Annotated in this window: 60 protein-coding genes (2 of these 60 running past the window's edge); 28 read left to right on the top strand and 32 right to left on the bottom strand. The window is 64.7% G+C overall.

The window, feature by feature from the left end; genetic code table 11:
• Positions 1-1,879 carry the 5' portion of an HNH endonuclease signature motif containing protein gene (locus tag DFR67_RS14900; RefSeq protein ID WP_110470285.1) on the bottom strand. Its footprint begins 284 nt before the window's first position, so 1,879 of the gene's 2,163 nt are visible here — the first part of the coding sequence; its start codon is at positions 1,877-1,879; its stop codon lies beyond the left edge, outside the window.
• A gap of 350 nt (positions 1,880-2,229) precedes the next feature.
• Between DFR67_RS14900 and DFR67_RS14905 the strand changes: the two genes are divergently transcribed.
• Together DFR67_RS14905 and DFR67_RS14910 are read left to right on the top strand one after the other, a co-directional pair.
• Entirely contained in the window at positions 2,230-3,387 is a 1,158-nt protein-coding gene (locus DFR67_RS14905) for an epoxide hydrolase family protein (RefSeq protein WP_110470286.1), read from the top strand.
• A gap of 40 nt (positions 3,388-3,427) precedes the next feature.
• Positions 3,428-4,630, top strand: a complete 1,203-nt coding sequence (locus DFR67_RS14910) for a lipid-transfer protein (RefSeq protein WP_110470415.1) — start codon at positions 3,428-3,430, stop codon at positions 4,628-4,630.
• Positions 4,631-4,639: 9 nt separating this feature from the next.
• On the opposite strand, the gene DFR67_RS14915 is transcribed toward DFR67_RS14910, so the two are convergent.
• Genes DFR67_RS14915 through DFR67_RS14925 form a run of 3 tightly spaced genes read right to left on the bottom strand, consistent with a single transcriptional unit; the run spans position 4,640 to position 7,536 of the window.
• A complete protein-coding gene (locus DFR67_RS14915) occupies positions 4,640-6,640 on the bottom strand; it encodes an SDR family oxidoreductase (RefSeq protein WP_110470287.1) in 2,001 nt (666 codons plus the stop codon).
• Between the two features lie 49 nt (positions 6,641-6,689).
• Positions 6,690-6,869 (bottom strand): (2Fe-2S)-binding protein, encoded by a 180-nt coding sequence (locus DFR67_RS14920; protein ID WP_110470288.1) that lies wholly within the window; start codon positions 6,867-6,869, stop codon positions 6,690-6,692.
• Positions 6,870-6,882: 13 nt separating this feature from the next.
• Entirely contained in the window at positions 6,883-7,536 is a 654-nt protein-coding gene (locus DFR67_RS14925; RefSeq protein WP_245937962.1) for a fatty-acid--CoA ligase, read from the bottom strand.
• Positions 7,537-7,648: 112 nt separating this feature from the next.
• On the opposite strand from DFR67_RS14925, the gene bfr reads away from it, so the two are divergent.
• Together bfr and DFR67_RS14935 are read left to right on the top strand one after the other, a co-directional pair.
• Entirely contained in the window at positions 7,649-8,128 is a 480-nt protein-coding gene (gene bfr, locus DFR67_RS14930; protein ID WP_110470289.1) for a bacterioferritin, read from the top strand.
• A 158-nt stretch (positions 8,129-8,286) separates the two neighbouring features.
• Positions 8,287-8,952, top strand: a complete 666-nt coding sequence (locus DFR67_RS14935; protein WP_211325070.1) for a chymotrypsin family serine protease — start codon at positions 8,287-8,289, stop codon at positions 8,950-8,952.
• 7 nt (positions 8,953-8,959) lie between these two features.
• Here DFR67_RS14935 and DFR67_RS14940 read toward each other — a convergent pair whose 3' ends face one another.
• On the bottom strand, positions 8,960-9,139 hold the full coding sequence (locus DFR67_RS14940; RefSeq protein ID WP_110470290.1) for a hypothetical protein: 180 nt from the start codon (positions 9,137-9,139) through the stop codon (positions 8,960-8,962).
• Between the two features lie 82 nt (positions 9,140-9,221).
• On the opposite strand from DFR67_RS14940, the gene DFR67_RS14945 reads away from it, so the two are divergent.
• Positions 9,222-10,178 (top strand): GlxA family transcriptional regulator, encoded by a 957-nt coding sequence (locus tag DFR67_RS14945; protein WP_110470291.1) that lies wholly within the window; start codon positions 9,222-9,224, stop codon positions 10,176-10,178.
• 7 nt (positions 10,179-10,185) lie between these two features.
• Here DFR67_RS14945 and DFR67_RS14950 read toward each other — a convergent pair whose 3' ends face one another.
• Positions 10,186-10,659, bottom strand: coding sequence for a hypothetical protein (locus DFR67_RS14950; RefSeq protein ID WP_245937964.1), 474 nt, complete (start codon positions 10,657-10,659; stop codon positions 10,186-10,188).
• Between the two features lie 200 nt (positions 10,660-10,859).
• Here DFR67_RS14950 and DFR67_RS14955 point away from each other — a divergent pair, with 200 nt between their 5' ends.
• From DFR67_RS14955 to DFR67_RS14965, 3 genes are read left to right on the top strand one after another with little or no spacing between them, the layout of a single operon-like run.
• Positions 10,860-11,483, top strand: coding sequence for an AIM24 family protein (locus DFR67_RS14955; protein ID WP_084835947.1), 624 nt, complete (start codon positions 10,860-10,862; stop codon positions 11,481-11,483).
• Positions 11,484-11,488: 5 nt separating this feature from the next.
• A complete protein-coding gene (locus DFR67_RS14960; protein ID WP_110470292.1) occupies positions 11,489-12,214 on the top strand; it encodes an AIM24 family protein in 726 nt (241 codons plus the stop codon).
• A gap of 9 nt (positions 12,215-12,223) precedes the next feature.
• The gene (locus tag DFR67_RS14965; protein ID WP_110470293.1) at positions 12,224-12,982 is read left to right on the top strand and encodes an AIM24 family protein; all 759 of its coding nucleotides are present in this window, start codon (positions 12,224-12,226) and stop codon (positions 12,980-12,982) included.
• Positions 12,983-13,000: 18 nt separating this feature from the next.
• Here DFR67_RS14965 and crcB read toward each other — a convergent pair whose 3' ends face one another.
• The 5 genes from crcB to DFR67_RS14990 all read right to left on the bottom strand — a co-directional run bounded on the left by crcB (position 13,001) and on the right by DFR67_RS14990 (position 16,573).
• The gene (gene crcB, locus DFR67_RS14970) at positions 13,001-13,366 is read right to left on the bottom strand and encodes a fluoride efflux transporter CrcB (protein ID WP_110470294.1); all 366 of its coding nucleotides are present in this window, start codon (positions 13,364-13,366) and stop codon (positions 13,001-13,003) included.
• Positions 13,363-13,845, bottom strand: coding sequence for a fluoride efflux transporter FluC (locus DFR67_RS14975; protein ID WP_110470295.1), 483 nt, complete (start codon positions 13,843-13,845; stop codon positions 13,363-13,365). Before DFR67_RS14975 ends, crcB begins: the two co-directional genes overlap by 4 nt.
• 132 nt (positions 13,846-13,977) lie before the next feature.
• Positions 13,978-14,451 (bottom strand): Dps family protein, encoded by a 474-nt coding sequence (locus DFR67_RS14980; protein WP_110470296.1) that lies wholly within the window; start codon positions 14,449-14,451, stop codon positions 13,978-13,980.
• 112 nt (positions 14,452-14,563) lie between these two features.
• Positions 14,564-16,018, bottom strand: coding sequence for a catalase (locus tag DFR67_RS14985; protein ID WP_110470297.1), 1,455 nt, complete (start codon positions 16,016-16,018; stop codon positions 14,564-14,566).
• A gap of 114 nt (positions 16,019-16,132) precedes the next feature.
• Complete coding sequence (locus DFR67_RS14990) at positions 16,133-16,573, bottom strand: Fur family transcriptional regulator (protein ID WP_110470419.1); 441 nt, start codon at positions 16,571-16,573, stop codon at positions 16,133-16,135.
• Positions 16,574-16,739: 166 nt separating this feature from the next.
• Between DFR67_RS14990 and DFR67_RS14995 the strand changes: the two genes are divergently transcribed.
• Both DFR67_RS14995 and DFR67_RS15000 read left to right on the top strand, forming a co-directional pair.
• Complete coding sequence (locus DFR67_RS14995) at positions 16,740-18,083, top strand: aldehyde dehydrogenase family protein (RefSeq protein WP_110470420.1); 1,344 nt, start codon at positions 16,740-16,742, stop codon at positions 18,081-18,083.
• An 81-nt stretch (positions 18,084-18,164) separates the two neighbouring features.
• Positions 18,165-19,130 carry an SMP-30/gluconolactonase/LRE family protein gene (locus tag DFR67_RS15000; RefSeq protein ID WP_110470298.1) on the top strand — a complete coding sequence of 322 codons (966 nt, stop codon included), beginning with the start codon at positions 18,165-18,167 and terminating at the stop codon, positions 19,128-19,130.
• Between the two features lie 31 nt (positions 19,131-19,161).
• On the opposite strand, the gene DFR67_RS15005 is transcribed toward DFR67_RS15000, so the two are convergent.
• The 3 genes from DFR67_RS15005 to DFR67_RS15015 all read right to left on the bottom strand — a co-directional run bounded on the left by DFR67_RS15005 (position 19,162) and on the right by DFR67_RS15015 (position 21,473).
• Positions 19,162-19,497 carry a DUF8129 domain-containing protein gene (locus tag DFR67_RS15005; protein WP_110470299.1) on the bottom strand — a complete coding sequence of 112 codons (336 nt, stop codon included), beginning with the start codon at positions 19,495-19,497 and terminating at the stop codon, positions 19,162-19,164.
• A gap of 78 nt (positions 19,498-19,575) precedes the next feature.
• Positions 19,576-20,973: a GntP family permease gene (locus DFR67_RS15010; protein WP_110470300.1), complete on the bottom strand. Its 1,398-nt coding sequence runs from the start codon at positions 20,971-20,973 to the stop codon at positions 19,576-19,578.
• Positions 20,973-21,473 carry a gluconokinase gene (locus DFR67_RS15015; RefSeq protein WP_110470301.1) on the bottom strand — a complete coding sequence of 167 codons (501 nt, stop codon included), beginning with the start codon at positions 21,471-21,473 and terminating at the stop codon, positions 20,973-20,975. The genes DFR67_RS15010 and DFR67_RS15015 overlap by 1 nt, the downstream gene beginning before the upstream one ends.
• A 124-nt stretch (positions 21,474-21,597) precedes the next feature.
• Between DFR67_RS15015 and DFR67_RS15020 the strand changes: the two genes are divergently transcribed.
• Complete coding sequence (locus DFR67_RS15020) at positions 21,598-22,311, top strand: FadR/GntR family transcriptional regulator (protein ID WP_110470302.1); 714 nt, start codon at positions 21,598-21,600, stop codon at positions 22,309-22,311.
• A 7-nt stretch (positions 22,312-22,318) separates the two neighbouring features.
• Here the strand turns inward: DFR67_RS15020 and DFR67_RS15025 are convergent, their stop codons facing one another.
• From DFR67_RS15025 to DFR67_RS15035, 3 genes are read right to left on the bottom strand one after another with little or no spacing between them, the layout of a single operon-like run.
• Complete coding sequence (locus DFR67_RS15025) at positions 22,319-23,056, bottom strand: hypothetical protein (protein ID WP_110470303.1); 738 nt, start codon at positions 23,054-23,056, stop codon at positions 22,319-22,321.
• A gap of 55 nt (positions 23,057-23,111) precedes the next feature.
• Positions 23,112-23,630 carry an SRPBCC family protein gene (locus DFR67_RS15030; RefSeq protein ID WP_245937965.1) on the bottom strand — a complete coding sequence of 173 codons (519 nt, stop codon included), beginning with the start codon at positions 23,628-23,630 and terminating at the stop codon, positions 23,112-23,114.
• A gap of 32 nt (positions 23,631-23,662) precedes the next feature.
• Positions 23,663-25,051 (bottom strand): hypothetical protein, encoded by a 1,389-nt coding sequence (locus tag DFR67_RS15035; RefSeq protein ID WP_110470304.1) that lies wholly within the window; start codon positions 25,049-25,051, stop codon positions 23,663-23,665.
• Positions 25,052-25,178: 127 nt separating this feature from the next.
• Between DFR67_RS15035 and DFR67_RS15040 the strand changes: the two genes are divergently transcribed.
• Positions 25,179-26,033, top strand: coding sequence for an endonuclease domain-containing protein (locus DFR67_RS15040; RefSeq protein ID WP_342766736.1), 855 nt, complete (start codon positions 25,179-25,181; stop codon positions 26,031-26,033).
• A gap of 35 nt (positions 26,034-26,068) precedes the next feature.
• Here the strand turns inward: DFR67_RS15040 and DFR67_RS15045 are convergent, their stop codons facing one another.
• Genes DFR67_RS15045 through DFR67_RS15055 form a run of 3 tightly spaced genes read right to left on the bottom strand, consistent with a single transcriptional unit; the run spans position 26,069 to position 29,315 of the window.
• Positions 26,069-27,013 carry a serine/threonine dehydratase gene (locus tag DFR67_RS15045; RefSeq protein WP_110470305.1) on the bottom strand — a complete coding sequence of 315 codons (945 nt, stop codon included), beginning with the start codon at positions 27,011-27,013 and terminating at the stop codon, positions 26,069-26,071.
• An 8-nt stretch (positions 27,014-27,021) separates the two neighbouring features.
• The gene (locus DFR67_RS15050) at positions 27,022-28,047 is read right to left on the bottom strand and encodes an aspartate-semialdehyde dehydrogenase (protein ID WP_110470306.1); all 1,026 of its coding nucleotides are present in this window, start codon (positions 28,045-28,047) and stop codon (positions 27,022-27,024) included.
• 2 nt (positions 28,048-28,049) lie between these two features.
• On the bottom strand, positions 28,050-29,315 hold the full coding sequence (locus DFR67_RS15055) for an aspartate kinase (protein ID WP_110470307.1): 1,266 nt from the start codon (positions 29,313-29,315) through the stop codon (positions 28,050-28,052).
• Positions 29,316-29,473: 158 nt separating this feature from the next.
• On the opposite strand from DFR67_RS15055, the gene DFR67_RS15060 reads away from it, so the two are divergent.
• On the top strand, positions 29,474-30,751 hold the full coding sequence (locus tag DFR67_RS15060) for a hypothetical protein (protein ID WP_110470308.1): 1,278 nt from the start codon (positions 29,474-29,476) through the stop codon (positions 30,749-30,751).
• 11 nt (positions 30,752-30,762) lie between these two features.
• On the opposite strand, the gene DFR67_RS15065 is transcribed toward DFR67_RS15060, so the two are convergent.
• Positions 30,763-31,461, bottom strand: a complete 699-nt coding sequence (locus DFR67_RS15065; protein ID WP_110470309.1) for a TetR/AcrR family transcriptional regulator — start codon at positions 31,459-31,461, stop codon at positions 30,763-30,765.
• Positions 31,462-31,606: 145 nt separating this feature from the next.
• On the opposite strand from DFR67_RS15065, the gene DFR67_RS15070 reads away from it, so the two are divergent.
• From DFR67_RS15070 to DFR67_RS15090, 5 genes are all read left to right on the top strand, one after another.
• A complete protein-coding gene (locus DFR67_RS15070) occupies positions 31,607-33,118 on the top strand; it encodes an MFS transporter (protein WP_110470423.1) in 1,512 nt (503 codons plus the stop codon).
• 37 nt (positions 33,119-33,155) lie between these two features.
• Complete coding sequence (locus DFR67_RS15075; protein ID WP_425451284.1) at positions 33,156-33,758, top strand: nitroreductase family protein; 603 nt, start codon at positions 33,156-33,158, stop codon at positions 33,756-33,758.
• 124 nt (positions 33,759-33,882) lie between these two features.
• A complete protein-coding gene (gene leuA / locus DFR67_RS15080) occupies positions 33,883-35,739 on the top strand; it encodes a 2-isopropylmalate synthase (protein ID WP_110470310.1) in 1,857 nt (618 codons plus the stop codon).
• Positions 35,740-35,743: 4 nt separating this feature from the next.
• Positions 35,744-36,118, top strand: coding sequence for an acyl-CoA thioesterase (locus tag DFR67_RS15085; protein ID WP_110470311.1), 375 nt, complete (start codon positions 35,744-35,746; stop codon positions 36,116-36,118).
• A 117-nt stretch (positions 36,119-36,235) separates the two neighbouring features.
• Complete coding sequence (locus tag DFR67_RS15090) at positions 36,236-36,514, top strand: hypothetical protein (RefSeq protein WP_146240446.1); 279 nt, start codon at positions 36,236-36,238, stop codon at positions 36,512-36,514.
• A 4-nt stretch (positions 36,515-36,518) separates the two neighbouring features.
• Here the strand turns inward: DFR67_RS15090 and DFR67_RS15095 are convergent, their stop codons facing one another.
• The 4 genes from DFR67_RS15095 to DFR67_RS15110 all read right to left on the bottom strand — a co-directional run bounded on the left by DFR67_RS15095 (position 36,519) and on the right by DFR67_RS15110 (position 41,386).
• The gene (locus DFR67_RS15095) at positions 36,519-37,421 is read right to left on the bottom strand and encodes a LysR family transcriptional regulator (RefSeq protein ID WP_110470313.1); all 903 of its coding nucleotides are present in this window, start codon (positions 37,419-37,421) and stop codon (positions 36,519-36,521) included.
• Between the two features lie 14 nt (positions 37,422-37,435).
• A complete protein-coding gene (locus DFR67_RS15100; RefSeq protein WP_245937977.1) occupies positions 37,436-39,535 on the bottom strand; it encodes a heavy metal translocating P-type ATPase in 2,100 nt (699 codons plus the stop codon).
• Positions 39,536-39,641: 106 nt separating this feature from the next.
• Positions 39,642-39,923, bottom strand: coding sequence for a DUF1490 family protein (locus DFR67_RS15105; RefSeq protein WP_110470315.1), 282 nt, complete (start codon positions 39,921-39,923; stop codon positions 39,642-39,644).
• Positions 39,924-40,063: 140 nt separating this feature from the next.
• A complete protein-coding gene (locus DFR67_RS15110; protein ID WP_110470425.1) occupies positions 40,064-41,386 on the bottom strand; it encodes a cytochrome P450 in 1,323 nt (440 codons plus the stop codon).
• A gap of 170 nt (positions 41,387-41,556) precedes the next feature.
• Here DFR67_RS15110 and DFR67_RS15115 point away from each other — a divergent pair, with 170 nt between their 5' ends.
• From DFR67_RS15115 to DFR67_RS15160, 10 genes are all read left to right on the top strand, one after another.
• Positions 41,557-42,174 (top strand): TetR/AcrR family transcriptional regulator, encoded by a 618-nt coding sequence (locus DFR67_RS15115; protein ID WP_110470316.1) that lies wholly within the window; start codon positions 41,557-41,559, stop codon positions 42,172-42,174.
• A 68-nt stretch (positions 42,175-42,242) separates the two neighbouring features.
• Positions 42,243-42,839: a class I SAM-dependent methyltransferase gene (locus tag DFR67_RS15120; RefSeq protein WP_110470426.1), complete on the top strand. Its 597-nt coding sequence runs from the start codon at positions 42,243-42,245 to the stop codon at positions 42,837-42,839.
• 88 nt (positions 42,840-42,927) lie between these two features.
• Complete coding sequence (locus DFR67_RS15125; RefSeq protein ID WP_281268341.1) at positions 42,928-44,538, top strand: MFS transporter; 1,611 nt, start codon at positions 42,928-42,930, stop codon at positions 44,536-44,538.
• A gap of 67 nt (positions 44,539-44,605) precedes the next feature.
• Positions 44,606-45,574, top strand: coding sequence for an EamA family transporter (locus tag DFR67_RS15130; protein WP_110470317.1), 969 nt, complete (start codon positions 44,606-44,608; stop codon positions 45,572-45,574).
• Positions 45,571-46,455: an SDR family oxidoreductase gene (locus DFR67_RS15135; protein ID WP_110470318.1), complete on the top strand. Its 885-nt coding sequence runs from the start codon at positions 45,571-45,573 to the stop codon at positions 46,453-46,455. Before DFR67_RS15130 ends, DFR67_RS15135 begins: the two co-directional genes overlap by 4 nt.
• Before the next feature lie 64 nt (positions 46,456-46,519).
• Positions 46,520-47,788, top strand: a complete 1,269-nt coding sequence (locus tag DFR67_RS15140) for a Mur ligase family protein (RefSeq protein WP_110470428.1) — start codon at positions 46,520-46,522, stop codon at positions 47,786-47,788.
• A 3-nt stretch (positions 47,789-47,791) separates the two neighbouring features.
• On the top strand, positions 47,792-48,517 hold the full coding sequence (locus DFR67_RS15145; protein WP_110470319.1) for a type 1 glutamine amidotransferase: 726 nt from the start codon (positions 47,792-47,794) through the stop codon (positions 48,515-48,517).
• A gap of 6 nt (positions 48,518-48,523) precedes the next feature.
• A complete protein-coding gene (locus DFR67_RS15150; protein ID WP_146240447.1) occupies positions 48,524-49,090 on the top strand; it encodes a hypothetical protein in 567 nt (188 codons plus the stop codon).
• A complete protein-coding gene (locus tag DFR67_RS15155; protein ID WP_110470321.1) occupies positions 49,091-49,630 on the top strand; it encodes a hypothetical protein in 540 nt (179 codons plus the stop codon). It begins immediately after the preceding gene.
• A 37-nt stretch (positions 49,631-49,667) separates the two neighbouring features.
• The gene (locus DFR67_RS15160) at positions 49,668-50,330 is read left to right on the top strand and encodes a phosphoribosyltransferase (protein WP_245937966.1); all 663 of its coding nucleotides are present in this window, start codon (positions 49,668-49,670) and stop codon (positions 50,328-50,330) included.
• 143 nt (positions 50,331-50,473) lie between these two features.
• Here DFR67_RS15160 and DFR67_RS15165 read toward each other — a convergent pair whose 3' ends face one another.
• From DFR67_RS15165 to DFR67_RS15195, 7 genes are all read right to left on the bottom strand, one after another.
• On the bottom strand, positions 50,474-51,757 hold the full coding sequence (locus DFR67_RS15165) for an HNH endonuclease signature motif containing protein (RefSeq protein WP_245937967.1): 1,284 nt from the start codon (positions 51,755-51,757) through the stop codon (positions 50,474-50,476).
• Positions 51,758-51,949: 192 nt separating this feature from the next.
• The gene (locus DFR67_RS15170) at positions 51,950-53,050 is read right to left on the bottom strand and encodes a DNA polymerase III subunit beta family protein (protein ID WP_110470430.1); all 1,101 of its coding nucleotides are present in this window, start codon (positions 53,048-53,050) and stop codon (positions 51,950-51,952) included.
• Between the two features lie 71 nt (positions 53,051-53,121).
• Positions 53,122-54,333: a CoA transferase gene (locus DFR67_RS15175; protein ID WP_110470323.1), complete on the bottom strand. Its 1,212-nt coding sequence runs from the start codon at positions 54,331-54,333 to the stop codon at positions 53,122-53,124.
• On the bottom strand, positions 54,334-54,897 hold the full coding sequence (locus DFR67_RS15180) for a uridine kinase family protein (RefSeq protein ID WP_110470324.1): 564 nt from the start codon (positions 54,895-54,897) through the stop codon (positions 54,334-54,336). It lies immediately after the preceding gene.
• A gap of 7 nt (positions 54,898-54,904) precedes the next feature.
• A complete protein-coding gene (recR, locus tag DFR67_RS15185; RefSeq protein WP_084835981.1) occupies positions 54,905-55,516 on the bottom strand; it encodes a recombination mediator RecR in 612 nt (203 codons plus the stop codon).
• 7 nt (positions 55,517-55,523) lie between these two features.
• Positions 55,524-55,835 carry a YbaB/EbfC family nucleoid-associated protein gene (locus DFR67_RS15190; protein WP_110470431.1) on the bottom strand — a complete coding sequence of 104 codons (312 nt, stop codon included), beginning with the start codon at positions 55,833-55,835 and terminating at the stop codon, positions 55,524-55,526.
• Between the two features lie 28 nt (positions 55,836-55,863).
• Positions 55,864-55,987, bottom strand: the final stretch of a protein-coding gene (locus tag DFR67_RS15195) for a hypothetical protein (RefSeq protein ID WP_110470325.1). Its footprint extends 227 nt past the window's final position; 124 of the gene's 351 nt are visible here — the last part of the coding sequence; the start codon falls outside the window, past its right edge; the stop codon is at positions 55,864-55,866.

Genomic DNA, 55,987 nt, shown 5'->3' on the forward strand with positions numbered 1-55,987 from the left:
TACGTCCCTCCGCGTCGGTTTCCTGCAGGTCGACCCAGTTTCCGAATGTCTTGAGCAGATGATGAAACTTGCACAGGCATTTGGTGTCTTCGGCGCAGGTTTGCCCCCCGGCGTCGGGGTTGTCGTGGTCGTATTCGTCGGTGTGGTCGGCTTCTGACTTCCAGGCAGGCCTTCGGCAGCCGGGGAAGGTGCAGTAGGCATCACGGATCCGGACAAACCTGTTGAGGGCAGCGGACAGCCGGTAGGCGTCGCCCGGTTGCGACTTCGGGAGTGCTGTCTCGGTTTTCTGTTTGCGTCGCCGGCGACGTTCGGCCCGGTTCGGGCGCTCACATGCGGTTTCTGATTCTGGCGCGGAAGGCTTCGGCTCCGGTGTGTTCGGTTGTGAATCCTCACCCGTGGGTTCTGTCGATTCGGTTCTCGGATGCTCGGTGTGTGCGTCGACGGGACCCTCGGAGAGTCCCACCTTTGAAGCCGGCGCCTGCGAAGCGGCAGTATTACTGGCCTTGGCCGTGTCGGTGTGCCCAGACTCCGCTGCTTCGGAACTGTTGTCGGGCGGCACATCCTCCGGAGCATGGCCACCGTCCGCAGGATGGGTCGAGTCGGCCTCTTTCTCGGGCTGCGGAAGATGGTCGTTGTCCACACGATTGTGGTCGTGGTCGGCGTGGCCCTCGTCATCAATCGAATCGTCAAAGTCAGCTGACGAAGATTCCTCTGCCCGAGCGCCATTTTCGTCTGCGTGGACGTCTGATTCTTTCATTGGTGGACGTTTCGCGTCTTCTTTCGCTTTGACCAGGCGCTTGATCTCGTCGAGCAGCTCCTCGGGGCTCAGTTCCTTCGCCGCAGGGGTATGCAGGTCATCTGCGGCAGAGTCGGGCACCGATGACGGCTGATCTAGGACATCCCTCGCCAGTTCACCACCGAGCGGAGCAAGTCGGGCGTTGGGTCTGCGGGCGATCTCGCGGGCGTGGTCACCTGAGATCACCCCATGACCGTCCATCAGTGCGGCGTTGTTCGCTCGCCCTTCGACGGTCGCTTGATCCATCACGACGTGAACCACGAACTGTGTGCCGCCATCGCTGTCGCCGTCACTGTCGTGCGGACGCGCGAACTCACAACCTTCGGAATCTCCGCACTGGCAAAGGAAGTCGACGTCCATGGTGGCGCAGAACATCGCATCCGACAGACGCTGTGGCGTCGTGCGGGGAGCGTTCCCGCAGACCTGAGTAGCCAACTGCTGCACCCGCTTCTCCAAGAGCAGGGCGTTCTCGGCGGTCATCGACGCCACCACATCAGCCATCCCGTCGGTGGTCGCGTACCGCTTGAAGTTCCGGCCGTCCTTGGCCCGGGCCCGGCGTTCCCGAACCCCCTCAGGGTCATGGCGGAACACGACCTGATCGACCATGTTGCGCAGCCGATCTGACGACCAGGCACCGTCGCGCCACAACATCTCGGCAATTTCCCCATCCACCGACGCCGACCACGGCATGCCGTCGACCAGTTCAGTGCGCGAGACGATATCGCCGACGTGATGGGGTGCAACCCGGCCTGCTCGCAGTGCCTCGTTCACCTGCGGCAGTCGGTCGCGCAAGGCCAGGCCCCGGCGGATCACGTTGTCGGCCCATCCCGGCGTCACCCCGAGCGCTGCTCCTACCCGCGCCGAGCAATGTGCCCATCCGTCGAGTTGGCGCACGTCAACCTCGGCGGTGGGCTGGGCCAACTGCCGATGGATCTCAGCAGCGGTCGCATATTCCGACCAGGCGGCAAGGCCTTTCACGTGAGCGAGTTGCTGCATAGACGTGGTGAGTTCGCGCGGGCGCAGCAGATGTGGAGTCGACACCCCCAGACCCCGGAACGCTGCTTCCATCCGCTCTTCGAACATGTTGTCGACTATGCCATGAGCGTCTGACAATTGGCCGCATGGCCCGAACATTGCTGCAAATACACCTGTTTCAGTCAAACGATCCATTTGCACAGGAACGCTATCTGTCAATCTGTCCGAGACGGCGCCGGCGATTGCCGACCAAGGTCAGGCGTTCAGCGGTCCGGTAGACCGTGTATTGCGAACAGAGAATTCGTCGGCATTGATTGCTCGTAGACGTGACAGCGGCGGGTGATTCTGTAGTAGGTAAATCTTTTTGCGCCAACGCTTTTGCGGGCAGCGACGATCCTGATCGCGTTGCACAACGCCAGAGCGGTGGGTGAGCGGAGTCTGGCGTAAAATCACGCTCCATGGCGCACTCACCACAGCAGCCCGAACCGTTCACGTCGAAGACAACCACCGCCGAACTCGAGGATCTGCGGACACGTCTGCGCAGGACCAGGTGGCCAGATGCTCCCGAGGATTGTGGATGGGCGCTCGGCACCGATGTCGACTACCTCCGAGAACTGATCGACTACTGGGTCGAGGAATTCGACTGGCCTGCTCAGGAAGCTGCGTTGAACGCGCTTCCCCGCTTCCGGGTCCCGATCGGCGGACTCGGGATCCACTTCGTCCATGCGCGGGCGAAATCCGACACCCCCGCACTACCGGTCATCCTCAACCACGGCTGGCCGGATTCCTTCTGGCGGTACTCGAAAGTTGTTCCCCTTCTGACCGACCCGGGTGCGTATGGCGCGGATCCAGCCGATGCCTTTGACGTCATCGTCCCCGACGTCCCGGGCTTTGGATACTCCGATCGACCGGCCGGTGACCCCCTGGACTCCATCGCCGTCGCGGGACTGTGGGCCGAGCTCATGCGTGTCCTGGGCTACGAACGGTTCGGCGCCGCGGGTGGCGACATCGGCAGCCATGTGAGTCGCTATCTCGCGCTGAACAATCCCGATCGGGTCGTCGCGGTACACCGAACCGACGCAGGACTCCCGTTATACCCCGGTGCACCAACCGATCTCAGTGAGTCCGAGCAGACCTGGGTCGCCGGCGCCGTCGCCTGGGGACAGACAGAGGGCGCGTACGCCGCTATGCACCGCACCAAACCGCAGACCGTCGCCACCGGGCTCAACGACTCACCGGCTGGGCTCGCCGCGTGGATAGTCGAAAAATTGCGATCGTGGAGTGATTGCGACGGCGATGTCGAACGCGCGTTCACAAAAGATGAAATGCTCACGAACATCACGATGTACTGGCTCACCCAGACCATCGGCTCATCGATGCGGATGTACCGGGCCAACAGTGCGATCCCGTCCGAGCAGTACGCCCGCCGGGTGGAAGTGCCCTCGGGATTTTCGCTGTTCGCCGGAGATGTCGTACTGCCACCACGGGCCTGGCTCCAGCGCACCGCGAACGTCGTGCGGGTTACCGAACCGACACGCGGCGGGCACTTCGCGCCCTTCGAAGAACCCGAGTTGTACGCACAGGAACTACGAGACTTCTTTCGTCCGTACCGCTGAACTCCGCATACCGACGAGAGGTGTGTGGGACGCTGACACGATGAGCGGAAATCGTGTCTTTGTGATCGGTGTCGGGATGACCAAGTTCGAGAAGCCTGGTCGCAAAGAGGGCTGGGACTACCCGGCCATGGCCAAAGAGTCCGGTACCCGGGCACTCGAGGACGCGGGCATCACCTTCGACCAGATCGAAGAAGCGCACGTCGGCTACGTCTACGGCGATTCGACCTGCGGCCAACGTGCCGTCTACGAGCTGGGCATGACGGGCATCCCGATCACGAATGTCAACAACAACTGTTCCACCGGCTCCACGGCCCTGTATCTCGCGGCTCGCTCGATCCGCGGCGGTTTGGCAGATTGCGTGCTGGCACTGGGATTCGAGAAGATGCAGCCAGGATCGCTGGCTGGTGGGGCGCAAGACCGTGAGCAGCCGCTGATGCGCCATATCGCTGCCGAATCGGAGTTGTTCGAGTTCGCATTCCCGGCCGCGCCATGGATGTTCGGTGCCGCCGGCCTCGAACACATGCAGCGGTACGGCACCACCGCAGAACATTTCGCCAAGATCGGCGAGAAGAACCACCGCCACTCGATCAACAATCCGTACGCCCAGTTCCAGGACGAGTACTCGCTCGACGAGATCAAGGCCGCGAAGATGATCTACGAGCCGATCGAGTTGACCCGGCTCCAGTGCTCACCGACCTCCGACGGTTCCGGCGCGGTGGTCCTGGCGAGCGAACGTTTCGTCGACGAACACGATCTGGCCGCGCATGCCGTCGAGATCGTCGGGCAGGCGATGGTCACCGACCTCGAGACCACCTTCACCGACAAGAGTGCGATCACCATCGTCGGCGCCGACATGACCCGCCATGCTGCCCGAAAGGTGTACGAGCAGGCGGAGATCGAGCCCGCCGACGTGGACGTCATCGAACTGCACGACTGCTTCTCCGTGAACGAGTTGCTCACGTATGAGGCGCTGGGGTTGTGTGGCGAGGGCGACGGCGGGAAGCTGATCGATGGCGCCGAGACAACCTACGGCGGCACCTGGGTCGTGAATCCATCCGGCGGACTCATCTCGAAAGGCCACCCACTCGGCGCCACGGGACTGGCTCAGGCGAGCGAGCTCACCTGGCAACTCCGGGGTACCGCGGACAAACGACAGGTCGAGGGCGCAAAGATCGCTCTGCAACACAACATCGGGCTCGGTGGCGCGGTGGTGGTGACCGCCTACCGTCCGGCGGACCGCTGACCTGCCCGGTTACCAGTGCACGCCCTTGAGGACACGTGCCAGCAGGATCTGCTCTGATTCGCTACGCCCCTCGTCGCCGCGGGCCGCGGCGGAGTCCGGGAACACCTGATAGGCCAGGTGCAGAATCCGGAATGCGAGCTTCGGCGTCACGGTATGCGCCACCGACCCGAGATTGCCCAACGCCGTATTGATCTCGTGTGGTCGGTCGACCAGCGCCGTGATGACCTTGTCGGCGGCCTGGCCGGGGCTGATGGTCGGGAATCTGTCGTAGAGCTTGGTGGGCGCGATCATCGGCGTCCGCACCAGTGGCATGTGGATGCCGGTGAACGAGATCCCGTCACCGACCAACTCCGACGACACCACGTTCGACCACGAATCGAGAGCCGCCTTCGATGCCACATAGGCACTGAACCGCGGCGGATTCGTCTGCACCCCGATCGACGAGACGTTGACGATGTGGCCGCCGCCCTGTGCACGCATCACCGGTAGCAGACCGATCACCAGCCTGATCGCACCGAAGTAGTTGAGCTGCATGGTGCGTTCGAAATCGTGGAACCGATCTTCCGACAACTTCAGGGACCGGCGGATCGAGCGGCCGGCATTGTTCACGACGTAGTCGATGTGTTCGAAGTCGTCGCCGAGTTGCTTGGTCAGCGCGTCGATTGCGTCGAGGTCGGACAAGTCGCAGCCATACGCGTAGGCGGTGCCGCCCTGTCCCTCGATCAGATCCTTGGTCGCCTCGAGCTTGTCGAGACCGCGGGCCACCAGGATCGGGATGCCGCCGGCCTTCGCGACCTTGACGGCCGTGACGAGGCCGATTCCGGACGAGGCGCCCGTGATCACCACGGTCTTACCCGAAAGCGCCTTCACGACACTGCGATCGGACTTGATCGAGTCGTCGAGGAACTGTTCCCAATAGGTCCACAGGTTGGCCGCATACGTGTCGAGCTCGGGCACCGAGATCCCTGACCCCGACAACGCCTCCTCCGTCGCGTACGAAGAAAAGGTTCCCGGAAACGAGACGTGTGCAAGGACTTCTGGCGGGATCCCGAGCCTACCGATCGTCTGCCGAAGAGCGAATTGCGCCGGGCCCGACCGAACGACGGTGCCGAGCAGCGAACTCGGTTGCAGAGCGCGTGGAAGAAGATAGGTCGGCATCAGACCGGTTACCGACCGATCGACAGGGACCGCGAACCTGGGCGCGCCCGCGGCTGCGGAGAACGTGTTGACCATGCCAACGGTGTTCTGCGGCTTCGGATTCACCAGGTGGAAGGCTTCGCCGTCCCGGCCCGGCAGATGGGCGAGGTAATCCATCGCCTGTGCGACATAATCGACCGGAACCACGTTGGTGTCGCCGAGGTCGACGCCGAGCAACGGCAGCGCCCCCGGCAACGCATCGCGCATCCGCTTGAACAGCGGGAAGAAGTAGTACGGCCCGTCTATCTTGTCCATCGCGCCGGTTTCCGAATGTCCGAGGACGATCGCCGGTCGATAGACGCGCCAGGGCACACTGGCCTCGTCACGGACGATGCGTTCGGATTCGAACTTGGTCCGGTGGTAGGCCGAGAGAAGTTCCTGGCCCTCGTCGAACATCGACTCGTCGAAACGGCCACGGAACTCACCTGCCGCCGCGACCGAAGAGACCTGGTGGAAGCATCCCGCGTCCAGCGCCCGGGCAAGAGACAATGCCGCCCGGGTGCCCCCGACGTTCAACATCTCGTTGGCCTCGTCGGAGGCCGTCATGTCGTAGATCGCAGCGAGGTGAAAGAAATGGTCGATCTTGCCGCTGTGCTCGGCGATCCACGCCGGATCGACGCCGAGATTGTCCGCTTGCAGGTCTCCGACGACCGGGGTGACCCGGTCGGTATCCCATTGCCGAATGAGTCGTTCGATCTTTTGGCGCGAGCCTCTGCGCACCAACACGAAGATCTCGCCACCGCGATTGTCGAGCAGTTCGCCGAGCAGATGCCTGCCGATGAACCCTGTGGCCCCCGTCACAAAATATGCCATACCCGCTGACAGTAGTGTGACGCGGCCGCCGCGTCATCCCTGGTCCGGGTCAACCCGCAGGGCTGTTGGCGAAATGGGCCTCGATGATGGCTCGCACCGTCTTGCGGCAACGACCGCAATCGGCGCCCGCACCACATGCGAGGGCGACCTCCTTCGAGGTCCGTGCGCCCTCGGCCACCGTCTGTTCGACGACGTGGCTGGTGACTCCTTGACACAGGCAGACGTACATGAGGGCTTCCGGACTAGCTCTGCGGCTGCAGGTCCAGGATCCGCTGCAGCTTCCCCACGAACAACGGCGGATACACCCCGACACCGGCACCCGACATCCACTCCGCGGCGGCGTCGGGATGTTCCACCCACGCGACCGCATTCTCCTCGGTGTCGAGTTCTTGCAAGATCATCACTTCTTGGCGGTCGTCGAGAGCCTGGTAGATCCACACCCTCCGGACACCGGCGGAGATGAACCTCCGCAGACTCTTCCGCACCGTTCCGAGTAGCGCGGGCACACTCTCCACCGGTGCGATCGCTGCGACGAGGATGCCCGAGTGATCGGACTCGGCCGTGGCCAGGTCGATCTTCTCCACCACCTCACCTGCGAACAGCGGGGGAATCTCTTCCACACCGGCAGCGTCGAACCAATCGAACACCGCCGGATTGCGCACGAGCTTTTCTATCGAGCCGCGATCGTGCAGGCCGAGAGTTGCGAACACCCGCCGCGGATCATCGAGACCGCGGTAGACCACCAGGTGGCGAGCTCCGAGGCGGGCCAGCGAGTCGTTGTTCTCGGACAGGCGCTCGACGACTCCCTCGTCGCTGGGCAGCGAGAAATCGGAGGCCAGGATGCGCGAATGCTCGGACAAATCGATTCCTTGCTCTTTGGTGCCGGTGGTTGTCACCCGAACTGCATCGTACCGAGATAAATTGAATTCACACGTGATGTCCACAGCCCCACCAGGAACAGCCCTCCTGGCGAGAGACATCAGGTGCTGTCAGACGTGAGGAGAAATAATGCAAGGAGATCCGGAAGTTCTCAAGCTGCTCAACGAGCAGCTGACCAGTGAATTGACGGCGATCAACCAGTATTTTCTGCACTCCAAGATGCAGGACAGCTGGGGCTTCACCGAAGTCGCGGCGCACACCCGCGCGGAGTCTTTCGAGGAGATGAACCATGCGGAGGCGATCACTGATCGCATCCTGCTTCTCGACGGACTGCCCAATTATCAGCGGTTGTTCTCGCTGAAGGTCGGGCAAACTCTGCGCGAACAGTTCGAGAGCGATCTGCAGATCGAGATCGATGTGGTCGCCCGACTCAAACCGGGCATCGTCATGTGTCGTGAAAAGCAGGACACCACGAGCGCCAACCTGCTGGAGAAAATTCTCGCCGACGAGGAAGAGCACGTCGACTACCTGCAGACACAGCTCCAATTGATGACGACATTGGGTGAGAGCTTGTACCTCGCCCAGTGCGTGGGGCGTCCGCCGACCTGATCCCGGAAAAGTGTTTCGCGGCGCGCGAGATCCCTGCGCACCACTGTTCCACGAAGCCATCGTCGAAGCCGCTGCCTGCGGCTTCGACGATGACTGTCGCAGGCCCTGTGCCTGGTAGGTTCCTCATGTCAACACCCGAGTTTTACCGTGAGGAATTGATGATCAAGAGGACCGGCACCTTCTTTGCAGCTCTGTGCGCTGTACTGGCACTGACAGCCCTGGGGGTGTCCACCGCGTCGGCCGCGCCTGTCAAGGTCAACCTCGGCGGTGGATCCGGAATCCTTCTGCCGGACCGTGACGGTAAAGCCTCGGCGTGCACGCTCACGACGATCGGTCGCGATCAGAACAACGCGCTGGTCGGCCTGACCGCCGGGCATTGCGGCGTCGCCGGCACCAAGGTCCTCGCGGAATCGGCCCAGAACGTGGGGCCCGTCGGTGAGGTCACCTACAAGAACACCGATCTCGACTACGCGATCATCCGCTTCGACGCAGGCAAGGTGAACCCGGTCCAGAGGGTCGGTGGGGTCACGATCCGCAGCCTCCGTACGCAGGCGCCGCAGTTCCCCGAGATCAGCTGCAAGGAAGGGCGCACCACCGCCAACACCTGTGGCATCACCTGGTTCTCCGACGGCTTCGCGCACTACAGCCAGATCTGCGTTGTCGAAGGCGACTCCGGCAGTCCGGTCGTGGTCGGCGACAGGCTCATCGGAATGGTTAACGCCTACTACTTCATCGGCTGCATCGGACCGGAGACCGGGACGAACATCAAGCCGATCCTCGACGACATGAAAAAGCACGGCGTCACCGACTTCCGGGTCGTCTGACCTGAGCTCAGCCCTCCCGCTGACGTTCCAGCTCGTCGATCTCCGCCCACCTCCGCATCTCTTGAGGCCCGACCTCCGCGTCGGCACCGAAGGGAGCACGCGGTAGGTGGGCGGTTTTTTTTGCGTTCTCGACGAACACCATGAGTAGGCCGATGAACATGGGGACGAGGATGTACATGAATTCCATGTCCGAAACTATGCGCTCGAACAATTATCGCCACAACTGGCCATTTTGACAGGCTTCACTAATTTTCTGCCATAATCGGTGGATGCTTCGTTCCGTCGCCGCCGTCCTTCAAGAACCCGTCGCCGCTTTCGAATACGGCGTCATCTGTGAGGTGTTCGGCGTCGACAGGACCGACGAAGGCGTGCCGCGTTTCGACTTTCGGGTCTGCGCCGTCAATCCAGGCGCACCACTGAACTTCACCACCGGGGCCCAGATCATCCCCCAGTTCGGCCTCGACGCATGCGCCGACGCCGACCTCATCGCGATCCCTGCCGGCCAGGTACGCGCAGACTTCAACGAAGAGGTCCTCGAGGTCCTGCGGGCAGCCGACGCCCGCGGCGCTTACATATTGTCGGTGTGCACCGGGTCCTTCGTGGTCGCCGCCGCCGGCCTGCTCGACGGACTGTCGGCGAGCACCCACTGGCGCTACGGCAAGGAAATGTCCGAGCTGTTCCCGCATGTGCAGGTCAACACCGACGTCCTCTACGTCGAAGAAGGCAACATCATCACCAGCGCGGGCACCGCCGCAGGAATCGACGCGAGTTTGCACCTGGTCCGGAAGGAACACGGACCCACCATTGCCAACAAGATCGCTCGCCGGATGGTGGTGCCCCCGCAACGCGAGGGCGGCCAACGTCAGTTTGTCAAAGCTCCTGTTCCCGTATGCGACACAGACGGTTTCGGCGAAGTCCTCGGCTGGATGCTGCAAAACTTGAGCGCCGACATCGCCATCGCCGATCTGGCGACCCGCGCCCACATGTCCTCCCGCACATTCGCCCGCAGATTCGCCGACGAGGTCGGCACGAGTCCGCTGCGCTGGCTCACCGAGCAACGCGTGCTCGCCGCGCAGAGTCTGCTCGAGACCACCGATCTCGGAATCGAAGAGGTGGCCCGCCAGGTCGGCTTCAGTTCGGCGACGCTACTGCGCCACCACTTCGCAGCCATCGTCGGCATCACGCCGACCGCCTTCCGCACCCGGTTCGGCACCGCGGCCAGCTGAGATCAGGTCAGTCCGCGTCGGCTCCGGCCTGGTACGAATCCTCGAACGAGATGCGCGGCAGGCTGGTCGCCGCATAGATGGTGAGCGCCAGGAACACCAGAAATGTCAGGGCGAAACCGATTGCCAGCGCGGCGAAACCGTAGTGGACCGACTTCTGGACGATCGCAGAACCATCGTCCACCCACAACGATCCGAATGCGCTGGAAACAGCTCCGAGTAGAGCCCACGCCGCACCCCTTGCCCGCGGGCCCACCGTGGAAACGTAGAACAACCGCTCGTAGATGGCCGTCTCGAACTCGTCCACCGCGGCACCGCGCACGGGGTCGTCAGCGGCAACCGCCCGCAGTTTGCCGGCAAGATCGACGTCGCGATCAAGTCGGGTCGTCTCCTGCTGTCGGTACCGGACATACAGCCCGACCCCGATCACCAGCGCGAATACAAAGATCCCGGCACCGACTCCACCCCACGCGACATCATCCACCTGTAACACGTTACAGCTGTGTTCAGGGTCGAGCTCCGCTCAGCTTCGTCTCCGGCCAATGGTCGAGCTCCGCTCCGCTTCGTCTCCGGCCGGTGCAGTCATTTGAACTGTCTATTGCGCTGTTCACCATGGCCTGGGGTGCCTACGATTACTCCGGTATCGCAGACGCGAGGGATGACCTCTGAAGGGGAATCGGTGACATGGCCGAGTTACTAGGATTGACCAAGCGCATCGTGGAGGCGCGGCTCAACAACTCCTCGATCAAGGCCGTGAGCGGATCGATGGTCTCCTACCAAGGTCAGGTCGAATTCAAATCGGCCGGATTCGGCGGCGGATCCGGCTTGGTGGCCGGCCTCAAACAGAAGGCCACCGGCGAATCGTTGAAACTGATGGAGTGCACCGGCAACGGGATCGTGCACCTGGCGATCCAGGCGCAGTACACCACTGTGCTGCAACTGAACAACGAGACCATCCAGGTCGAGTCGCGGCAGCTGCTCGCGATGGCGGGCAATCTGCAGACCAACGTCCAGTTCTCCGGACTGGGCGGCATGTCCAGCGGGCAGGGTCTTTTCACCACCACCGTGACCGGAACCGGACAGGTTGCCCTCCTGTCGGCGGGCGGCCCGTTGATCCACCTCGAGGTCAATCCCAATCTGCCGCTCGTGGTGGACCCGGACGCCTTCGTCTCCGCGAAAGGCCAACTGCAGCAATCCTTCGTCACCGACGTCAGCTGGCGGTCGATGATCGGCCAGGACGGTGGCGAAGCATTCTCCTTGCGCTGGCAGGGCCAGGGCGTCGTGTCGATCCAACCAGCGGAACGGTGAATGGCATGGTATTCGAGAAGATCAACTCCAAGGTCGTCAAGGTAAACGTCGGACACGCCGGCGGTGTTGTCGCTCGTAAGGGGGCGATGCTCTTCTACACCGGGCAGGTCCACTTCTCACCTCATCAGATCCCGGGCGCCGGGGGCGGCGGTATGCCGGGGATGGGTGGCATGGGTGCAATTGCCGGGATGGCGGGACGCATGATGCGGGGCGAGCACGAGGCCACCATGATGGCACAGGGCAACGGCGAGGTCCATTACGGATTCGCTGGTCTGGCAGTGCATGTCATCGATATGCCGCAGGGCGGCACGATCACCGCCGATGCTTCACGGACACTGGGGTATACCGCAGGACTACAGGCATCGATCGTCTCGATGACATCTCAGGGTGGCGGCGGAGGCGGAGGCCGCGGCGGAGGCCTGATGGGAGCGTTGCGGGGCGCGGCGACAGGCGCATTGACCGGCGACGGCATGTTCACCACCCAACTGCAGGGCACCGGTTCGGTGGTGCTCCTCGCCCACGGGGAAGTACTCGAGATCGCGGTGGGCGGGCAGTATCCCGTGATCGTCGATCCACAGGCTTTCGTCGGCACATTCGGCAACGTGCAAACCCAGCTGAAGTCGACGGCCGGCTGGCGCGACGCTGTCGGCCGCGGCGCCGGCGAAGCGATGCAGCTGCAATGTCAAGGCCAGGGAACCGTATTCGTGCAAGCCTCCGAAGAGAAGCTGTAGGGAAAAGCCATGAGCGACATCTTGAATCCGTCCATGTTGCAGGGCGACGACAACATCCCCGGCAACACCTACGCCTACTACATGCAGCTGACCAAACCGTGGATCATGTCCAAGGGCGCGATGATCGCGTACTACGGACAGATGCAGTTCCAGGCTCTGATCCAGGGCATGCAGACCTCCATGATGCAACAGCTCGCCGGGACGATCAGCGCCCCGCTGTACATGGGCGACTACATCATCGCCCAGGGTCAGGGCACTCTGATCATCGGCGACCGTGGCTACGACATCAACTCGTATGACCTGGAGGACGGCAACCTGACGGTGCGGGCGGCCAATCTCCTCGCCTTCGAACCGGGCCTGCAGCTCAATCAGTCGATCGTGCCCGGCTACCTGACGCTCATCGGCACCGGGAAGTTCCTCGCCTCGTCGAACGGTCCGGTCATGTTCGCCGAACCCCCGCTGCGCGTAGATCCTGAAGCCCTTGTCGGATGGGCCGATTGCCCCTCACCCAGCCACCACTACGACCAGAGCTGGATCACCGGCTTCATGGCAGCGGGCGCAGCAATGATGGGCGCCGCGAGTGGTGAGGAACAGCAATTCGACTTCACCGGCTCGGGCACGGTCTTGATCCAGTCCAGCGAGAAGGTCATCAACGATCACAACCTTGTGCGCACGTTGGAGAGCCAGATCCCGGGCCTGTCGACGATGGGCCTGCAGCGTCTCAACCAGCGGATCCAGCAGCAGATGGGTCAGCAGCAGGCCTACTGACTCCTTCGCCGCAGGCCTCTACACCGCGTGCACGAGCGCCAGGCCCGCGGCGCAGGCGGCCACGGAAATCACCAGCGATCCGGTGGCGTAACCCACGGCCATACCCCGGCGCCCCTGCTGGATGAGTCGTACCGTTTCGAAGCTCGCGGTACTGAAAGTGGTGTAGCCCCCGCAGAAGCCGGTACCGACGATCGCCTGCCACTCGGATGCGCCCCCGTGGAAGATGATGATTCCGGCTATGACGCCGATGATCAGCGACCCGGTGACGTTGATGACGCCCGTGCCCCACGGCAGCGGCGATGGCCGGCGTCGTTTGAATTCGGAATCGACCATGAAACGCGCGACCGCACCGAACGCTCCTGCCAGTGCGACCCAGACGATCATCCGCGGGCCGCCACTCGCGTGTGGGTGTGGGCGGCCACCGCGATGCCCGCCCAGGCCAGCAGTGCACCAGCGACAACTGTCGCGGCCGCATACCCCACTGCAGTGGCGACGCTTCCATCACGGACGAGTAAGGACGTCTCCAGCGCGAACGCACTGTATGTCGTGAAGGTGCCACAGAAGCCGGTGCCGAACAGCAAGCGGGCTCGCTGACGCCAACCGGTGTCCACACCCAGTCGTGCAAGCCCTTCCAATGCAAGACCCAACATGAATGCGCCGGCGAGATTGATCATGAACGTCGCCCAGGGCCACTCGGGAGCCTCGAAGGGGTAGGCCTTTTCGAGGAGATAGCGGGCGCTGGTACCGAGCAGGCCCCCGGCTACTACCCACGCCAAAGCGCTCGGACGCAGGTGTAATGGCCGCGACGACCCGGTATCCGGATCCGACGGCAACTCGGGGTGTGAGTCCTGCGGATGTGCCACGTCAAGAATGTACGTCGCCGCGCCTGCCCGTGTACACGCGAACACGAAAGCCCCCTGCGGCCATCGGGCTGGGCCATCAGGGGGCTTTCGACAACAGGCGTCGCGGGGGGATGACACCTGTCGGTCATCGGGTCAGGCGACCTGCGCCTGCCACATCCAGTGCAGCTGCTCGAGGCGCGCTGCGATTCCGATCAGGAGATCCTGGGTGACGGGATCGGCCTTCTCGGTCACCTCGATGCGCTGGCGTAGTCCGTCGACGACAGTCTTGATGTTGGCGACGATGGCCGTGACCACGTCCACATCCTTGGTCCACCCTGCGCCGAAGCCCTTGGTGCCCGCGGTCTTTGCGACTGTCTCCGAGCGACCGTCCGGGCTCACGCCGATCGCGGTGGCCCGCTCGGCTGCGGCATCGGTGAACTCACGTGCGGCTGTGACGAGTTCGTCGAGTTCGAGATGGACCGACCGGAACTGCTGCCCGACCACATTCCAATGCGCCTGCTTGGCGATGAGGGACAGGTCGATGAGATCGACAACAGTGTCCTGCAGGGCCTTTCCTGCGACGGCCTGCTGATCTTCGTTCAATGTGCTGGTGATGGGGTTTGTCATGAAGAATACCCTTCCTCTCGGTTCTGCACTGCGTAGCGAATCAACCAAACGTTTTCTGCGCGTAGATCTTTGTCCCTGCGCTGTACTATTTCCAACGCTCGTCGACGGGGCTTTATGCCCCGTTTCGCACTCCTTCTTCGACTTTCTTGCCCAGTTCCGGGTCGACGTTGCTCCAGTACTCGAACACCCTGGACAGGACCGGTTCGGTGACGCCACCGAGTACGTGGCCGACGATGTTGCCCACCAACCGCTCTCGGGCATCGTCGTCCAGTACCTCTCGGTACAGAGTGCCCGCCTGCGTGAAATCGCCGTCCTCGGGATGGTCGATGTAGCCGGCGCGGACCGCCTGCCCGTCGAACTCCCAGAGGCCTTCGTCGCCCGCGGCCTGCGGGTCCGCATGGGGTCCGCCGAAGGAGTTCGGCGCATACACCGGCACGTCTGGCGCACTGAAGTTGTAGGCCATCGCACCTTCCTTGGAGTAGGTGTTGACAACAGCCGCCTTGGCCGAGTTCACCGGCAGATGAGAGTAATTGGCGCCGATGCGGTAGCGGTGTGCGTCTGCGTAGCTGAAGACACGTCCGAGCAGCATCTTGTCGGGCGAGAACCCGATACCGGGAACCACATTGGACGGCTCGAATGCTGCCAGCTCGATATCGGAGAAGAAGTTCTGCGGGTTGCGGTTCAGCGTCCACTTGCCGACCTCGATCAGCGGGTAGTCCTGCTGCGACCAGACCTTGGTCAGGTCAAACGGATTGAAGCGATAGCCTTCTGCCTCGCCGACCGGCATGACCTGGATCTTCAGGGTCCAGGTGGGGAATTCGCCCCGCTCGATCGCCTCGTACAGGTCCTGACGATGGTAGTCCGGGTCGGTGCCCGCCAGTTCGTCGGCTTTCGCCTGCGTGAGGAACTCGATGCCCTGGTCTGTCTTGAAGTGATACTTCACCCAGAACCGTTCTCCCGCTTCGTTCACCCACTGGTAGGTGTGCGAGCCGAATCCGTCCATGTGCCGCCAACTCTTGGGGATACCGCGATCACCCATCAGCCAGGTCACCTGATGAGCAGTTTCCGGGCGCAGGGTCCAGAAGTCCCACTGCATGTTGTGATCGCGCAAACCCGAACCAGGTAGCCGCTTTTGGCTCCGGATGAAGTCGGGGAACTTGATCGGATCCTTGATGAAGAAGATCGGCGTGTTGTTTCCGACGAGGTCGTAGTTGCCGTCTTCGGTGTAGAACTTCATCGAGAAACCGCGTGGATCGCGCCAGGTGTCAGGACTGCCCTGTTCGCCGGCGACCGTGGAGAACCGCACCAGCGACTCCGTGGTCTTGCCCGGCTGCAAAAACTTGGCTTTCGTGTACTTGGAGACGTCGCCTGTGATCGTCAATTCACCATAGGCGCCACCGCCTTTGGCGTGGACGACCCGCTCAGGCACTCGCTCGCGGTTGAACTGGGCGAGCTTCTCGATCAGGTAGTGGTCATGCAGGAGGATCGGGCCCTGGGTTCCTGCGGTCAACGACTCATTGTCGCTCGCGACGGGGATACCGGAATTGGTGGTGGTGCGTGGGGTCATTTCTTGCCTCCTGTTTTCGAGTACGACGAAAGGGTGTTCGTCGAAAACGTGCTGTAGTTCGGCCGAACAGAGCTCAGGTGAGCCTGCCGAGCTGGGCCTGGCGGTGGGAAAAGGTCAGCGTTCGCTGTCGGACTGGCAGACCGAACAAAGTCCCCAGTAGGTCACTTCTGCCTCGTCGATGACGAATCCGTGATCGACGTCCGGGGTCAGGCAGGGAGCTGATCCCTTGGCACAGTCGACGTCCCTGATGTCACCGCAGTTGCGGCAGACCAGGTGATGGTGGTTGTCGCCCGTTCGGTTCTCGTACCTGACCGGCGAGCCTGCGGGTTCGATGCGCCGCAGCAGTCCGCGCTCCGCGCACACCCTCAAGACGTCGTAGACGGTTTGCGTCGAGACACCACCCAGACGGTCGCGAACTCGTGCGGCCACGAGGTCCGCGGTCGAGTGGGGGTTGAGTTCCAACACGTCGAGCACAGCGAGCCGCGGCGCCGTCACCCGTAGTCCCGCAGCGCGCAGCTGCTGCCGCGCGTCGCGTACCTGGTGTCCCGAACTCATGACACCACCATACGTCCTTTTCTGGAATGAGTCCAGAAAATATCTGGAATGGTTCCAATAAACGTTGTCGGGTGACCTGCACACGGATCCGGGTGTGCAGCGGCGAATCAGTGGGTACCAGTCCACCGTGACTTCGACGACCTCGACCGAGACTTCGACCTCGGTGCTGACCGTGCTGGATCCCAGGACCGGCGACACCGTCGCGCAGGTCCCCATCGCCGATGCCGACGACTGCAACGGCGCCGTGCATCGCGCGCACGCGGCTGCGCCTTCCTGGCGGCGTACGCCGGCCGCCGAACGTGCCGCGGCATTGACCGCAGCGGCAGCCGCAGTGCGCGAGGCGGCGGCCGAACTCGCCGATCTGAACGAACGAGAGACCGGGAAGACGCGCGACGACGCCCTCGGAGGCGTCGATGCCAGCGCGGGCACCCTGGTTCAGTACGCCGAACTCGGACCGGTGCACCGGGGTCGCAGTCTGCACGGGTCGTGGCAGGCAACCGACTTGATGATTCCCGAACCGAGAGGTGTTGTGGCGGTGCTGACGCCGTGGAACGATCCGGTTGCGGTGGCGGCGGGCCTGCTCGGCGCCGCCCTCGTCACCGGCAACACGGTGGTACACAAACCGAGCGAACGCTGCCCGTTGACCGGACGGCGTTTCGCCGAACTGGTGGCCGCTCACCTGCCACCCGGGGTCCTGGAAATCGTGGACGGCGACGGCTCGACCGGCGCCCGGCTCGCCGCGGCGGAGAATGTCGACGTCGTCGCACACGTCGGGAGCAGCAACACCGGCAGTGCGATCGCACTCGCCTGCGCGCGCCGAGGGGCGAAGGCCCTGCTCGAGAACGGCGGCAACGACGCGCTCATCGTCGACGTCGGCACCGACCCGCAGTGGGCAGCCGAGCAGGCCGCGCTGGGCTCATTCGCCAACGCCGGGCAGATCTGTGTGTCGGTCGAACGCATCTACGTGGTCGGCTCGGTCGCCGAGAGCTTCACCGATGCGCTAGTCGAACAAGCAGGTGAATGGGCCTCGCGCATCGGACCGCTCGTCGATGAGCGCCAGCGAGAGCAGGTACACCACCACGTCACCGACGCCGCTCAGACCGGTGCCACCGTACTCACCGGCGGAGAGCGACAACCGGGTCCCGGCACCTTCTATCCGCCGACAGTCCTGACAGACTGCACGCCCGACATGCTGGTCTTCCGAGAGGAGACCTTCGGGCCGGTCGCCCCCATTCGCTGCGTACCCGATTTCGCCACCGCGCTCGCCGAGGCGTCGAACGACCGATACGGGCTCGGCGCAACGGTACTCACGCCGGACATGTCCCATGCCCAAGATGCGTGGCGATCGCTTCCGGTGGGCACGGTCAAGATCAATGCCGTGTTCGGCGGTGCGCCCGGTGGAGCCTCGGAACCCCGCGGTGCGAGCGGCAGCGGATTCGGATTCGGCCCCGAACTGCTCGACGAGATGACGGCGACGAAGGTCGTGCACTGGTCCCCACCGGGGGCCTGAACTCCCGACCTGCGCGGGCGACTGCAGACTGTGACCGCCACCACTTACGATAGGTGGGCACACCACAGCCGGGAGGCCCCGATGTCCACGTTCTCGCTCCGCTCGATGCTTCGGATCTGCGCCGCCGCGGTGCTCATCACGGCCACGGTCTCCATGGTCGGTGCTCCCGCGGCGAACGCCGCCGCCGTCTGCCGCGGTGCCGGACAGGCCCCCGTCCTGGTCGCACGGGTGCCCGGCGCGGCGCTCGAGGGCCTGACGGTCGATCCGGCCGGCCGGCTCTACACCACCGACATCATCACGGGGCGCCTCTACCGGGTGGAGCGTCCCGGCGCACCGGCGGTGCCCGTAGCGACCGTCCCCGGCGGCAGCGGCGGCGGCGCCTTGGCATGGACTCCGGACGGCACGTTGCTGGTCGGCTACGGCGCCGATCCCCGGGTTCTCGTCGGCGACGTCGTGCGCGCCGGGTCGATCGCGAAGTTCAATCCGTCGACCGGGCGTCTGACGCCTTTCGTCGGCGGACTCAGTGCCGCCAACGGTCTGGCAGTCGCGGCGAACGGCATCACCTACGCCACCAACGACTTCGGATCTCTGGTGGGCCGCGTGTTCCCCAACGGTGCGGTACAGGCGGACTGGGCGCGGCTGCCGAGCGCCAACGGCGCCGCACTCGGCAACGACGACGCCTACCTGTACGTGTCACGCACGTTCGTCAATCCCGGCGTCAGTCGTATCCCGGTACGCAATCCGGGAGCGCCGCAATCACTGATCACGTTCGGCGGCGGTGACGTGATCGCCGCCGCCGACGGCCTGACACTGGACTCCCGTGACCGCCCGATCGTGCCCACGGACATCAGCGGAGAGATCCTCCGCGTCGATGGTCCAGGGCGGTTCTGCTCTCTCGCAAGCGGATTGCCCGCGTCCAGCGTGGTGACCTACGGACGAGGCGAAGCCGGCTTCTCGGCAGGCCGGTTGTTCCGGGCAGGCTTCGACGGCAACATCTACGAGATTCCCGGCGGCTTCGATCCGAATGCCCGCACCGCAGCACCCTGACGGTCTTTCTTTGTCAGGCGCCGCCGACGACCTACGATCTGCCCCGTTTGGGCGTCTGCGATGCCACGCCGTGCCGAAGCGGTGTGTTGTCATCGGGGCTCTGCTGGGGGCTGACCGATGATCCACCGGATCCGCCACCGACCGGCGGGGCTTGTGTGGGATCTCCACCGGACGGCTCTGCGCCATCGGCGAGCTGCTTCACACGCGCTTGCATGATCTCTTCCACCTGCACCCGGTGAGCGGTCGCTCGTTCGTGCTCGAGCAACCGCTCGAGATCGGGCTGCGTCAGCGAGCGGATGCGGTGGGTGATCGTCCCCAGAGTCAGTTGGTCGTAGTCAGGAATCGGTAGTTCGTCGTGAGTGCTCATGCCGTGGGGGTACCCGAGCGACGGGTGAGGAAAACGGTCATCACCACCTCGCCCGGGCACGCCCCGAGTGCGTCCGGCTCAGATCACGAGGCCGAGCAACAGCACCACGATCAGGCCTGTCACCGACAGCACCGTCTCCATGACCGACCAGGTCTTGATCGTCTGGCCGACACTCATCCCGAAGTACTCCTTGACCAACCAGAAGCCCGCATCGTTGACGTGGGAGAAGAAGACCGAGCCGGCACCGATCGCGAGCACCACCAGCGAGACCTCGCCACTGCTGAGCCCATCCACCAACCCGAGCATCAGCGACGACGCGGTGATCGTGGCGACCGTCGCAGAACCTGTTGCCAGACGGATCAATACGGCCAGGACCCAGGCGAGCAGGATGACGGAGACGTTGGCGTCGCTTGCCCAATCGGCGAGCAGAGTACCGATGCCGCTGTCGACGAGTACCTGCTTGAAACCACCGCCCGCGGCGACGATCAGCAGAATACCGGCGATGGCAGGCAGTGCAGCGCCCGTGCACTTGGAGATGGTCTCGCGGTCCATGCCCGACCCCTTGCCCAGGGTGAACATGGCGACGACCACTGCGATCAGCAGAGCGATGACGGGCGTGCCGAGGACATCGAGCACCTGCCGAACGATCTGGTCGTCATTCTCGATGAAGATCTCGGCAACAGCTTTGCCCAGCATCAGGACCACGGGCAACAGCACGGTGAACAGGGTGATCGCGAACGACGGGCGTTTGGTCGTCTTACCGTCGGCCGGGTCGGCGTCGAAGGTGGTGGGTACATCCAAGACCACCCACCGCCCGGCGAGCTTGCCGAACAACGGACCCGCGACGATGATCGTCGGCACAGCGACGGCGATACCCAGCGCAAGGGTCAGGCCCAGGTCGGCGCCGAGCGCGTCGATCGCCACCAGTGGCCCGGGGTGCGGAGGCACGAAGCCGTGCATCGCCGAGAGCCCGGCGAGTGCCGGGATGCCGACGGTGATCAGCGACAGTCCGGACCGTCGGGCGACCAGATAGATGACCGGCATCAACAGGACGAGACCGATCTCGAAGAACATCGGCAGACCGATTATGGAACCGACCAACGCCATCGCCCACGGCAACATACGCGGCGAAGCGTGGCCGACAATGGTGTCGACGATCTCGTCGGCGCCGCCTGAATCGGCGAGGAGTTTGGCGAACATCGCACCCAGCGCGATCAGGATGCCGACGCCGGCTGCCGTGGAGCCGAAGCCGTCGGTGAACGACTCCAGGACAGTCGGGATCGCCTCTCCGGCAACGACACCCACCGTGAGTCCACCGGCCACCAGAGCCAGGAACGGATGCACCTTGGCGACGGTGATGAGAACGACGATCACCGCGATACCGGCGAGTGCGGCAACGATCAGCTGCCAGCCGGCCGCAACGGGCTCCGGCAATTCGGTGTCGGCGGCCATCAAGACCACCGATTGTGCGGACATCAGTTCTCCTCGGTTGTGGTTGCGGTCAAGTAGTTCTCGACGATGTCGTCGATGGATTGATCGATGTCGATGACCACGCCGCGCTCATCGCCGCCGAGCGCCTCGAGGGTCTCGAATTGCGACGCGAGCAGCGATGGCGGCATGAAATGGCCAGGTCTGCTCGCCTGCCGCTTGGTGATGACGCTGTGGGTACCGTCCAGGTGGACGAAGCGAACATCGGGACAATGCGCTCGCAATTGATCGCGATACTTGCGCTTGAGCGCCGAGCAGCTCATGACGCCGCCCTCGGGATGGTCCGCGAGCCACTCACCGATCGTGTCGAGCCAGGGGTGTCGATCGTTGTCGTCGAGCGCCTGACCGGACGACATCTTGGCGATGTTCTCGGGTGGATGAAAGTCGTCCGCATCCGCGAACGGGACTCGCAGACGTTGGGCGATAGCCGCACCGACCGTCGACTTCCCCGAACCGGACACACCCATCACGACCAGTGGTGATCCCATGGCTTCTCCTTGCCCATTTGTGCTACCGGTCACACAGTTTGCTTCAAAGATCATACTTTTGCAACCCCTGCCACCTATAAAGCAGTTGTTTACTTGTACTACGCCAGAATGAGAAGATAATTCGGTGACCCCAGATACATCGGTCGGTGAGCTTCACGGCAGTGTTCTGACCGGGATCGGGACCAGGATCGTCTCCGGTGAGCACGCGGCCGGAGCTGTCCTGACCCTCGACAGCGTCGGCGTCGAGTTCGGGGTGTCGCGAACGGTCGCCCGTGAAGCCATCCGCGTCCTCGAGTCGATGGGGCTGGTCGCCTCACGTCGACGCGTCGGGATCACCGTCCAGCCACGGGACCGCTGGAACGTGTTCGACCCCCGACTCATCCGCTGGCGTCTCGACGCCGGCGAACGTACCGACTTCCTGCTGACCCTGTCCGAACTACGTCGCGGGTTCGAACCGGTAGCTGCCGCGTTGGCGGCCGAGCGCGCCGATGAGCATCAATGCCGCATCCTTGCCGCGGCGGTCTCCGACATGGTGGTACACGGACGGTCCGGCGACCTCACCCAGTACCTGTTGGCCGACAAGATTTTTCACCGCACCCTGCTCGAGGCGAGCGGCAACGAGATGTTCCGCGCCCTCAGTGATGTGGTGGGCGAAGTACTCGCCGGACGCACCCATCACGGCATGATGCCGACGCGCCCCAATCCGGCTGCCATCGCGCTCCATGACGATGTGGCGCGGGCGATTCGACTGCGGGACCCCATAGCTGCCGAACTCGCGATGCGCGACATCATCGTCGAAGCCGCTGCAGCGGTGCAGGACCCCACCCAAGCGGGCTGAACGCGCGCTACTTGAGGCGGTTTCCCGGTCGGATCAGATGGCTGGGTTTCATCCGCTCGGACGGCGGCAACCACCGGTCCACGCTGCGCCGCAACGTGAACAAGGCCGACAGCAGGAGCAATGCGAACTGGATCCAGCCCACGACGCGCAACGCGCCGGGGACCGCCGGATAGTCGAAGAGCAGATCCATCCCCATGGGTATGCAGAGCAGCATTACCACGACCAGCGTGACGTACAGGTTTCTGGTACCGCGGCTGCGCCGGCGCGAGGTCGCGACGAGGAGCGGGTACTGGATCGCGAGCAGAACGAGTGTGGTGATCAGCAGCGCCGGCGGGAACAGTCCGGACAAGGAGTCGATGCGATCGGCAGGGGCGGCGTTGTTCGGATCCTGCGCGACGCCGACCTGTAGGCGCTCGTTCAGCAGATCGCTGATCGCTCCCAGGTTCGCGAATCCGTAGACGACGCTGACGAGCGCCGCCACCGCGGCGCCGATCCAGAGCAGCCAAGCATGGTGCAGGGACGCGGGCGGCGGGGTCGGCTCGTCGAAATTGGCGTGATCCTTGTCTTTCGACTTCCGGCCTGCAGCCAGCTCGGCCATATCCATCGCATCGAGCTCGGCCAGTGTCGGCATACCGCTCAGGTCGGGGGGCACCTGAATCGAGTCCGATGGCCCGGCACTCGGCTTCTCGAGGTTCGGTCGGTCGGACTGCGGATCGGTCGGCTGCTCTTCTGGGTCCTGCGTCACACCCCGATTGTTGCACCCGGCCCGTTCGGGCCCCACCCAGCCGTGCGCGGCACGGTCAGGGCGCCTCGGCGGCCGACTTCAAGGCCTGCAAGGTCCGAGCGATGTTCTTCTCCTGGAACTGGGGGAAGGTCTTCCCTGATGTGACGACGCGATCGAAGATCTCCACGACCACGCGAGGCCATCTGCTGCGGTCGTCGAACCAGGTTTCCGTCACCGTGGTGCCACCGGAATCATTCGCCTCGAACCGGTACTCCCACGAGGCGTTGGCACCTTTGATCGTCGGCGCCTTACGTCCGATCGCGTGGACACGGAAGGCGAACCGCTCCGCAGTGTCGGCCGCGGTCACCGTACAACGGGTGATCCATCGCGCCCTCCCCCGGCGATTTCTACCCTCGAACACCATCCCGGCGAAGGCCTGCCCGTCAGGCCTCGGATTGACGACGGTCGCGCCGAGGTTCTCGGGACTCCACTCACCCATCCGAGTCGGATCACTGACCATCGAGTACAGCGTCTGCGCGGGGGCGGCGATGTCGACGCTGTCCGATATCTGCATTCTTCTCGGTGCCATGGCCATGACTGCACGGTAGCGGCTGCGGCACGGATGCCTTACGGCGATATCTTCAGCATCCGCCCGACGGTGGCTTGCCAGAGGGCTCCGCCGGGCCCGATGGTGCCGGTGAGCTGCAGCGGCTCGTCCAACGGCGCATTTCCGACCTGGTGGAACGCCTTGCGTTCACCGGTCTCGAAGTCGATGGCGGTGAAATAGACCGGACCGAGCTGCTGGATGCCCCCGCCTGGCGGCAACGGTCCGTAGGCCAATGCGTAGATCAGTCCGTCGGCGCGCGAGAGCTTGGGCAGTGTCGCCACCCGATCTGCGCTCTCCCACACCCGCTTGCAACCGGTCTCCGACACGTCGATCCGCGTCATCCCGCCGGTGAACGCCGCCGCCGGTGGATCACTCGGACCGGACGTCGCGAACGGTGGATACCCGAATCCGTACGTGCTCGGGATGACTATCGAGTTGCCCCACGCCATCGGGGAGTTCTCGGTGCCCTGCCCAGATGTTTCGAACGCGGGGGTCGAGCAGACCGTCGAGCCGTCGTCGCTGCGGTAGACGATGAGATTCGGTCGATCGGCGTTGTCCACGATGGCGACCCAGTCGTCTCCATGGGGACCGAAATAGGTCGGGGTGGTCCCTGAGCCAGGGGCCAACTGCCCCGGACGCCGCGCATCTCCGGCATCGTAGGCTGCGCGCCAGACCGTGGTCGGAGTACCTGAGTCATCGGCCTGCATCTCGTACAGGGCCCGGCTCGTCAGTATCGACGCACCGCCCGGCCGCATACTCAGTCCGTTGGTGAGCTTCTCACCGATGGGCAACCGGGTCGCTCCGATGTGGCCACCGGAGTCGACGGTGCCGATCACGCCGTTCGTCGTCGCGAACCAGATGCGGCCTTGATGGTCCGGTGCGAGTCCTGTGATCGCGTCGCCGGCCGGGATGTGGTCACGGACGTCGATGCGCTGGTCGACGAAGAGCTGCCTGCGGCCGTCGGGGTTCGTACGGTGCGCAACCTTCAAGATCGCGCCCGACCCGTCCGCCACCACCACGCGGTCGCGGTTGTCGAGGTAGCCGTAGACCCCGCCGAGCAATCCGCCTTTGGTCAGCTGGAGTGAGGCGATCGGCTGGGCCGTGGCCGGGTCGAAGAGCTGAACGGTGGGAACAGCGACATTGAGCGGGTCGGCGCCGACGTAGCCGGTGCACAGGGCAACAGGCAGCGAGTCACTGCCGATGAAGGTCGCTGCGCACGCGCCGCCGGGCAGCGACGATGCGGTGAGCTTTCCACCCGCGCCGGGTCCGGGGTGCGGCGTCGAGTCCGTCGACGCCAGATCACCGTGGATGAGGGAGGTCCCGGGCGGGCCGACATCAGGGTCCACCGGTGCGGCCGAAGCCGGACTCGCAAGCGATACCGTCACCAGCACCGCAGTCAGTGCCACCATCCCCCCGACCCATGTCACCCAGACATAAAAGCACGGAGCGCCCTGAAAATCGGCAGATAGCGGGTCTCCGAGGGCTATTTACCCTCGGCGGTTGTCTATTTGACAGTTTCCAGGGTCAGTGGGGCCGATGCCCGATGTGATCCGTCTGATCAGCATGGATTCGGGCGTCTATTCGACCAAGGAACTACATCGAGGCGGGCTGACCACCTGGCAGATCCGGCGCGAAGTCGACATCGGTTCATTGGTCGCTCTGCGGCACGGCTGGTACGCCACGCCGACGGCCGATCCCGACGTTGTTTCCGCCGTCCGGGCAGGAGGGGTCCTCGGTTGCGTCGCAGCCTTACGAAAACACGGCCTCTGGGTGCCGCCCGGATACCGACGGGTACACATCCGACCCACCCGCCACGGCGAGCTGACCACCCGCCAGGCCTGTCGGACGTTCGGCCCCACGCCTCGAGCGCTCGCCGCAGTCGATCCGGTGCCGATCGCATTGCTGTCCGCCGCCAGATGCATGACCGCCGAGCACTGGATCGCGACGTGCGACTCAGTGCTGAACACGGCTGGATTGTCGGTCGCGCAATTGGCTTGTGAGATGGGCAGACCGCCCAAGCACATCCTCGCCCTGATGGAACGATGCGATCGTAGGTCCCAGTCCGGCACTGAGTCGATAACGCGAACCCGATTGCGAGCGAACGGCTTCAAGGTCGTGGTCCAACCCCAGATCGCCGGCGTGGGGCACGTGGACCTGCGAGTCGGTCGCCTCCTTCTCGAATGCGACAGTGTCACCCACCACACCAGCCTCGAGAACTACCACAACGACCGGCGGCGAGACCGCCGCGCTCTGGTCGACGGATGGCTGACCATGCGCATCACCTACGACGACGTCCTGTACGGCTGGACGGGTGTGCTGGCCGACATCCGAGCCATCACCCGGACAGATCGCCATCGCACGACACCTTCTGCCCTGAAAACTGTTGAATAGCCGGGCATGGAGGGCTATTTACCCTCGGCGGTTGTCTATTTGACAGTTTCCAGGGCCGTATTGGCACCACACAGAATCACACAGGGCAGCCGGCCGGGTTTGGTCGTCACCGCGCCCGACAGGATCGGCGCCAGAGCCGCCGCCGTCCCGTGCTCGACCAGGATGCGGAACTCGTCCCACAGCAGATTTCGCGCAGCGATCAGCTCGTCGTCGGTGACAGTGAGGCTGCCAACTGGGAAGGCGGAGATCGTATCCCAGCAGATCTGACCCAACTGCGTGGCGCCGAGCGAGTCAGCGGCGACACTGTCGAGGTCCACGGGCACAGGTCTGCCGGCGGCCAGGGCCTGATGCAAGGTGGACGCGCCGACGGGCTCCACTCCACAAATCGTGTGCTCTGGCGCCAGTGCCGCGGTCAATCCGCCGACCAGTCCTCCGCCCCCGACTGCGACAAGAACCTCGAGCGGCACGCCGAGTTGCTCTCGCAGCTCGAGGCCGATCGTCCCGGCGCCGGCAACGATGTCAGGTAGGTCGTAGGCGTGAAGCTGCAGTGCCCCGGTCTGTTCCGCAATCGCCGCGGCCGCTTCGGCGCTGAGCGCGTACCGGTCACCGATCTGGTGGACATCGGCGCCGAGCGCGTTCAGGCGCGCGACCTTCACCGCCGGAGCAGTGGTCGGCACCACGACGGTGCATCGCAGATCGAGCATCCGGCACGCCGTCGCGGCACCGATGGCGGCGTTACCGCCAGAGGCGATGACAACACCGGAGCCGGTGAGCCTGCCCTCTTCCTGGGCATGCAGGATCGCGTTCAGACTGCCGCGGATCTTGAACGATCCACCGAGCTGGAGATATTCGAGCTTGAAAGCGACCGTGACGGGTCCGGACGGCGTCGGAACCTGCGTTTCGAACACCGGCGTGGGCCGGATCAGCGAACTGATCCGCCCACGCGCGGCGACGATCTCGTCGAGCGAGGTGGCAGCCAAGTCGTCGGCTAGACCAGCAGCTCGGCGATCTGGATGGTGTTGAGCGCGGCACCTTTTCGGAGGTTGTCTCCGGAGACGAACAGCGCCAGACCCCGTCCTTCGGGGGCACCCGGATCCTGCCGGATGCGCCCGACCAGAGAGTTGTCCTTGCCTGCCGCCTCGAGCGGGGTGGGGACCTCGGTCACGGTGACACCCGGGGCGTCGCCCAGGATCTTCGTGGCTTCCTCGACCGACAGCGGACGCTCGAACTCGGCGTTGATGGAGAGTGAGTGTCCGGTGAACACGGGCACCCGCACGCAGGTTCCGCTCACCAGGAGCTCGGGCAGACCGAGGATCTTGCGCGACTCGTTGCGCAGTTTCTGGTCCTCATCGGTTTCGCCCGAGCCGTCGTCGACGATGGCACCGGCGAGCGGGAGCACGTTGAAGGCAATGGGCGCAACGTATTTCACGGGCTCGGGCAATGTGACGGCCGAACCGTCGTGCACGAGCTTCTCGGCGTCGTCGATGCCGGCGCGCAGTTGCGTCACCAACTCCTCGACACCGGCAAGCCCACTTCCGGAGACCGCCTGATACGACGAGATGATCAGGCGCTTCAGACCGGCAGCATCGTGCAACGGCTTGAGGACCGGCATCGCGGCCATCGTGGTGCAGTTCGGATTGGCGATGATGCCTTTCGTGGGGCTCTTCGCCTCCTCACCGTTGACCTCCGACACCACCAGCGGCACATCGGGATCTTTGCGCCACGCCGACGAGTTGTCGATCACCGTGACACCGGCCGCCGCGAAGCGCGGGGCCTGCTCGCGGGACATCGTGGCTCCTGCGGAGAACAGCGCGATGTCGAGGCCGGTGGGATCCGCGGTCGAGGCATCCTCCACCACTATCTCTCCACCACGCCACGGCAACTTCTTGCCCGCCGATCGCGACGACGCGAAAAACCGGATCTCGTCGGCGGGAAAGTTCCGCTCTTCCAACAGTTGTCGCATGACAGCGCCGACCTGACCGGTCGCGCCGACAACACCTACTTTGACACCCATCTCTATCGTCCCGTTCCGCCGTAGACAGTGGCTTCTTCATCGCTACCGAGTTCGAACGCCTCGTGCAGCGCACGCACGGCGTCGTCCAGTTCGGTGTCGCGGCACAGCACCGAGATCCGGATCTCGGAGGTGGAGATCAGTTCGATGTTGACCCCTGCATCCGAGAGCGCCTCACAGAACGTTGCGGTGACGCCTGGGTGCGACTTCATCCCGGCTCCCACCAGCGAGACCTTGCCGATGTGGTCGTCGTAGAGGATGGAACTGAATCCGAGCTCCTCTTTGATCGAGGTCAACTTCTCGACCGCCAGCGGGCCGACCTCTTTCGGGCAGGTGAAAGTGATGTCGGTCTTCCCGGTCTCCACCTTGGAGACGTTCTGCAGCACCATGTCGATGTTGATCTCGGCGTCGGCGACGGCGCGGAACACCCGGCCTGCGAAGCCGGGCTTGTCGTCGAGACCGACAACCGTGACCTTGGCTTCGCTGCGGTCGTGGGCAACTCCGGTGAGAATGGCTTCTTCCACGGGAATGTCCTCCATCGATCCGGACACCATGGTGCCCGGCTTGTTTGAGTACGACGAGCGCACATGTACAGGGACGTTGTAGCGACGGGCGTATTCGACGCAGCGGAGCATCAACACCTTGGCGCCGCATGCGGCCATCTCGAGCATCTCTTCGAACGACACCGTCGCCAGGTGCTTGGCGTTCGGCACGATGCGCGGATCGGCGGTGTAGATGCCGTCGACGTCGGTGTAGATCTCGCAGACGTCCGCGTTGAGCGCTGCGGCCAGTGCAACCGCGGTGGTGTCGGAGCCACCGCGACCCAGGGTGGTGACGTCTTTGGTGTCCTGTGAGACGCCCTGGAACCCGGCGACCAGCACGATCTTGCCCTCGTCGAGGGCCGACCGCACGCGCCCGGGCGTGACGTCGATGATCTTCGCCTTGCCATGGCTGCTTGTGGTGATCACGCCCGCCTGCGACCCGGTGAAGGACTGAGCCTGCGCCCCGAGGGAACTGATGGCCATCGCGACCAGCGCGTTCGAGATGCGCTCACCCGAGGTGAGGAGCATGTCCATCTCGCGTGGCGGAGGCGAAGGGCACACCTGCTCTGCCAGATCGAGGAGTTCATCGGTGGTGTCGCCCATCGCAGAGACGACAACGACCACGTCGTTGCCCGCCTTACGCGTCGCGACAATGCGCTCGGCCACCCTGCGGATGCGTTCGGCGTCGCCTACTGACGAGCCACCGTACTTCTGCACGACCAGAGCCACGCAGTTTCCCTTCTCTCGCTTGTGTCGAGCTTCTTTTAAAATCGACGGGCGGGCAACGGTCCGTACCGTCGTCCGCCCCGTGCAAGGATAGCGACCTGCATTTTTTCGCGCACCGAGGCGTCCGCGGTCCTGTCCGACGTGGCACTAGGATCGCTCACGTGCTGCGCCGAGCGACGATCGACACCATCAGCGATCGGCTGTATCAACGGCGCGACTGGATCGAACCGATCGCGGTGTTCCTCGTCATCCGATTGATCGGCATGCTCGCTCTCGAGCGGTTCACCCAGCTGCGTGGCGGCAGCCTCGGATCCGCCCTCTCCGCCTGGGACGGCAAATGGATGCTGGCCATTGCCGAGCACGGTTACGGCGGGGTGCCGCTGACGCAGACCGACGCCCAGGGCATGCGAGACTCCGACACCCCTTATGCCTTCTTCCCGGGCTATCCGCTGCTTGCAGGTGCCGTGGACAAGATCCCCGGTTTCAGCCCGTTCGGGGCGGCGCTGACGGTCAACGTGGTTCTCGGTTCGCTCGCGGCGGTGGGTGTGGCGCGTATCGGTGCACTGTGTTGTACACAGATGCAGAACCGCGCCACGCGTCCGCGATGGGTGCCCGCCCGGATCAGCGGATGGTTCGCGGAGGATCCGGGTGAGTCGGGCACGAGAGAATCACCGTCGTCATCGGCCGCGGTGCTCGCCGACCCGCGGCGGGCCGGCCTGTTGCTCGCGGTGCTGTTCGCCGCGGCGCCGATGGGCATCGTGCTGTCGATGGCGTACACCGAAGCCCTCTTCTGCGCGCTGGCGGCATGGGCCTTGGTCGGGGTGCTCGAGCAGCGTTGGCTCCTGGCCGGGGTATGCGCGATGTTGTCCGGTCTGTCCCGCCCTACCGCGGGTGTCCTGATCGCCGTCGTGATGGTCGCAGCGCTGCTGCATCGTCGCGACGGATGGCGGGCGTGGACCGCGATCGTCCTCAGCCCGCTCGGTTATCTGGGGTACCTCGCGGTCGTCTGGCACCAGACCGGAGAGCCCCTGGGGTGGTTCCGGATCCAGACCGAGGGGTGGAACACCGGGGTCGACTACGGGAAAGCCGCCTGGGATTTCATCAACTACGCACTGGTCAACTCGTCGGAGATCGCGCCCGTTGCGACGGCGTGGATCATCGTGCTCACCGTCGGCTTGGCGCTGTTCAGCTTCGTCGAAAGGGTGCCGTGGCCGGTTTCTGTCTACGGCGCACTGGTGGTGGTGTCGATCGTGGCGTCAAGCGGTCTGATGATGAGCCGGCCGCGTCTGCTGCTGCCTGCCTTCGTGCTGCTCATCCCGATCGCCATCGGGTTGGCCAAGCGCACGCTGTCGACGCAGGTGATCGCGTCACTCGTCGTGATCACCTTCAGCTCCTGGTTCGGCGCCCACATGCTGACGGTCTATCCGCACGCCATGTAGCCCCCCGGGGATCAGCGCAGGCGGTCGGCCCTCGCCTCGAAACCGTCGCAGAGTGCCTCGACGCCCTGGTTCAGCAGATAGCGCGGATCGTGCAGCTGCGGATTGCCCGTGCCGACGAGTTCGGCGAGATGAGGCGGCGGGGCTTCCTCCGGATTGCCCGCCAGCAGGTGCATCAACCCGCTCTGGCCTTCTTCTTCGTCGTCGGCGCGGTCGAGCAGGAGTCGTTCGGCGACGGTACTGAGCACTGTTCCGGCGATGTGGTTCCACAGCGTCAGCGCCATCTCGGTCGCTTCGGCCGTGGTGATCTTCAACTCCAAGAACGCTTCGACGAGCCAGTCGAGACAGTTGAGGCTCTGCGGGCCCATGCTGGTGCGCGGGGAGGCAAATGCGAGCAACACCCAGGGATGGCGCTGGTACAGCCCCCAGTCGACCTCGGCAGCTATCAAAGCCCTCTGCCGCCAGTTGGCGTCACCGGCCGGCGGGTACGGAAAACGCACACCGATCTCGTTCGACATGGCCCTGAGCAGGGCATCCTTGTCGGACACGTGCCGATACAGCGACATCGTCCCCACCCCGAGGCGGTCGGCGATCTTGCGCATCGTGACCGCACCGAACCCGTCGGCATCAGCCAATTCGATCGCGGCAGCGACCACGGCGGCGCGCGTGAGTCTGGGATTCTCCGCACCTGAGTCAGCGTCAACGGCGCTCATGTGACCCTCCTTTGCTCGTCCATTGTGCTGCCGGCCGCCGCAATGAGCGGAATAAACCTTTTGCGTACAACGTACTCATATGCGAACGTTGAACAGTGCGTACGTTGTACCCACGACTGAGAACCAGGAGATCGAAGTGAGCATCATGGACCGCCCGACCAACCCGCGAGCCGAGGCGACGATCAATCGCCCGGACCGACGGGTCTGGATGGGACTGGCCGTCCTCACCCTCCCCGTCTTCCTGGTCTCCATGGACTTCTCGGTCCTGTATCTGGCCATCCCGACGCTGAGCGCCGAATTGTTGCCGTCCGCGACGCAGCAATTGTGGATCGTCGACATATACGGGTTCCTGATCGCCGGCCTGCTGATCACCATGGGCAACCTCGGCGACCGATTCGGTCGACGCAAGCTGCTGCTCGTCGGTGCCACCCTCTTCGGCATCGCATCGGCGGTGGCCGCATTCGCACCCGACGCCACCTCTCTCATCGCTGCCCGCGCGATCATGGGCATCGGCGGCGCGACCCTGCTGCCGTCGAGTTTGTCGCTCATCAGCAACATGTTCACCGAGCCCGTCGCCCGCGCCAAAGCCATCGGCGTGTGGACCGCCGCCTTCGCGGGCGGTTCGGCTCTGGGACCGGTGATCGGCGGCGTCCTGCTGCACCACTTCTGGTGGGGCTCGGTGTTCTTGATCAACGTCCCGGTGTTGCTCATCCTTCTCGTGTTCGCGCCCCGACTGGTCCCCGAGTACCGCTCCGGCACCTCCGACCCGTTCGACATCCTCGGCATCATCCTGTCGCTGGTCGGCATCCTGCCGCTGGTGTACGCGATCAAACACGGTGCAGCCGAGGGCCTCGACACCACCACGGCAGTGTTCGCGGCGATCGGTGTGGTCGGTATGTGGCTGTTCATCCGGCATGAGCGCCGGACCGCGCATCCGCTTCTCGAGTTGAAGCTCTTCAAGAACGCGGGCTTCTCCGTCGCCATCGGCAGCGCTCTGACCGGCATGATGACGCTGGCCTCGCTGAGCTATCTCGCAGGCATCTACCTGCAGTCGGTGCTGGGCCGCGACGTGCTGACCGCTGCGGTGCTGGGCATCCCCATGGCCATCGCAGTCGCGATCTTCTCGATGAGCGCCTCGCGCATCGCCCGATTCGTCTCGGTGCGGTGGGCCTTCGTCCTGGCGATCCTGGCCGCCGCCGCGGGTAACGCGGGCATGCTCGGACTCGGCGTCTCCGACGGTGTGCTGGTCTACCTGATCAGCTCCACGGTCGCAGGCATCGGTTACGGCGTTATCTTTTCGCTCGTCTCCGACGTCGCGGTCTCCTCCGTTCCGGTGGAGCGCAGTGGCGCGGCGGCAGGAATCTCCGAGACCAGCTTCGAGTTGGGAACCGCTTTCGGGCTGGCGGTGCTCGGCTCGGTGGCGACGATGGTGTTCCGGCAGAACGGCGCCGACGCCGGTGTCAGCGACACGCTGTCCGAGACACTGACCCACGCGGAGTCCCTGGACCCGAGCGCTCAGAGCGCGATGGCGGAGGCGGCACGTACCGCATTCGTCGACGGCCTACACGTCACGTCTGCAGTCAGCGTGGCACTCTTGGTGGCGGTCGCGTTCACGGTCGCAGTGGTTTTGCGCCGTAAGTCTCCGGCCACCGTCTAGGAGCCGGATCGGCTCTCTCACAAGGAGTTGCCCTGCCATGACCCTGCACCCGTTGCTCGCCGGCCGGTGGAGTGCCCGCGGCTACGACCCCGCCGCCGAAATCGCGCCTGAACAACTCGAGGCGATTCTCGAGGCAGGCCGTTGGGCCCCCACCGGCGGCGGCGTACAACCGGTGCGTTACCTCGTCGGCCTCCGCGGCGACGCGACCTTCACGGGGATCGTTGACGGCCTCAAACGAGGCAACCAGTCCTGGACGCCGGCGGCCGCGGCTCTGGTCGTCCTGTGCACGACGGACCAACCGGACGAACCGAAGATGCACGACTACGGCGCGGTCGACGTCGGTCTGGCCGCCGGCCAGATGATCATCCAGGCCCAGGCCGAGGGCTGGAACGCCCACCCGATCGGCGGGTTCCGCACCGAGTTGCTGACCGAGCGTTTCAACATTCCCGCAGGCACGCGCCCTTTACTGACGCTGGCGATCGGGCGGATCGCCGACGCGCTGACCGTCGACCCCGACATCGCCGAGCGCGATCGTCGGCCTCGGACCCGCCTGCCACTCGCGGAGGTGACCTACGCCGACACCTGGGGCACACCGCTTGGTTCAGGGGGCACCTTTGGACTTCCAGAGGTTGCGGAGTAGAGTCCAAAAAATGCAGCGCGTGCTCCTTCTCCTCTGCCGCGGCGGGGTCTGATCCAGACCGGCTTCCCGTCGCGGGTTTTGTGACGCGCCGGTCTTTTCCCCCACAACCGGAGAGTTTGACCCCATGCCTGCCGCAGATGCCTTCACCTCGAGTGCCAGCCGAATCAATGAACCGGCCGGACCCATTCCCGACGGCCAGCCGTCCTGGAACCCCCAACGCAATTCAGCGATGCCGTCGCATCGATACCGTCCGTTCGCCGTCGAGGTCGAGAACGTGGCCGTACCGGACCGCACCTGGCCCGACAAGACCATCGATCGCGCACCGATGTGGTGCGCCGTCGACCTCCGTGACGGCAACCAGGCCCTGATCGACCCGATGAGCCCGGCCCGCAAGCGCCGGATGTTCGACCTGCTGGTCCGGATGGGCTACAAGGAGATCGAGGTCGGCTTCCCGTCGGCGAGCCAAACGGACTACGACTTCGTCCGCGAGATCATCGAAGACGGTGCGATCCCGTCGGACGTCACGATCCAGGTGCTGACCCAGTGCCGCGACGAACTCATCGAGCGCACCTTCGAGTCGTGCCGCGGTGCGGCGAATGTGATTGTGCACTTCTACAATTCGACCTCGGTGCTGCAACGGCGCGTGGTGTTCCGCGCCGACAAGGCCGCCATCAAGAAGATCGCGACCGACGCTGCACACAAGATGCGGACCGAAGAGGTCAAGTACCCGGACACCAATTGGCGCTACGAGTACTCGCCCGAGTCGTACACCGGGACCGAACTCAGTTTCGCCAAAGAGGTGTGCGACGCGGTCAGCGAGATCATCGAGCCGACACCGCAGCGCCCGATCATCCTGAACCTGCCCGCCACGGTCGAGATGGCGACGCCGAACGTCTACGCCGATTCGATCGAGTGGATGCACCGCAACCTGGCGCGTCGGGATTCGGTCATCCTGAGTCTGCATCCCCACAATGACCGCGGAACGGCCGTCGCCGCAGCCGAGTTGGGTTATCAAGCAGGCGCCGATCGCATCGAGGGTTGTCTGTTCGGCAACGGCGAACGCACCGGCAACGTCTGTCTGGTGACCCTGGGGATGAACCTCTTCAGCCGCGGCGTCGATCCGCAGATCACGTTCTCCGACATCGACGAGATCCGCCGGACGGTCGAATACTGCAACCAACTCGGCGTCCACGAGCGTCATCCCTACGGCGGCGACCTGGTCTACACCGCGTTCTCCGGTAGCCACCAGGATGCGATCAACAAGGGCCTCGATCAGATGAAGGTCGACGCGGACAACGCCGACTCCGATATAGACGACATCCTCTGGCAGGTTCCCTACCTGCCGATCGACCCCAAGGACGTCGGCCGCAATTACGAGGCCGTGATCCGGGTCAACAGCCAGTCCGGCAAGGGTGGCGTCGCGTACATCATGAAGGCCGATCATGGCCTGGCCCTCCCCCGCCGCCTGCAGATCGAGTTCAGCCGCGAGATCCAGAAGATCACCGACGGCGAAGGCGGCGAGGTGTCCGCGAAGGAGATGTGGGACGTCTTCGCCGACGAATACCTGCACCCGTTGATCCCGCTCGAGCGGATGAAGCAAAAGGTCGACGCCGCGGAAGAAGACGGCGGCGAAGACCGCATCACCGCAACCGTCAAGGTCAACGGTGTCGAGAAAGAGATCTACGGGTCGGGCAACGGACCGTTGGCCGCGTTCGTCGACGCGCTCGCCACCGTCGGATACGACGTGCAGGTGCTCGACTACGCCGAGCACGCACTCACCTCCGGCGGCGACGCGAACGCTGCCGCGTACGTCGAGGTCCAGGTGGGCGGCGAGACCGTGTGGGGTTGCGGTATCGCACCCTCCATCACGACGGCCTCTCTGCGCGCTGTCGTCTCGGCCGTGAACCGTGCCACGAAGGTCGCCAGTGGCGGCGTCGTCCCCGATTCCGGCGAGCAGGCCCCCCGCACCTGGGCTCCCTGATCTGATGACAGACCCGAGCTGGTCGGCCACGGTTCGTTACGCCGAGGCCGACCAGCAGGGTGTGGTCTTCAACGCGCACTATCTGCTCTACTGCGACGAAGCCATGGGCGCGTTCTGTTCTCAGCACGACATTCTCGAGTTCGCCGAACTGGTCCGGCTCAAGACCTCGACCCTCACCTGGCACGCGCCGGCGCGCTGGGGCGACGTCATCGACGTCTACACCTCGGTCACCGGACTCGGTCGCACCAGTATCACCGTGAAGTTCGACCTACGGGTCGGCGAGAGGTCCTGCTGCACTGTGGACACGGTCTACGTGTACGCCGACGTCGCCGGGCAGCCGCAACCCATTCCGGACACCGTAAGACAAGTTCTGTTGTGAGGCAACGACACTCGGTGAGTCCGAGATCACAACACCTGGTGTGATGTGTTCATTCTGTTCATGCCGATCGACGCTGGAACCAGCTTGCGCCTCCCCGGCATGAAATACACTCATGACGTGAAGCGTCAAGTGAATGCCACTCTGTCGGCAGGGGCTCTGTCGGCAGGAGCTCCGACAGGCATGCGTCCCGACTCCAACGCCGTCCAGGCCAAGTACTTCGTCGAACAGCTCGAGTCGTGGGCAAGCAAGATCGAACATGAGATCGCCGGACGCCGGACCGCCGATGCGGTCAGCCACGCCAAACGACGCGAACTGTACGAGGTGCGCCGCCAGATCGACGCGCTGCACGCACGCTACCCGTTGGTCTTCGGTATGAACGCCCGGCAGACCCGGTAGCCCATCAGTCTGCGGCCGCGTCGACCGCGGACGCTTCAGAGATCAACTCGCTCAGCAACTGCCGTATCGACGCCCGCTCGGTGGACCCCGGCCGACTCAGCCCCTCGTACACCCGGGCCGCGCGGACCCCGGTGAGCACCAGGCGGTGCACGTCGGGGTCGCGGACAGAGAACCGCGGCATGAGAGCAATACCGTGGTTGCGGGCCACCATCGCTTCGATTGCACGAAAGTCGTTGATGCGGTGCGCTACCCGAGGTTGGACGCCGGTCACCGCAGCCAGTGACAGCAGCACGTCGTCCACCGGGAAGCCGCCCCGCACGCTGATCCAGTCCTCATCCTCGAGTTCGCCGAGTGTCACCTCGGCGCGGCTTGCCAACCGATGCCCGGTCCCGACCACCAGATCGATCGGTTCGCGCATCACCGGGGTGACCACCACCCGCGCGTCGACCACCTGCGGTGCCCGCTCATCGCGATGGGTGAGCACCACGTCGAAGTCTGCCAACAACGCCGGGGCGTCCGAGTACTTGACGTCCTCATCGGCCACCACCAGTCGAATCCCCAAGTCGCTCATGCGATCGAGTACGCCGGGCAGCAACACCGCCGCACCCGACGGGAACATGGCCAGCCGTACCGACCCCACCACATCGTCGCGATACGACGCCATCTCCGAGTCTGCCCGCGCGACGGCGGCGATCACCTCATCGGCACGCAGCACCAGCGCCCGACCCGCATCCGTGAGGCGGACCCGTCGACCGTCCTGCTCCAGCAGGTCGATCCCGGCCTCACGACTGAGGACCTTCAGTTGCTGCGACACCGCCGACGGCGTCATGTTCATCGCCTCCGCGACACCGCCCACCGTCCCGCGGTCGGCGAACTCTCGGAGAATGCGAAGCCGCTGCACATCCATCGACCACAAGCCCGTCAGGCCAGCTGGTACCGGATGAGCCGAGAGGAGTTACCGACCACCGCCACCGAGGACGCGTTGTGCAGCACGGCAGCGAGGACCGGTGAGAGCGCACCGCCCGCACCGATGACGAGTCCGATCGCGTTGACCGCGATGGACATGGCGTAGTTCTGCCTGATCACGTCCAGCGCATGCCCGCCGAGGTCACGCAGTTCGAGCAACCGCCCGAGTTCGTCGCCCGAGAGCGCCACATCGGCCGTCTCGACCGCGACATCGGTACCTGCCAGACCCATCGCGATACCGATGTCTGCGGCAGCGAGGGCAGGCGCGTCATTGGTCCCGTCGCCGACCATGGCCACGGTGTATCCCTCGTCCTGCAGCGAGCGCACGACTGCGAGCTTGTCGTCGGGCAGGACCTGGGCGCGCCATTCGTCGATCCCCAGTTCGGTCGCCACCGCTGCCGCAGTGCGCGGGTGATCGCCGGTGATCATCACGATCCGTTTGACACCCGAGACACGAAGCTGGGCAATAATATCGGCGGCTTCAGGGCGGACCTCGTCGCGCAGACTGACCAACCCGGTGAGAACACCGTCGACGGCGAGCAGCAGCGGCGTCTCGGCCTGCCGCTGCAAGCGGTCGACCCAGGCCATCGCATCCTCGGTGATCTCGACGTTCTCCGATTCGAGCAACGGCACGTTGCCCAGCAGCAGAGTTTTCCCGCCGGCCGTGGTCCGCATACCCATACCCACGAGGACCTCACACTCCTCGTGCGCGGGAATCTCGATGTGTCGCTCCTCGGTACTGCGGATCACCGCTTCGGCGAGGGGATGCCTGGAATGTATCTCCGAACTCGCGGCGAACGCGAGTACCTGCTCCGGCTCCCAACCATCTTGAAAGGCAACCACGTTGGTGACGATCGGACGACCGACAGTGAGCGTTCCCGTCTTGTCGAACACGATGGCATCCACTCGGCCGGCCTCTTCGAGGTGCGAGCCGCCCTTGATGAGCATGCCGCGCCGAGCGCCGTTCCCGATGGCCGCACTGATGGCGGTCGGGGTCGACAGACCCACCGCGCACGGGCAGGCCACCAGCAACATCGTCATCGCGCGCCGTACGTCGCGGGTGATGAGCAGCGTCAGCGCCGACAGTGCGAACGACGCAGGCACGAACCTGCGCGAAAAGTTCTCTCCGACGGTCTGGATCTGACCGCGATCCTGTTGCGCCTGTTCGACTCTGGTGATGATACGGCCCAACGCGGTCTCGTGGCCCACCGCACTGGCACGGACGACGACACGCCCCCGGAGCACCACCGAACCCGCGAACGCCCGGTCGCCGACCGCCAGGTTGACGGGCAGGTTCTCACCGGTGATGGCCGACTGGTCGACCACCGCGTCACCGTCACAGATGATCCCGTCCACGGGGATCGCCACCTGCTCGTGCACGATGACCTCGTCACCGGTGTGCAGCGATGCGATGTCCATCGACACCTCGGTGCCGTCGGCTGCGCGCACCCACGCGGTGTCCTGAGTTCCTGCGAGCAGGGCAGAGATCGCTCGCCTGGTCCGGCGCAGCGTCAGGTCCTGGAGGTACTCACCGATGTTCAGCAGCCACAGCACCGTCAGCGCCACAACGTTTTCCCGCAAGAGGAGACTTGCGGCGGTCGCCGCGGACACCAGGGCGTCCGTACCGGCGGCCTTGCGGCCTCCCAACGATCGCAGCGCACCCTTGAGAAACGGATATCCCGTGAAGATCGTGACACCGCTGGCCACGACCCGACTGGTGGGTCCGAGCATGGGTGGTCGCGCGAATCCGTATCGCCGAATGCCCAGCAGTACCAACGCAGTTCCACCCACGGCCATACGCAGGATGTCGGCGTTGTTCACGTCCGCGGAATGCGGGCTACGAGCAGGGACCGCAGCAGCCGAGACCTCTGATCCGGAGTGGAGCGCCTCGGCGATTTCGGAGCGATCGACGCGGCCGGGCGAATACCAGACCACAACACTGCCGGTCCGCGGATAGGCGTGCACGGCACGGACGCCACGCACCGCCCCGATGGCGTCCTCGATCGCGACGGCCCGGCCTGGGCTTGCGATCAGCCACCGGACGACGAGCCTCATCCGCCCGCCGGCATCGGACCTCAGTTCGACCGAATCATCCCTGCCGGGAACCGCCTTCAAAGAGGCACGGGCAGCGGTGGGAGCCTCGTTCGCGACGGCTGTCATCTCAGTGTTCGTGATCGTGCGCCGGCGTGGCAACAGGCGGCGTCACCTGCTCGCCGATCTTCTCTTTTGCCTCTGCCACCACGTCGGCGGCGGCCAGGCGCGCCGACTCGGCGCCCTCCTCGGCTTTGCGTACTCCGCGTAACGACCAGGCCGTGGCGGTCACTGCCGCCTCGCGCAGGGGCGCACGGCGAACGAGTTCACGGGTCCCGTTGTAGGCGGCAACACCTACGGCACCTGTCACGACCGTTGCTGCCGCCTTGCCCAACAATGCACCGAACACCATGCTGATCGCCTCCGTCGTAGTGCGTGCGTTCCCGCCGCCTCAGTCCATATGCATCGAATACATGCGTTGTCGACTATATAAGACATGAACTCAGATGCGACCACGATTCTAACGGTAATCGTTACCAATAGTCTCGCACGCTAGCGACGCCGGACGACCAGTCGGCCCTTCCGTTTGGGCGAATAGGCCACTCCGCGGCTGTGCCACCGCTCGCTCGGCGCAGCGGTCGGGACCACCTCGAACTCGCGCAGGATGGTGCGCAGAGCCACGTCCATCTCCATGGTGGCGAACGCGGCACCGATGCAGCGACGCGTCCCGCCACCGAACGGCATCCAGGATCCAGACGGTTTCGACCCCAGGAACCGCGTCGGGTCGAAGCGCTCGGGATCCCGGAACTCGGCGCTGTCGTCGTGCAGCAACGAGATGCTCACCAGCACGGTATGACCCTGCGGAATTCGCCACGGCCCGAGCTCGAACACGGTGGCCTGCACGGTGCGGCCCGCGAGGTCGATCACCGGACGGCTGCGTTGCACCTCCAGAATCGTGGCCTGCCGCAGCTCGTCTCCACCCTCATCGACTTCGTGAACGAGGTCGGCGAGGACCCGAGGATGACGACGCAGCCGTTCGAACGCCCAGGCCAGTGTTGTCGCCGTCGTCTCGTGTCCTGCAGCCAACAGGGTGAGCAACTCGTCGGCGATTTCGCCGGTCGTCATCGTCGTGCCGTCGTCATAGGTGCTGCGGAGCATCAGCGCAACGATGTCCGTGCGCGACTCCAGGTTCGGATCGGCCTTCGCGGTGGCGACGAGTTCGGCGATGACGGAGTCGTATTCCCTGCGCCGTGCCAGGAAGCGGTCCCAGGGATTCAGCCTTCCCAGGCGCGCAGGCAGATTCGGCAACGTGGCCAGGCGCGAGCCCAGTTCGACCATCGGCGGGATGAGCCGGCGAAGCGAATCCAGTTGTGCCCCATCGGCACCGAAGACAGCGCGCAGGATCGCATTCAGTGTGATCCGCATCATCGGGTCGAGGCTCTCGAACTCACGGCCCTCCGGCCACGACGCGGACTCGCGGAGCACCTCTTCCTCGATGATGCGTTCATAGCTCTTCACGCTCTTGCCGTGCAGAGGAGGAGTCAGCAACTTGCGCCGCCTGCGGTGCTCGTCACCCTCGAGCGAGAACATCGAGCGCTCACCGAGAATGCGACCGAGGTTGGGCTGCACGTTGCTCAGAACTCCGGCGGGGGTGGTGAACACCTGTTTGGCCAGCTTCGGGTCGGATACCGCGACCGTTCGGCCGAATACCGGTACGTCGAGTGAGAAGACCGGGCCGTACCGGCGCGACAGTGCCGCCATCGTCTGCCTGCGGGCGGCGACGAACGCCACGCCCTGGACCGCGCGGGGCAAGGTCGGCCCCGGCGGCACACCTGCCTCTGTCACCCCTGAACTCGTGTGATGAACTGCGCACATATCGGTGTACTCCTGCCCCGCCAGTAGGTCGACGAGATCTCCGTTCGGCATCGTGTCCGCCGAATCGTCGAGTTCCGCTTCGCTTCATCTTCGAATGCGGTACTTCGTCGTACCACGAGACGGTACGCCCCAGTACCACCAGCAGACAAGGGCCAGTACGCTGTAGCGCGATGACCGCCGCGCCGACCACCCGTGCAGGTTCGCCGCCCGAGCAGGGCGGCGAACCATCTCACCGCGCGCGATTGCTGGACGCCCTGGGAGCATCGATCGAAGAGCGGGGATACCGGGCGACGACCGTCGCGGACATCGTTCGCATGGCCCGCACGTCCCGCCGCACCTTCTATCAGGAGTTCGCCACCAAGGAGGCGTGCTTCATCGAGCTGTTGCAGACCGCGAACACGGACATGATCGGCGACATCGTCGCGGCCGTCGACCCAGACTCCCCCTGGCGCTCCCAGATCCGGCAGGCCATCGAGGCCTACGTGCGATCCATCGAAGCGCGGCCGGCTCTGACCCTCAGTTGGATCCGTGAGCTCCCCGCCCTCGGCCCGGCCGCTCGTCCGGTGCAGCGCCGGGCGATGGAGGACTTCATCCAGACCCTGATCGCCCTGACCGACACCGACCACATGCACGCTGCGGGGATCTCGACGATTTCACGATCCCTGGCGCTGCTGATGTTGGGCGGCTTGCGCGAATTGACCGCTGTCGCAGTCGAGGACGGACAGCCGGTGTCCGACACGACCGAGACCATGGTCGACGCCTGTGTTGCCCTCCTCCTCCCGCGCTGACTGCCATAGACTTGCCGTTTCGGCATGAAAGCTTGCCGGACTCGGTGCGGTTCGGACAGGCTGTGACCATGGACCAAAAATTCTGGGATGAGCGTTACCTCGAGACCGAGCAGATCTGGAGCAACAACCCCAATCCGGTGTTGCTCGAACACGCCAGCACCTTGACCCCGGGGCGAGCACTCGACCTCGGTTGCGGCGAAGGCGCAGACGCACGCTGGCTCGCCGGACGTGGCTGGCAGGTGACCGCCGTCGACATCTCGCCGGTGGCGATCGACCGGGCCCGCGCCCTGGGCGATGAGCCGGCGATCACCTGGCAACAGGCCGACGTCGTCGTCGCCGCGCCGACGCCACGCGCCTTCGATCTCGTGTCCCTGCAGTACTTCACCATCCTCAAAACCCCGGGAGACGAAGGCGTCCGCGGAATCATCGACGCCGTGGCCGTGGGTGGCACCCTGCTCTCGGTCTTCCACGAGATACCCGACAATCCGCCCGAGCACTGGCACGACCTCAACCCGCACGACTTCTACCAGCCGCATGACATCGGCACACTTCTCGGCGACGACTGGCGCATCGACATCGATCAGACCCAGAGCCGCACCACCGCACCCCCCGAAGGTTCTCACCACACCCATGACACGGTGCTGCTGGCGGTTCGACTGTCCTGACGCGGTCAAAGATCATCCGAATCGAGTGAGAGCACGCTGATCAAACGAGACTAGGGTCGCCGTAACCGGTCGAAGAGGGGCACCCGCGGTGGCGACGAAAACAGGTTCGGGACTGGTACTGGCAGTGCTGGCATCGGGGCAATTCCTGATGACCCTCGACAGTTCGGTCATGAACGTGTCCATGGCGACCGTGGCCGAAGACGTCGGCACCACCATCACCGGAATCCAGACCGCCATCACGCTCTACACCCTCGTGATGGCGAGCCTGATGATCACCGGCAGCAAGATCGGCACCATGCTCGGCCGGCGTCGAGCCTTTGCCATCGGCCTGGTGATCTACGGCGTCGGCTCGACGGTCACCGCCCTCGCCCCGAATCTGACCGTGCTCCTCATCGGCTGGTCGCTGCTCGAAGGCATCGGCGCAGCGCTCATCATGCCGGCGATCGTCGCCTTGGTGGCAGCCAACTTCCCCGCCGACCGCCGCGCCGGTGCGTACGGCTTGGTGGCTGCCGCCGGCGCGATGGCCGTGGCGGTGGGGCCACTGCTCGGCGGAGCGGTCACCACCTTTGCCTCCTGGCGCTACGTCTTCGTCGGCGAGGTGGTGCTCGTCGCCCTGATACTGCTGGTGCTCCGCAAGATCAATGACGTACCGCCCGTGAGCATCCGGCTCGACATAGTCGGGTCGGCACTGTCTGTGGTCGGGCTGGGAATGTTCGTCTACGGCGTGTTGCGATCGAGCGAATGGGGGTGGGTGCAGGCCAAGCCCGGCGGTACCGAAGTGTTCGGCCTGTCGCCGGTGGTCTGGCTCCTCATGGGAGGCCTTCTCGTCATCTACGGCTTCCTGCGCTGGGAAACTTATCTCGCCAAGGCCGGGGGTGAACCACTGATCGATCCGGCGATGCTCCGCAACCGCCAGCTGACCGGAGGGCTGTCGATGTTTTTCGCGCAGTTCCTGGTTCAGGCAGGCGTGTTCTTCGCGGTACCGCTCTTCCTGTCGGTGGTGCTGGAATTGAGCGCCCTGCAGACCGGACTCCGGATCCTGCCGCTGTCCATCGCCCTGATCCTCGCGGCGATCGGTATCCCAAAGATCCGGCCGCTGGCCAACCCGCGCCGGGTCATCCGCATCGGACTGACATCGATGATCGTCGGAATCCTGATCCTGGTCGCGGGCATGGACCCGGGCGCCAACGCCGGCGTCGTCATGATCCCCATGCTTTTCATGGGATTCGGACTCGGCGCCCTGTCCTCACAACTGGGTGCGGTGACGGTGTCCGCCGTCCCTGACTCGCAGAGTGCCGAAGTCGGCGGCCTGCAGAACACCGCAACCAATTTGGGGGCCTCGCTGGGCACAGCACTGATCGGCTCCATCCTCATCGCGACGCTCACGACCTCAGCGGTCACCGGTCTCGCCGAGAACCCGAACGTTCCGGCAACGGTCGCCGAACAGGCAACCACCGACCTCGCGTCGGGCGTGCCGTTCGTGTCGGACAGCCAGCTGCAAGAGTCCCTCGCCGACGCCGGCGTGCCCGCGGACACTGCCTCAGCGGTTCTCGACGTCAACTCCGACGCACGTCTGGAAGCGCTACGGGCCGCGTTCGCGCTCGCCGGATTGCTTGCCATCGCCGCGCTGTTCGCCACCGGGCGCATCCCTCGCACCCCGGCAGGCACGCCGGTTGAGACCGCAAAGGCAACCATGTAGCTGAACTACATGGTTGGTGCAGTTTATATAGATTGAACTGAACGTTTTCAGCGGCTAGACATTGACCATGAGCACTCGCGACCGCATGCTGGGCCTCACCGTCGTGGTGCTGTGGGGCCTGAACTTCCTGGCCATCCACGCCGGCCTGGAACACTTCCCACCGCTGTTCTTCGCAGCGCTGCGTTTCGCGATCATGGCGATCCCGGTCATCCTGTTCGTGCCGCGTCCCAACGTTCCGCTCAAGTGGTTCCTGTTGTACGGAATCGGTTTCGGCACCATCCAATTCGCATTTCTGTTTCTCGCCATGGACAACGGGATGCCGACCGGGCTGGCCTCACTGGTGCTGCAATCGTCGGCGCCCTTCACCGTGCTCCTCTGCGTCGTCCTGCTCCGCGAGAAGCTCAGCGCCCGCCAGATCATCGGGATCACCGTGGCGGTCGGGGGCATGGCGATCATCGGCATCGATCGCGCCGCCCACGGCGCCACCGCGGCTGTGTTGCCCGTCATGCTCACGCTGATCGCGGGACTGGGATGGGCTTTCGGCAACATCGGGTCCCGGCTCGCGCGACCCGACAACGCCCTGCACATGACCCTGTGGATGTGTGTTGTCCCGGTGCTGCCGCTCTACGCACTGAGCCTGGCCGTGGAAGGTCCGCGAGCAGGCTGGGACGCGATGGCAAGCGTCGGCTCCCACTCGGGGCTCGTCGCGCTGGGTGGGCTCGCCTATGTCGTGCTGCTCGGCACCATCGTCGGATCGGGACTGTGGACGTATCTCATGTCTCGGTACCCCGCGTCCAAGGTCGCCCCGTTCTCGTTGCTCGTACCCATCGTCGGCCTCACCGCGGCATGGGCGTTTCTCGGTGAGACACCGACCGGCTGGGAACTGATCGGCGGCGCCGTGGTGATCCTCGGTTGCTTCGCGGGCCTGAGCGCAAAGCGAGCCGCTGCGGCCCCCGACACACCGGAGGAACCGGAACCAGTGGCTCAGGAAGGAGCGGCGGGGGTCGACCGCGTCGTGCTTCAATCACGGCTATGACTCCCCCAGCCGACGACAGTGGCTCAGGCGTGTACGTCGTGACAGGCTCCGCGTCCGGAATGGGAAAGGAGGTCGCCGCAAAGCTCACAGCAGCAGGTCATCGCGTCATCGGGGTCGATCTCAGGGACGCGGACGTGATCGCCGACCTGTCGACGCCCGCAGGCCGCCAGAGCGCTGTCGCAGCGGTGCTGACCGCCGCCTCGGGACCGCTCACCGGAGCGATACTGGCCGCTGGTCTGGGGCCAGGGGAAGGCAGGAACCGTTCTCGGCTGATCACCGAAGTCAACTATTTCGGTGTCGTCGAACTACTCGAGGGCTGGCGCACCTCCCTGGCGGCCGCACAGGATGCGAAGGTGGTCGTCTTCTCCAGCAACTCCACCACCACCGTGCCTGCTGTCCCACGGCGGACGATCAACGCCCTCCTCGCCGGCGACACCGACCGAGCCCTCCGGTCGCTGCGGATGTACGGGCGGGTGGGGCCGGTCATGGCGTATGCGGCATCGAAGATCGCAGTGAGCCACTGGGTACGCCGGCAGGCGACGTCACCCAAGTGGGCGGGTGCAGGTATCCGGCTCAACGCCCTGGCGCCGGGAGCAATCCTCACGCCGCTGTTGGAAGAGCAACTCGCCTCACCGACGGAGTCCGGGGCCGTCCAGCGTTTCCCGGTGCCGATCGGCGGATTCGGCGAACCGGGCAAGCTCGCGGACTGGGCCGTGTTCATGCTCTCCGACGCTGCCGATTTCCTCTGCGGAAGTGTCATCTTCGTCGATGGTGGATCCGACGCATACTTTCGGGCCGGCGACTGGCCTCGCGCGGTACCGCTGTATCGAGCACTGCCCTACCTGGTCCGTTTCTGGCGCTTCGGCCGCAGGTCCAGGTAGTGCCGTAGCGATTGGCAGCGATGCCGACATGGCTCACACAGCGATTTATGACAAACTCGCTGCCATGCCCGACGAGGACCGCAAGAGCTCCAGCCGACTCCCGATCCGGGCCCGACTCGCACTGCGGGCCGCCGCCTCCGCACGCTGGGCGTCGCAGAAAACCGGCCGCGGCAAGGGCTCGATGATCGGCGGCCTGATCGCGCTGAAGATCGATCCGCAGCTGCTCGGCACCCTGGCGCGCAACAAACGCACCGTGATCATCACCGGCACCAACGGCAAGTCGACGACGACCCGCATGACGGCCGCCGCCCTCGCCCAGCTCGGCGACGTCGCAAGCCAGGCAGACGGCGCGAACATGGACGCCGGGATCGTCGCAGCGCTGTCGTTGAACCGTCCGGCCAGGATCGCCGCTCTCGAGGTCGACGAACTGCACGTGCCCCACGTGGCGGACGCAACCGACCCGCAGGCGTTTGTGCTGCTGAACCTCTCCCGGGATCAGCTCGACCGTGTCGGCGAGATCAACATGATCGAACGGCGGCTACGCGAGGGCATCACCAAGCATCCGAACGCCGCGGTCATCGCCAACTGTGACGACGTGCTCATCACCTCCGCCGCCTACGACGCCCCGAATGCCATCTGGGTGGCTGCCGGCGCCGGGTGGGCGGGTGACTCGGTCAGTTGTCCGCGATCGGGAGAACCGATCCTGCGCGACGGCGACCACTGGTACTCGACCGGAGCGGACTTCAAGCGGCCGGAGCCCGTCTGGTGGTTCGACGACACCCACGTCTACGGTCCCGAGGGGTTCAGTCACCCGATGGAACTCGCTGTCCCGGGCAAAGCCAACCGCGGCAATGCCACCCAGGCGATCGCCGCTGCTGTGGCGATGGGCGCCGATCCCGCGAAGGCGACCATCGCGGTCGGCACCGTCGGCGAGGTCGCCGGGCGTTACAGCGTCCAGCAGATCGGGCAACACCGGGTCCGGATGTTGCTGGCCAAGAATCCCGCCGGCTGGCAGGAAGCGATGGCGATGATCGATCAGGACGCCGACGGCCTGGTGATCGCCGTGAACGGGCAGGTTCCCGACGGCGAGGACCTCTCGTGGCTGTGGGACGTCAGGTTCGAGGCCTTCGAGAGCATGCAGGTAGTTGCCGCCGGGGAACGCGCCACCGATCTCGGGGTGCGGCTGCTCTACGCCGGTGCCGAACACACCACCATCGCCGATCCGATGGCCGCGATCGCGTCGTGCCCGCCGGGTCGGGTGGAGGTGCTGGCGAACTACACGGCCTTCCGTGACCTGGGGACCGCGTTGGCCCGAGCGCAGAAAGGGGTCTGACCGATGACCGAATCGACGCTCCGCATCGGACTCGTCCTGCCCGACGTCATGGGCACCTACGGCGACGGCGGCAACGCCCTCGTCCTGCGTCAGCGCGCACGTATGCGCGGGATCGAGGCCGACATCGTCTCGATCAACCTGACCGACCCGGTGCCCGAGTCCCTCGACGTCTACACCCTGGGCGGCGCCGAGGACTATGCCCAGCGACTGGCCACCCGGCACCTGACCCGCTACCCCGGTCTGCAGCGCGCCGCCGAGGCAGGCAAGCCCGTACTCGCCATCTGCGCCGCGATCCAGGTGCTCGGCCACTGGTACGAGACTTCCGCCGGTGAACGGGTCGAAGGTATTTCGATGCTCGACCTCACCACGGTCCCGCAAGACAAGCGCAGCATCGGCGAACTGATCACCGAGCCGGCCCTGGACTCTGGTCTCACCAAGCCGTTGACCGGATTCGAAAACCACCGGGGCGGAACCACTTTGGGACCCGACGCGCGACCACTGGCCCGCGTCAAACACGGCGTCGGCAACGGAGCCGGCGAGAGGATCGAAGGTGCGGTCCAGGGCTCGGTGATCGGCACCTACCTGCACGGTCCCGCGCTGGCCCGTAACCCCGAGCTGGCCGATCTGTTGCTGGCCCGGGCTCTGGGTGTCGATGAGCTGGACGCTCTGCCACTGGCCGAGGTCGAACTGCTGCGGCGCGAGCGATTGGCCGCAGGGAGGCGTGGCTGAGCGATCATGACCAGTCCTCACCCGTCGAGGCAGCGACCGACGACCCAGCGCGCGGCCCCCAGAGGACCGATCATGTTCGCCCTCGGCCTGATCGTGCTTGCCGTCGTCGTCACCGCCACGTGGGCAATCACCTGGTCGGTGGCCGGAGACGACACCTCGGCTCAGCCCGCATCCAGCGACAGCGCCGATACCGAGCAGGTCGACGCAGTCGCTGCCGCCGTCGAGACGGTCCGCGCCACCACCGAGTCGCTGTACAACTTCACGCCCGACACCGTCGAGGCGACGATCAAAACTGCGCAGGCAACACTGTGCGGCGAAGCTCTCGAGCAATGGAACGAGACCGCGAAAACCCTGCCTGACCTCGTCTACAGCGCCGGCCGGAGTGTCACCTCGAGCAACGCTCACTACGGGGTGGTGCGCACCGATGCAACGGCCACCACGGTTCTGGCGGTCTTCGATCTCGCGGCCAGCGAAGACAACACCACTCCACCTCCCCCCGAGCCGACCGCAATCGAGTTCACGGTCGACAGCACCGCCGTTCCCGTCTGCATCACCACCATGAAAGTCCTGTAGATGGCCATCTCTCCCCCTCCGACCAGGCCCCGGACATCCCGGCGGCGTTTCATCGTGCTGCTGTCGGCCCTCGTCGGAGTCGCCGTCGTCATCGCGCTGACCGCGACCATCGCCGCGCTCACCGTTCCTGACAGCGACAACGACGGCGGCAGCAAGCAGGCCGGCCCTGTTGCCCCCGTCATCACAGACCAGCAGGCAACCGACATCGCGACCACTCTCACTCGCAGCATGTTCGAGATCAACCCCGCCACCGCCGACGCCCAGGTCGCCGCGTTCAAGGCGAACACCTGCGGCGACCTCGCCAAGGACGGGCTCCCCAACCTGGTGTCGTTCACGGACGAGCTCAAGAGCCGGAACCGCAGCGCGACAGTCACGTTTCAGTCGACCGCGGTCGTACCGCACGCACCGCAGGCAGCCGTGGTCCAGGCGATCGTCGCATCCACGTGGCAGTCAGGGGACGCCGTCAACAAAACCCGGGTGATCTACGACGTGATCGTCCAGAATGGTAAGACCTGCGTCACCAGGGCGCAGTTCCTCTAGCCGATGTTCCTCTAGCCGACGTTCCGAGGTGACCGCCGTGAGACTGCGCCGGGATCACGGAGACCGAACCTTCCGGAACCGCGATGAAGCCGGACGAGAACTGGCACGACTACTGGCCGCCCGCCATCCCGAACTGGTGCGGAACCCCGACGTCGTCGTGTTGGGTCTCGCACGTGGCGGTGTGCCGGTTGCGGCGCACATCGCGGCCGCCCTGCACGCTCCCCTGGACGCGTTTGTCATCCGCAAGCTAGGCGTCCCTCGGCGAGAGGAGCTCGCCTTCGGCGCGGTGGCGTCGGGCGGCGAGCCGCTGATCAGCGATCGCACCGTTCGCGACTTCGGACTGACCGCCGACGAGGTGGAGGCAGTCATCGACAAGGAACAGGCTGAACTGCTCCGCCGCGAATCCGCCTACCGCCAGGGCAGACCTCCGACCCCGGTCGACGACAAAATCGTGATCGTCGTCGACGACGGCATGGCAACCGGATCGAGCATGCGGGTCGCTGTGGACAGCATCCGTCAACGTGTCCCACAGCAGATCATCGTCGCGGTCGGCACGGGCCCGACCGGGACCGAGATCCCCGGTGCCGACGAGATCGTTTGCGCCACAACCCCGCCCGACTTCTGGGCCGTCGGCCAGTCGTACGACGACTTCACCCAGGTGACCGACACCGAGGTGCAGAACCTGCTCTCAACGAAGTAGCTTGTCGCCGGACCTTCACACCATGGAGTTTTCAAACATCAAGCCGCACAGGGGTCATCCGGTGCTGCGGTAGTAACTTCGGGCTGCGTCGTCGTGTGTAGTTTCTCGTAAACTTGTGGCGGCCTCGATCGGGCCGGCCGGACTTAGGCGGCGAGTGGTTCGTTGGTCAGTGTGCGTCTGGCGTGGGAGCGGATTGGTTCGGTCTTCCCGGGCGCTATGAACCAGGGGTGGCCGTCGTGGCCGAGGAAGACGGTCCAGCCTTTGTGGTGGATGTAGTTGTGGTGCCTGCGGCACAGCAGGACGGTGTTGGTCAGGCTGGTCTCACCACCGTGACTCCAGAACGTGATGTGATGAGCGTCGGTCCATCCGGCGGGGCACCCGCAGCCGGGGAACGCACAGCCTTTATCTCGGGCGATGAGGGCTTTGCGGATGGCGGGTGTGACGGTCCGGAACTCACGCCCCACCTGCAGGGGCACGGCGTTGTTGTCGAGGAGGATCTTGGTGATCACCGAATCACACGCGGTCATCTGCGCGGTGGGCACCGACACCGGCCCGGTCCATTCAAACGTTGCGGGCGCGGTCGGGACTTTCGCGCCCACGATGCCGTTCATCTGAAACGCCAACAGCTGCTCCGCCGAGACGGTCATCGTCACCCGCGGCTTGACGCCACCTTCGGTGGGCCGGTCGTGGTGGGCGAAGAACACGTCCAGGATCTTTCCGAGGGCTTCGGCGAGACGCTGCGAGGTGCTGCGCGGATCGGGTGACCCATCCGGTTCGGGGACCGGCTTGGCCAGCGGACGCAACGCAGCCGCCAGTTTCTCCCCGAGGGTTTTATCCACGTCGAGCGTGCCGTGGGTGCGGCCATCATCACCGGTCCCGAACGACACCTCGTTCAGCTCATCATTCTCCGCATCCGGCACTTCTTTGTCCGGCGGCGAGAAGGCGATCGCCATCTCGTGGGCGCGTTCTATGACCGCGGCCGGCGTCGAGATACGCGCTTGGGTCAACAACCCACGGACGCAGTCGTCCCGGTCGGACTCCGACAGGTCGGGGTCGCGGCGGTCAATGTGGTGCAGGCCTTTGACGATGGCGTCCACGTGCTCCCCGGACAGGGTCCCGTCCACGGCATACGCAGCCACTGAGGGGATGGATCCGAGGGCGCGACCGACCCGTACGTAGCGGTGCGCAGCGGCCGGTGATACCTGCACCGATTGCAGAAGCTCAGCGGTCGAATCCGCACCCAACGTCTTGGCCACCCCACGCTTGTCGAGATCAGCAGTGAACCGAAACAGCAATGCGTCCAACACATTCTTCGCCCGCAATGCGTAGACCGTTTCCTCCGACAACGCCACGTCGTCGAGCGGTGCGAGCAGCAGTGGATCAGCCGCCATTGTTGATAGGTGTTCGAACAACCCCCGAAAGTTCATGACCTCAATCTACCGCGATTTACGTGTTCGCACAAGTGTTCGAGACGCCTTATTTCACTGTGCTGCAACATCTTTCGCCATGCAAAGCACTATCGGCGGCAGGATATCAAAGGGGTACGACAGTGATAGAAAGTTCTCCCCCCGTCCAGGGCGTTTGACCCCTACCACGACGAACGTTCATCTTGGTTTCTGTCATGAGTTGGCCTCCTTCGACGCCGTGTCTGATTCAGCGGACGGGGACATGGTGGGCATGGCAAGTGTGGTCAGATCACCGTGGTCGGCAGAGCGGATGGTTACCGGCTGCATGGGACCCCGTAGGTCGATCAATACATCCGCACCAATTGCTGTGCTGATCGCTGGATAAAGCGTGGTCATCTCGAACCACACATCGATCGGGTGGTTTCCGCTCACCCGAGCCTCCAGTTGTGTGCCTCTGTCCGACAGGGCGTTCCGGACCGTGACGTCAGATCCGGAGACGTGCAACTGAACCAGCTCAGCTGGTCGGTCCTCAAGGGATTGCAGGAGAACTGCCTTGGATACTTCGACACAGGTTGTAGCCGACGGAAGGGAGTCGAGCATTTGCCGATATTCGGGGAACGGCTCAGGCAACAGCCGGCAGTACCGGTCATCTCGGTTCGGCAGCCGCAGCCACAATCCGTGGCCACTGCCTTCGATTCGGGCTCGCGGTGTGCGTCGCAGATCAATCAAGCACCTGCGCAGATCGTCCCCGTTCACCGTCGCCGCCCACGTCACGTCTGGAGAGGTCTGCGTTAACAGGGTACGGGTGGAAAGACGGTAGCGATCAGTTGCGGTGACGACCACAGAGCCAGAGCCAGCCTCAAAGCGTACGCCGCCCAAGACTGTCATGCCCGGTTCATTGGTTGTAGCGGTGAGGACCTGCTCGATCGCACTCGCCAACACTGGCCCGCTGACGCAGACGACCATTGCCGCAGACGCTTCGGACAGATTGGCTTTCATCACCGCTGCTTGCTCACGTGCGGTTGCGGCGTCGCCGGACACCGCGTCGATGTGTTGGTCGATCAATCGAATTGCCTCCTCAGGCGTGGTATCGAGTGCAAACTTCACTCTTGCGAGGGGCATCCCGATCTCGCGCAGCTGCCTGAGCATCACTGCCCGATCGAGCTGCACATCCCCGTAGAACCGGTACCCGGACACAGGGTCGACGACTGTCGGAGGTAGCAGGCCGACGTCTGCATAGAAGCGCAACGCACTTGCTGTCAGTCCGCTTCTTCGCGCGAACGAACCGATCGACATGAGTTCGGAATTTGGCACCCCCACATCATTCGGCCTCGACCTACTTGAAGGTCAACAGGGTGATCGATCCACACGGGCACAGCCGTGATCTACCCGATCACTCCACGCTCAAAGAGTCCCGCGATCTCGTCGTCGTCGAGACCAAGAATCTCGGCCACCACCTGCGCGGAATGCTGACCTACGACTGGTGCAGGTGCCGCAGACAGGTGCCTGCTGTCGAATCGCGCCGGATGGCCGGCGGCGAGGTACTGCCCGATGCGCGGTTGCTCGAGGGGCGAGAACAGTGGATTCGTCTCCAGCGCATCGGATTCGACCACGTCGGTGAACGAGCGGTACTGCTCGAACAACACCGAGGACTTACGCAACGCGTCGGACACCTCCGCGGCACTGTGCCTGCGGAACCACCGAGCGAAGAGCGCCGTGAGCGCGTCGCGATATTCGTATCGCTCGCCTTCGACGCGGAAGTCGGTATCGAGGGCGGTCTCGAGTGCGTCGACCGCCGCACCGGTTTCGGTCAAAGTCACCAGGTCCCAAAAGTGCCGGTTCGTCAGGGCCACAATCATGAAGCGGGCGTGATCGGCTGTCACGAAGTCGGTTCCGTAGGTTCCATAGATCGCGTTGCCCGTTGCCTGTCGCTGTCGGCCGTTGACCATCACCTCGGTGAGATACCCGAGTGCTCCTGCCGTTGCGAGGGCGACGTCTTCGAGTGGCAGCGTGATCTGCGACCCCGCGCCGGTCTGATCGCGGCGACGCACTGCGGCCAGCAAGGCTGTCGAGGCATGGAGCCCGCAGGCGATGTCCCAGGCAGGCAACACGTGATTGACCACCTCGCCGCCGCCCCGACCGGTCACCTGAGGAAATCCCAGCGCGGCGTTCACGGTGTAGTCGACTCCCGCTGTGCCATCTCGTTTTCCGAGGATCTCGAGTGTGATGACGTCTTCGCGCAGCGCAGACAGCGTCTCGTGGCCCATCCAGTCCCGACCCCCGGCATTGGTGACGAAGATGCCACCCCCGGGGCCGGGAGCTGTCGCGAGCTGCTGAATGAGTTTCTGCGACTCGGGGTTCCGGAAATCGCAGGACAAGGAATGCTTGCCTCGGTTCAGGCCTGTCCAATAGATCGATTCGCCGCCGGCCGTCACCGGCCACCGACGGTAGTCGGACGCGCCCCCGATCGGGTCGATCCGGATGACCTGGGCGCCGAGTTGCGACAACGTCAGACCACACAGCGGGGAGGCGACAAAACTTGACACCTCGACGATGCGCAATCCGGCCAGCGGGCCGGCACTCTCGCCGGAGTTCATCTACAGAATCCTCTGCCGCAGTACAGAATCGGGCACCACATCGCAGTGGGAGCGGGTGTTGTCCACCGTGAACCACCCTCGCTCGAAATCCTGCCACCGCCGCAGATTGTCGCGTTCGCCTTCACCGTCGCGTGCCACGCCTCGTTCAAGTCGTTCGGCTTCGGTGCCGCCGTCGAGCCACAACGCATGCCGCAGTTGCGGACGCACGGGCGCCCGCGCGCTCGAGACTCCTTCGATGATCAGCAACGGTTCCCAGCGCAACCAGACGCGAGGTCCGGGTTCAGCGGTGCCGTCCCGCCAGACCCGCGGGTGGAACCGGAAGTCGTGCCCACGCCAGTACGACCGCAGCACCTCTTCGTCGAGTTCGGGCCACCACCCGACCGGGTCATCCCAGGTGGCGAAGTCGTCGGTCCGAACCAGCACCACAGGGGTGCCCAGTTCATCCAGTGTCTTCACGAGCGCATCGGCCAGCGTCGACTTCCCGGCACCGGAAGGGCCGTCGATCGCGACGATCCCCGATTTCAGTTGTCGCGCAAAGGTGTCGATCCACGAATCGTCGGTCACACCGGCCTCAGGTGAGTATCCGGCGGCCCGACAGCGCCCGGCCGAGCGTCAGTTCGTCGGCGAACTCCAGGTCGCCGCCCATCGGCAGACCCGACGCCAACCGGGTGACGGACAAGCCCGGGAAGTCCTTGAGCATGCGCTGTAGGTACGTCGCAGTCGCCTCGCCCTCGGTGTTCGGGTCGGTGGCCACGATGATCTCGCTGACGTCGACACCGTCCTCCTGGTTGGCCAAGCGGCGCAACAACTCCCGAATGCGGAGCTGATCGGGTCCGATACCGCCCAGCGGGTCGAGCGCACCGCCCAGCACGTGATATCGCCCGGTGAACTCTTTGGTGCGCTCGATCGCCTGCACGTCTTTCGGCTCTTCGACCACACAGATCTTGCTGGCGTCGCGACGGGCGTCACGACATATCCGGCACCGCACCTGGGCCGAGACGTTGCCACACACCTCGCAGAAGACGACGTCGTCGCGCACGTGCACCAGCGCCGCCGTCAGCCGGTTGATGTCGGCGGCAGGCGCGGACAGCAGATGAAACGCAATCCGTTGCGCACCCTTCGGACCGAGCCCTGGCAACTTGGCCATCTCGTCGATCAAATCCTGGATCGGTCCTTCGTACACGGGAGAATTATCCGCCCAGGCCCGGGAAACCGCCGCCCAGGCCACCGGCGAGAGGACCCATCTTCTGCTGGGTCAGGGCATCGCGTTTGGTGTTCAGATCGGCAAGCGCGCCGACGATCAGATCCTGCAGGGTCTCGACGTCGTCCGCGTCCACGACCTTGGGGTCGATGGACACTGCAGTCACCTCACCGGTGCCGTTTCCGGTCACGCTGACCAGGCCACCACCTGCGGTGCCCGTGACCTCTGCTGCTGCCATCTCCGCCTGCGCTGCGAGCAGTTGCTGCTGCATCTGCTGAGCCTGCTGCAGGAGTCCGGCCATCGGGTTCTCTGGTTCCACTGCGTCCTCTTCACTCTCGGCGTTCGTGTTGTTGCAGGCGCATCATTCTCTCGAGATGAGCGGCAATGCTGTCGATGGTATCGCCGCCGGAAGGCTCGACCTCGAAGTGCAGTCGCGCGTTGCCTCCGAACATC

Source organism: Williamsia limnetica, from assembly GCF_003217475.1.
In the GTDB taxonomy this organism is placed as follows: domain Bacteria; phylum Actinomycetota; class Actinomycetes; order Mycobacteriales; family Mycobacteriaceae; genus Williamsia; species Williamsia limnetica.

What these genes read in the sequence shown, in the direction of transcription:
- DFR67_RS14990 (WP_110470419.1), bottom strand. Translation starts at nt 16,573, where the DNA reads ATGAGTTCGGGACACCAGGTACGCGACGCGCGGCAGCAGCTGCGCGCT.
- DFR67_RS15015 (WP_110470301.1), bottom strand. Translation starts at nt 21,473, where the DNA reads ATGGGATCACCACTGGTCGTGATGGGTGTGTCCGGTTCGGGGAAGTCG.
- DFR67_RS15005 (WP_110470299.1), bottom strand. Translation starts at nt 19,497, where the DNA reads ATGAGCACTCACGACGAACTACCGATTCCTGACTACGACCAACTGACT.
- DFR67_RS15105 (WP_110470315.1), bottom strand. Translation starts at nt 39,923, where the DNA reads ATGGTGTTCGGTGCATTGTTGGGCAAGGCGGCAGCAACGGTCGTGACA.
- DFR67_RS14920 (WP_110470288.1), bottom strand. Translation starts at nt 6,869, where the DNA reads ATGTACGTCTGCCTGTGTCAAGGAGTCACCAGCCACGTCGTCGAACAG.
- DFR67_RS14960 (WP_110470292.1), top strand. Translation starts at nt 11,489, where the DNA reads ATGGTATTCGAGAAGATCAACTCCAAGGTCGTCAAGGTAAACGTCGGA.
- DFR67_RS15100 (WP_245937977.1), bottom strand. Translation starts at nt 39,535, where the DNA reads ATGAGGCTCGTCGTCCGGTGGCTGATCGCAAGCCCAGGCCGGGCCGTC.
- DFR67_RS15070 (WP_110470423.1), top strand. Translation starts at nt 31,607, where the DNA reads ATGGACCGCCCGACCAACCCGCGAGCCGAGGCGACGATCAATCGCCCG.
- crcB (WP_110470294.1), bottom strand. Translation starts at nt 13,366, where the DNA reads ATGATCGTCTGGGTCGCACTGGCAGGAGCGTTCGGTGCGGTCGCGCGT.
- DFR67_RS15140 (WP_110470428.1), top strand. Translation starts at nt 46,520, where the DNA reads ATGCCCGACGAGGACCGCAAGAGCTCCAGCCGACTCCCGATCCGGGCC.
- DFR67_RS14935 (WP_211325070.1), top strand. Translation starts at nt 8,287, where the DNA reads ATGATCAAGAGGACCGGCACCTTCTTTGCAGCTCTGTGCGCTGTACTG.
- DFR67_RS15085 (WP_110470311.1), top strand. Translation starts at nt 35,744, where the DNA reads ATGACAGACCCGAGCTGGTCGGCCACGGTTCGTTACGCCGAGGCCGAC.
- DFR67_RS14915 (WP_110470287.1), bottom strand. Translation starts at nt 6,640, where the DNA reads ATGGCATATTTTGTGACGGGGGCCACAGGGTTCATCGGCAGGCATCTG.
- DFR67_RS15130 (WP_110470317.1), top strand. Translation starts at nt 44,606, where the DNA reads ATGAGCACTCGCGACCGCATGCTGGGCCTCACCGTCGTGGTGCTGTGG.
- DFR67_RS14910 (WP_110470415.1), top strand. Translation starts at nt 3,428, where the DNA reads ATGAGCGGAAATCGTGTCTTTGTGATCGGTGTCGGGATGACCAAGTTC.
- DFR67_RS15010 (WP_110470300.1), bottom strand. Translation starts at nt 20,973, where the DNA reads ATGTCCGCACAATCGGTGGTCTTGATGGCCGCCGACACCGAATTGCCG.
- DFR67_RS15050 (WP_110470306.1), bottom strand. Translation starts at nt 28,047, where the DNA reads ATGGGTGTCAAAGTAGGTGTTGTCGGCGCGACCGGTCAGGTCGGCGCT.
- DFR67_RS14980 (WP_110470296.1), bottom strand. Translation starts at nt 14,451, where the DNA reads ATGACAAACCCCATCACCAGCACATTGAACGAAGATCAGCAGGCCGTC.
- DFR67_RS14955 (WP_084835947.1), top strand. Translation starts at nt 10,860, where the DNA reads ATGGCCGAGTTACTAGGATTGACCAAGCGCATCGTGGAGGCGCGGCTC.
- DFR67_RS15175 (WP_110470323.1), bottom strand. Translation starts at nt 54,333, where the DNA reads ATGAACTCCGGCGAGAGTGCCGGCCCGCTGGCCGGATTGCGCATCGTC.
- DFR67_RS15035 (WP_110470304.1), bottom strand. Translation starts at nt 25,051, where the DNA reads ATGGTGGCACTGACTGCGGTGCTGGTGACGGTATCGCTTGCGAGTCCG.
- DFR67_RS15155 (WP_110470321.1), top strand. Translation starts at nt 49,091, where the DNA reads ATGGCCATCTCTCCCCCTCCGACCAGGCCCCGGACATCCCGGCGGCGT.
- leuA (WP_110470310.1), top strand. Translation starts at nt 33,883, where the DNA reads ATGCCTGCCGCAGATGCCTTCACCTCGAGTGCCAGCCGAATCAATGAA.
- DFR67_RS15110 (WP_110470425.1), bottom strand. Translation starts at nt 41,386, where the DNA reads ATGTGCGCAGTTCATCACACGAGTTCAGGGGTGACAGAGGCAGGTGTG.
- DFR67_RS15030 (WP_245937965.1), bottom strand. Translation starts at nt 23,630, where the DNA reads ATGGCCATGGCACCGAGAAGAATGCAGATATCGGACAGCGTCGACATC.
- DFR67_RS15065 (WP_110470309.1), bottom strand. Translation starts at nt 31,461, where the DNA reads ATGAGCGCCGTTGACGCTGACTCAGGTGCGGAGAATCCCAGACTCACG.
- DFR67_RS15095 (WP_110470313.1), bottom strand. Translation starts at nt 37,421, where the DNA reads ATGGATGTGCAGCGGCTTCGCATTCTCCGAGAGTTCGCCGACCGCGGG.
- DFR67_RS15145 (WP_110470319.1), top strand. Translation starts at nt 47,792, where the DNA reads ATGACCGAATCGACGCTCCGCATCGGACTCGTCCTGCCCGACGTCATG.
- DFR67_RS15120 (WP_110470426.1), top strand. Translation starts at nt 42,243, where the DNA reads ATGGACCAAAAATTCTGGGATGAGCGTTACCTCGAGACCGAGCAGATC.
- DFR67_RS15150 (WP_146240447.1), top strand. Translation starts at nt 48,524, where the DNA reads ATGACCAGTCCTCACCCGTCGAGGCAGCGACCGACGACCCAGCGCGCG.
- DFR67_RS15075 (WP_425451284.1), top strand. Translation starts at nt 33,156, where the DNA reads ATGACCCTGCACCCGTTGCTCGCCGGCCGGTGGAGTGCCCGCGGCTAC.
- DFR67_RS15135 (WP_110470318.1), top strand. Translation starts at nt 45,571, where the DNA reads ATGACTCCCCCAGCCGACGACAGTGGCTCAGGCGTGTACGTCGTGACA.
- bfr (WP_110470289.1), top strand. Translation starts at nt 7,649, where the DNA reads ATGCAAGGAGATCCGGAAGTTCTCAAGCTGCTCAACGAGCAGCTGACC.
- DFR67_RS15165 (WP_245937967.1), bottom strand. Translation starts at nt 51,757, where the DNA reads ATGAACTTTCGGGGGTTGTTCGAACACCTATCAACAATGGCGGCTGAT.
- DFR67_RS15115 (WP_110470316.1), top strand. Translation starts at nt 41,557, where the DNA reads ATGACCGCCGCGCCGACCACCCGTGCAGGTTCGCCGCCCGAGCAGGGC.
- DFR67_RS15040 (WP_342766736.1), top strand. Translation starts at nt 25,179, where the DNA reads ATGCCCGATGTGATCCGTCTGATCAGCATGGATTCGGGCGTCTATTCG.
- DFR67_RS14985 (WP_110470297.1), bottom strand. Translation starts at nt 16,018, where the DNA reads ATGACCCCACGCACCACCACCAATTCCGGTATCCCCGTCGCGAGCGAC.
- DFR67_RS14905 (WP_110470286.1), top strand. Translation starts at nt 2,230, where the DNA reads ATGGCGCACTCACCACAGCAGCCCGAACCGTTCACGTCGAAGACAACC.
- DFR67_RS14940 (WP_110470290.1), bottom strand. Translation starts at nt 9,139, where the DNA reads ATGGAATTCATGTACATCCTCGTCCCCATGTTCATCGGCCTACTCATG.
- DFR67_RS14945 (WP_110470291.1), top strand. Translation starts at nt 9,222, where the DNA reads ATGCTTCGTTCCGTCGCCGCCGTCCTTCAAGAACCCGTCGCCGCTTTC.
- DFR67_RS14965 (WP_110470293.1), top strand. Translation starts at nt 12,224, where the DNA reads ATGAGCGACATCTTGAATCCGTCCATGTTGCAGGGCGACGACAACATC.
- DFR67_RS15000 (WP_110470298.1), top strand. Translation starts at nt 18,165, where the DNA reads ATGTCCACGTTCTCGCTCCGCTCGATGCTTCGGATCTGCGCCGCCGCG.
- DFR67_RS15190 (WP_110470431.1), bottom strand. Translation starts at nt 55,835, where the DNA reads ATGGCCGGACTCCTGCAGCAGGCTCAGCAGATGCAGCAGCAACTGCTC.